The 57,671-nt window shown below is 40.9% G+C and carries 51 protein-coding genes, 1 tRNA gene and 1 riboswitch (2 of these 53 cut by a window edge); of the genes, 3 read left to right on the top strand and 49 right to left on the bottom strand.

Annotation, left to right across the window (positions count from 1 at the left end; all coding sequences use genetic code 11):
* The 31 genes from rlmD to xylB form a co-directional block, all read right to left on the bottom strand.
* Positions 1–29 carry the beginning of a 23S rRNA (uracil(1939)-C(5))-methyltransferase RlmD gene (gene rlmD, locus G622_RS0111300; RefSeq protein ID WP_026510821.1) on the bottom strand. The gene continues 1,387 nt to the left of window position 1, outside the view, so 29 of the gene's 1,416 nt are visible here — the first part of the coding sequence; the start codon lies at positions 27–29; the stop codon falls past the left edge of the window.
* Positions 26–292 (bottom strand): hypothetical protein, encoded by a 267-nt coding sequence (locus tag G622_RS0111295; RefSeq protein WP_026510820.1) that lies wholly within the window; start codon positions 290–292, stop codon positions 26–28. Before G622_RS0111295 ends, rlmD begins: the two co-directional genes overlap by 4 nt.
* Before the next feature lie 142 nt (positions 293–434).
* Complete coding sequence (locus G622_RS0111290) at positions 435–2,888, bottom strand: ATP-dependent helicase (RefSeq protein ID WP_026510819.1); 2,454 nt, start codon at positions 2,886–2,888, stop codon at positions 435–437.
* Complete coding sequence (locus G622_RS0111285) at positions 2,885–3,523, bottom strand: DUF1836 domain-containing protein (protein WP_026510818.1); 639 nt, start codon at positions 3,521–3,523, stop codon at positions 2,885–2,887. Before G622_RS0111285 ends, G622_RS0111290 begins: the two co-directional genes overlap by 4 nt.
* A gap of 190 nt (positions 3,524–3,713) precedes the next feature.
* Positions 3,714–5,423 carry a DNA repair protein RecN gene (gene recN / locus G622_RS0111280; RefSeq protein WP_026510817.1) on the bottom strand — a complete coding sequence of 570 codons (1,710 nt, stop codon included), beginning with the start codon at positions 5,421–5,423 and terminating at the stop codon, positions 3,714–3,716.
* A 52-nt stretch (positions 5,424–5,475) separates the two neighbouring features.
* Positions 5,476–5,922, bottom strand: coding sequence for an arginine repressor (gene argR / locus G622_RS0111275; protein WP_026510816.1), 447 nt, complete (start codon positions 5,920–5,922; stop codon positions 5,476–5,478).
* A complete protein-coding gene (locus G622_RS0111270) occupies positions 5,919–6,773 on the bottom strand; it encodes an NAD(+)/NADH kinase (protein ID WP_026510815.1) in 855 nt (284 codons plus the stop codon). Before G622_RS0111270 ends, argR begins: the two co-directional genes overlap by 4 nt.
* Positions 6,774–6,777: 4 nt before the next feature.
* Positions 6,778–7,668: a TlyA family RNA methyltransferase gene (locus G622_RS0111265; protein WP_026510814.1), complete on the bottom strand. Its 891-nt coding sequence runs from the start codon at positions 7,666–7,668 to the stop codon at positions 6,778–6,780.
* Entirely contained in the window at positions 7,661–9,529 is a 1,869-nt protein-coding gene (gene dxs / locus G622_RS0111260) for a 1-deoxy-D-xylulose-5-phosphate synthase (RefSeq protein ID WP_026510813.1), read from the bottom strand. Before dxs ends, G622_RS0111265 begins: the two co-directional genes overlap by 8 nt.
* A 52-nt stretch (positions 9,530–9,581) precedes the next feature.
* Positions 9,582–10,502, bottom strand: a complete 921-nt coding sequence (locus G622_RS0111255) for a polyprenyl synthetase family protein (RefSeq protein ID WP_026510812.1) — start codon at positions 10,500–10,502, stop codon at positions 9,582–9,584.
* Complete coding sequence (gene xseB, locus G622_RS0111250; RefSeq protein WP_026510811.1) at positions 10,502–10,747, bottom strand: exodeoxyribonuclease VII small subunit; 246 nt, start codon at positions 10,745–10,747, stop codon at positions 10,502–10,504. The genes G622_RS0111255 and xseB overlap by 1 nt, the downstream gene beginning before the upstream one ends.
* A complete protein-coding gene (gene xseA, locus G622_RS0111245; protein WP_026510810.1) occupies positions 10,740–11,951 on the bottom strand; it encodes an exodeoxyribonuclease VII large subunit in 1,212 nt (403 codons plus the stop codon). Before xseA ends, xseB begins: the two co-directional genes overlap by 8 nt.
* Positions 11,944–12,342 carry a transcription antitermination factor NusB gene (gene nusB / locus G622_RS0111240; RefSeq protein ID WP_026510809.1) on the bottom strand — a complete coding sequence of 133 codons (399 nt, stop codon included), beginning with the start codon at positions 12,340–12,342 and terminating at the stop codon, positions 11,944–11,946. Before nusB ends, xseA begins: the two co-directional genes overlap by 8 nt.
* An 18-nt stretch (positions 12,343–12,360) precedes the next feature.
* Positions 12,361–12,735 carry an Asp23/Gls24 family envelope stress response protein gene (locus tag G622_RS0111235; protein ID WP_026510808.1) on the bottom strand — a complete coding sequence of 125 codons (375 nt, stop codon included), beginning with the start codon at positions 12,733–12,735 and terminating at the stop codon, positions 12,361–12,363.
* Between the two features lie 192 nt (positions 12,736–12,927).
* Positions 12,928–14,118, bottom strand: coding sequence for a mechanosensitive ion channel (locus tag G622_RS0111230; RefSeq protein ID WP_026510807.1), 1,191 nt, complete (start codon positions 14,116–14,118; stop codon positions 12,928–12,930).
* 96 nt (positions 14,119–14,214) lie between these two features.
* On the bottom strand, positions 14,215–16,176 hold the full coding sequence (locus G622_RS24625) for a transglutaminase domain-containing protein (RefSeq protein ID WP_049945808.1): 1,962 nt from the start codon (positions 16,174–16,176) through the stop codon (positions 14,215–14,217).
* A gap of 17 nt (positions 16,177–16,193) precedes the next feature.
* The gene (locus G622_RS0111220) at positions 16,194–17,795 is read right to left on the bottom strand and encodes a peptide chain release factor 3 (protein WP_026510806.1); all 1,602 of its coding nucleotides are present in this window, start codon (positions 17,793–17,795) and stop codon (positions 16,194–16,196) included.
* 129 nt (positions 17,796–17,924) lie between these two features.
* Complete coding sequence (locus G622_RS0111215) at positions 17,925–19,079, bottom strand: phosphopentomutase (RefSeq protein WP_026510805.1); 1,155 nt, start codon at positions 19,077–19,079, stop codon at positions 17,925–17,927.
* A gap of 123 nt (positions 19,080–19,202) precedes the next feature.
* Positions 19,203–21,290 carry a polyribonucleotide nucleotidyltransferase gene (locus tag G622_RS0111210; protein WP_026510804.1) on the bottom strand — a complete coding sequence of 696 codons (2,088 nt, stop codon included), beginning with the start codon at positions 21,288–21,290 and terminating at the stop codon, positions 19,203–19,205.
* A 239-nt stretch (positions 21,291–21,529) separates the two neighbouring features.
* On the bottom strand, positions 21,530–21,796 hold the full coding sequence (rpsO, locus tag G622_RS0111205) for a 30S ribosomal protein S15 (protein ID WP_026510803.1): 267 nt from the start codon (positions 21,794–21,796) through the stop codon (positions 21,530–21,532).
* A 143-nt stretch (positions 21,797–21,939) separates the two neighbouring features.
* The gene (locus G622_RS0111200) at positions 21,940–22,860 is read right to left on the bottom strand and encodes a bifunctional riboflavin kinase/FAD synthetase (RefSeq protein ID WP_026510802.1); all 921 of its coding nucleotides are present in this window, start codon (positions 22,858–22,860) and stop codon (positions 21,940–21,942) included.
* A 35-nt stretch (positions 22,861–22,895) separates the two neighbouring features.
* Positions 22,896–23,849 carry a tRNA pseudouridine(55) synthase TruB gene (gene truB, locus G622_RS0111195; protein WP_044913702.1) on the bottom strand — a complete coding sequence of 318 codons (954 nt, stop codon included), beginning with the start codon at positions 23,847–23,849 and terminating at the stop codon, positions 22,896–22,898.
* Positions 23,846–24,805: a DHH family phosphoesterase gene (locus tag G622_RS0111190; protein ID WP_026510800.1), complete on the bottom strand. Its 960-nt coding sequence runs from the start codon at positions 24,803–24,805 to the stop codon at positions 23,846–23,848. The genes truB and G622_RS0111190 overlap by 4 nt, the downstream gene beginning before the upstream one ends.
* A gap of 11 nt (positions 24,806–24,816) precedes the next feature.
* On the bottom strand, positions 24,817–25,227 hold the full coding sequence (gene rbfA, locus G622_RS0111185; RefSeq protein WP_026510799.1) for a 30S ribosome-binding factor RbfA: 411 nt from the start codon (positions 25,225–25,227) through the stop codon (positions 24,817–24,819).
* A gap of 47 nt (positions 25,228–25,274) precedes the next feature.
* Positions 25,275–28,220 carry a translation initiation factor IF-2 gene (gene infB, locus G622_RS0111180; RefSeq protein WP_081675277.1) on the bottom strand — a complete coding sequence of 982 codons (2,946 nt, stop codon included), beginning with the start codon at positions 28,218–28,220 and terminating at the stop codon, positions 25,275–25,277.
* A complete protein-coding gene (locus G622_RS0111175; protein WP_026510797.1) occupies positions 28,207–28,548 on the bottom strand; it encodes a L7Ae/L30e/S12e/Gadd45 family ribosomal protein in 342 nt (113 codons plus the stop codon). The genes infB and G622_RS0111175 overlap by 14 nt, the downstream gene beginning before the upstream one ends.
* Complete coding sequence (gene rnpM, locus G622_RS0111170; RefSeq protein WP_026510796.1) at positions 28,541–28,807, bottom strand: RNase P modulator RnpM; 267 nt, start codon at positions 28,805–28,807, stop codon at positions 28,541–28,543. Before rnpM ends, G622_RS0111175 begins: the two co-directional genes overlap by 8 nt.
* Before the next feature lie 94 nt (positions 28,808–28,901).
* Complete coding sequence (nusA, locus tag G622_RS0111165) at positions 28,902–30,164, bottom strand: transcription termination factor NusA (RefSeq protein WP_026510795.1); 1,263 nt, start codon at positions 30,162–30,164, stop codon at positions 28,902–28,904.
* A gap of 100 nt (positions 30,165–30,264) precedes the next feature.
* Positions 30,265–30,729, bottom strand: a complete 465-nt coding sequence (rimP, locus tag G622_RS0111160; protein ID WP_026510794.1) for a ribosome maturation factor RimP — start codon at positions 30,727–30,729, stop codon at positions 30,265–30,267.
* Between the two features lie 140 nt (positions 30,730–30,869).
* On the bottom strand, positions 30,870–31,445 hold the full coding sequence (locus G622_RS0111155; RefSeq protein WP_044913699.1) for a folate family ECF transporter S component: 576 nt from the start codon (positions 31,443–31,445) through the stop codon (positions 30,870–30,872).
* Between the two features lie 66 nt (positions 31,446–31,511).
* A riboswitch (THF riboswitch) is annotated at positions 31,512–31,604 on the bottom strand.
* Between the two features lie 223 nt (positions 31,605–31,827).
* Complete coding sequence (xylB, locus tag G622_RS0111150; RefSeq protein WP_026510792.1) at positions 31,828–33,297, bottom strand: xylulokinase; 1,470 nt, start codon at positions 33,295–33,297, stop codon at positions 31,828–31,830.
* A 380-nt stretch (positions 33,298–33,677) separates the two neighbouring features.
* Between xylB and G622_RS0111145 the strand changes: the two genes are divergently transcribed.
* Positions 33,678–33,749 (top strand) — tRNA-Glu (locus tag G622_RS0111145).
* 256 nt (positions 33,750–34,005) lie between these two features.
* On the opposite strand, the gene G622_RS0111140 is transcribed toward G622_RS0111145, so the two are convergent.
* The gene (locus tag G622_RS0111140) at positions 34,006–34,593 is read right to left on the bottom strand and encodes a PBECR4 domain-containing protein (protein ID WP_026510791.1); all 588 of its coding nucleotides are present in this window, start codon (positions 34,591–34,593) and stop codon (positions 34,006–34,008) included.
* 781 nt (positions 34,594–35,374) lie between these two features.
* On the opposite strand from G622_RS0111140, the gene G622_RS0111135 reads away from it, so the two are divergent.
* Positions 35,375–35,920, top strand: coding sequence for a hypothetical protein (locus G622_RS0111135; protein ID WP_026510790.1), 546 nt, complete (start codon positions 35,375–35,377; stop codon positions 35,918–35,920).
* Positions 35,921–36,012: 92 nt separating this feature from the next.
* On the opposite strand, the gene G622_RS0111130 is transcribed toward G622_RS0111135, so the two are convergent.
* From G622_RS0111130 to G622_RS0111085, 10 genes are all read right to left on the bottom strand, one after another.
* Positions 36,013–40,569: a PolC-type DNA polymerase III gene (locus G622_RS0111130; protein WP_026510789.1), complete on the bottom strand. Its 4,557-nt coding sequence runs from the start codon at positions 40,567–40,569 to the stop codon at positions 36,013–36,015.
* 17 nt (positions 40,570–40,586) lie between these two features.
* Entirely contained in the window at positions 40,587–41,645 is a 1,059-nt protein-coding gene (gene ispG / locus G622_RS0111125; protein WP_026510788.1) for a flavodoxin-dependent (E)-4-hydroxy-3-methylbut-2-enyl-diphosphate synthase, read from the bottom strand.
* A 34-nt stretch (positions 41,646–41,679) separates the two neighbouring features.
* A complete protein-coding gene (locus G622_RS0111120) occupies positions 41,680–42,735 on the bottom strand; it encodes a M50 family metallopeptidase (RefSeq protein WP_026510787.1) in 1,056 nt (351 codons plus the stop codon).
* A gap of 20 nt (positions 42,736–42,755) precedes the next feature.
* On the bottom strand, positions 42,756–43,901 hold the full coding sequence (locus tag G622_RS0111115; protein WP_026510786.1) for a 1-deoxy-D-xylulose-5-phosphate reductoisomerase: 1,146 nt from the start codon (positions 43,899–43,901) through the stop codon (positions 42,756–42,758).
* Positions 43,902–43,912: 11 nt separating this feature from the next.
* Positions 43,913–44,743: a phosphatidate cytidylyltransferase gene (locus tag G622_RS0111110; RefSeq protein WP_026510785.1), complete on the bottom strand. Its 831-nt coding sequence runs from the start codon at positions 44,741–44,743 to the stop codon at positions 43,913–43,915.
* Positions 44,744–44,769: 26 nt separating this feature from the next.
* Positions 44,770–45,495 carry an isoprenyl transferase gene (locus G622_RS0111105; protein WP_026510784.1) on the bottom strand — a complete coding sequence of 242 codons (726 nt, stop codon included), beginning with the start codon at positions 45,493–45,495 and terminating at the stop codon, positions 44,770–44,772.
* A gap of 122 nt (positions 45,496–45,617) precedes the next feature.
* Positions 45,618–46,169 carry a ribosome recycling factor gene (frr, locus tag G622_RS0111100; protein WP_026510783.1) on the bottom strand — a complete coding sequence of 184 codons (552 nt, stop codon included), beginning with the start codon at positions 46,167–46,169 and terminating at the stop codon, positions 45,618–45,620.
* 23 nt (positions 46,170–46,192) lie between these two features.
* Positions 46,193–46,885, bottom strand: coding sequence for a UMP kinase (gene pyrH, locus G622_RS0111095; RefSeq protein ID WP_044913684.1), 693 nt, complete (start codon positions 46,883–46,885; stop codon positions 46,193–46,195).
* Positions 46,885–47,907, bottom strand: a complete 1,023-nt coding sequence (locus tag G622_RS26520) for a polymer-forming cytoskeletal protein (RefSeq protein WP_026510781.1) — start codon at positions 47,905–47,907, stop codon at positions 46,885–46,887. The genes pyrH and G622_RS26520 overlap by 1 nt, the downstream gene beginning before the upstream one ends.
* Positions 47,908–47,929: 22 nt before the next feature.
* Complete coding sequence (locus tag G622_RS0111085; protein ID WP_044913681.1) at positions 47,930–48,973, bottom strand: polysaccharide deacetylase family protein; 1,044 nt, start codon at positions 48,971–48,973, stop codon at positions 47,930–47,932.
* A 268-nt stretch (positions 48,974–49,241) separates the two neighbouring features.
* On the opposite strand from G622_RS0111085, the gene G622_RS0111080 reads away from it, so the two are divergent.
* Entirely contained in the window at positions 49,242–49,886 is a 645-nt protein-coding gene (locus tag G622_RS0111080) for a hypothetical protein (protein WP_026510779.1), read from the top strand.
* A 157-nt stretch (positions 49,887–50,043) separates the two neighbouring features.
* On the opposite strand, the gene truA is transcribed toward G622_RS0111080, so the two are convergent.
* From truA to G622_RS26875, 7 genes are all read right to left on the bottom strand, one after another.
* Positions 50,044–50,796, bottom strand: a complete 753-nt coding sequence (gene truA / locus G622_RS0111075) for a tRNA pseudouridine(38-40) synthase TruA (RefSeq protein WP_026510778.1) — start codon at positions 50,794–50,796, stop codon at positions 50,044–50,046.
* A gap of 222 nt (positions 50,797–51,018) precedes the next feature.
* Positions 51,019–51,624, bottom strand: coding sequence for a bifunctional phosphoserine phosphatase/homoserine phosphotransferase ThrH (gene thrH, locus G622_RS0111070; RefSeq protein WP_026510777.1), 606 nt, complete (start codon positions 51,622–51,624; stop codon positions 51,019–51,021).
* Between the two features lie 160 nt (positions 51,625–51,784).
* Positions 51,785–53,524, bottom strand: a complete 1,740-nt coding sequence (locus G622_RS22605) for a sensor domain-containing protein (RefSeq protein WP_049945806.1) — start codon at positions 53,522–53,524, stop codon at positions 51,785–51,787.
* A 639-nt stretch (positions 53,525–54,163) separates the two neighbouring features.
* On the bottom strand, positions 54,164–54,706 hold the full coding sequence (locus G622_RS0111060) for a glutathione peroxidase (protein WP_026510776.1): 543 nt from the start codon (positions 54,704–54,706) through the stop codon (positions 54,164–54,166).
* A gap of 193 nt (positions 54,707–54,899) precedes the next feature.
* The gene (locus G622_RS0111055; protein WP_026510775.1) at positions 54,900–55,565 is read right to left on the bottom strand and encodes an HAD family hydrolase; all 666 of its coding nucleotides are present in this window, start codon (positions 55,563–55,565) and stop codon (positions 54,900–54,902) included.
* A 187-nt stretch (positions 55,566–55,752) separates the two neighbouring features.
* A complete protein-coding gene (locus tag G622_RS0111050; protein WP_026510774.1) occupies positions 55,753–56,532 on the bottom strand; it encodes a GNAT family N-acetyltransferase in 780 nt (259 codons plus the stop codon).
* A gap of 812 nt (positions 56,533–57,344) precedes the next feature.
* Positions 57,345–57,671 carry the 3' portion of an aspartate/glutamate racemase family protein gene (locus tag G622_RS26875; protein ID WP_026510773.1) on the bottom strand. 81 nt of this gene lie beyond the right edge of the window, so only the last 327 of its 408 coding nucleotides appear in the window; the start codon falls outside the window, past its right edge; it ends in the stop codon at positions 57,345–57,347.

Below are 57,671 nucleotides of genomic sequence, written 5' to 3'. Positions count from 1 at the left end.
CTTCCTGTTACGATATCTTTTTTCTTCATTTCTCCATATCCAGATCAACGAAATCGTCGTCATCAAAGTCGTCGAAATCGTCATCGTCATAATCAAAATCATCCTCGTACTCAGGCATCATATAGTTAAATACTAAGTAAGCAATTGTAGCAACAGCTGCTATGGCTCCAAATACTGCAAGACACCATAAAATTATATTCGCAGGCTTTTTAGCATTTGCTGCCTCTTTCTTTGCAAGAAGTTCATTAATTCTGGTCACCTCAAGAAGATCTTCAATTCTGTTCTTTTCCATTACTTACCCCTTTCCTGGACGTTATTTATGTTACCATTTGTGTTTTTATATGATGTGCAAGCATCGTTGCACCATGACTTTTCTCTTACCATCATATATATTATAACATTTACTTTTATACATTCTATCGAATTGACAAAGTTTATATTTTTTTTAGTTTAGCAAAGGCAGCGAACATGATTTTCTGTCCATATTCATCAAAATCTATGGTCACTTTGTAGTCTCTTGGTTCCTTATCGATATTTAAAACCGTTCCCTGTCCAAACTTAACGTGCAATACCCTGTCTCCTACGCCGTACTCCAATCCTACGGAAGCAGGCATTCCCTTTGAGAGGCCGGCTATTCCGGGCTTCCCAAGTGCTGCCTTACTGTGTGTGCTGGCTGCCCCTGCAATAAAAGGCTTATCCTTTGGAACAGCTCTTTTTTTCACCGGTGCCGGCTTAGCAACAGGTCTTCCGTATGAGGGCAAAACCGCTGCTCCTGTTCCAGCATAGGCACTTCTTTTAAGTGGTGAATTTGTGGTATTCATTCCATAGGCAGGCTTTGAAAAATCAATCTTCTTTTTGAAAATGCGTCCTGTTTCGATATCGATATCATCATCATCGTCTATAGATTCACCACCGTCAAATTGATATAAACTCTCAGCAAATCCTACTTTTTCCAGAAGGTTGTCAGGTATCTCTGTGACAAATCTGCTCATGCGATTGTACTCAAGCTGACCGCGATTCATTCGGCTTTTAGCACAGGTAAGAGTGAGATGCTTCTTTGCTCTTGTAATTCCAACATATGCAAGTCTTCTCTCTTCTTCAAGCCCCTCAGGGTCGCTGTCTTCATTCATCAGAGTCATATAACTCGGGAACACATTCTCTTCCATTCCCGCAAGATACACATGGTCAAACTCCAGTCCCTTGGCGCTGTGAAGAGTCATCAAAAGCACCTTATCATCATCCTCTGACACATTATCTATATCAGCGACAAGTGCAACCTCTTCAAGGAATCCCGTAAGTGTGGGCTCATCCTCTTTTTCCTCATAGGCAGCCATTTTGGATATAAGTTCATCAACGTTCTGCTGACGCTCGTTATCTTCTGTATTTTCAAGATCATCCAAAGTATAAAGATAATCTATAAAGCCTATCTCTCTTATTACATGCTGCAGCAACTGATCAAGTCTTGCTTCCTTCGAAAAAGCTCTGAACACTCTGATCATTTCCGCAAAAGCTTTACACTTAGACTGAGCGGTTTTATTGAGTTCCGGAATCATGTCAGCTTCCGCACAGGCTTTAAGAAAGCTTATGTTTACCCTGTCTGCATAATCCTGTACATGAGCAATACTTGTGGCACCAATTCCCCGCTTAGGTACATTTATGATTCTTCTGACTGCAAGGTCATCTGCGCCTGAATCAATTGTCTTAAGATATGCCAGCAGGTCCTTTATCTCACGCCTTCCATAGAAATTAACTCCGCCTACGAGATCATAAGGAATACCCTCATAGACAAAACGTTCTTCTATCAGACGTGACTGTGCGTTTGTTCTGTATAAAACGGCTATATCTCTGTAGTTCGCTTTTCCTGTTTTCTTAAGCTTACTTATATCAGAAGCTATAAATTCTGCTTCTTCTGGTGCCTGATTAACCTGCTTTAAGCGGACGAGTTCTCCTTCTTTTTCATCAGTCCAAAGTGCCTTGTCCTTACGTCTGGAATTATTCTTTATGACTGCATTTGCCGCGTCAAGAATACTCTGTGTGGATCTGTAATTCTGTTCAAGCTTTATTACAGTCGCATCAGGATATACCTTTTCAAAGTCCAGAATGTTTCTGATATTGGCACCGCGGAATCTGTATATACTCTGATCATCATCTCCGACTACACAAAGGTTTTTATATCTGTCCGCGAGGAGTCTTACAAATTCAAACTGTACATTATTTGTATCCTGATACTCATCTACCATGATATAGCGGAAGCGCTCCTGATATTGCTTCAACACTTCCGGTTCTTTCTGAAAAAGCTTCACGGTATTAAGAAGAAGATCATCAAAATCCATTGCATTATTCTTCTTCAAAGTATTCTCATATTCTATATAAGCCTTGGCTATTTTCTGCTTTCTGAAATCATTTCCTGCCGCAGTTGCATATTCATTTGCATCCACACAGTTATCTTTTGCATGTGAAATAGCAGTCTGGATTCCGCGAAGCTTCAGTTGCATGGTTTCTAGCTGATATCTCTTGCATATGTCCTTCAAAACTGATTTTGAATCATCGGAATCATAAATGGTAAAATTGTTTTCATATCCAAGCTTATCAGCGTAGCGCCTCAGAATCCTTACACATGTGGAATGGAAAGTAGCTACCCATATGCTCTCAGAGCCAAAGCCAACAATTTTATCTACACGCTCCCGCATCTCACCTGCTGCCTTATTGGTAAAGGTTATTGCAAGGATGTTCCAGGGATTAACCCCGCATTCATCAATTAAATAAGCGATTCTGTGTGTAAGCACTCTGGTCTTTCCCGAACCTGCACCGGCAAGTATTAAGACCGGACCGTCTGTCTGCAGAACCGCTTTTTTCTGTTCACTATTTAATGTATCGTAAATACTCATTTTTTCCTCTTCTTACTTTCACTTTGAGGATCACCATTATGTCTTTTCTCTTCCACATGATCCAGGATATTTTCAATAAGAAGCATCTTCATGAAAACATCATAGGATAAAAGAGAAATAAAGTTAAAGGTCTGAAGATCACTCTTGTCATCTCCCTTAGCCTCTGTGAAAGACTCCTGGGCGATCTTGAATTTCCTTTCAATGTCTTTTTTTAATGTAGCTACAATCTCATCCTGTTCCTCATAGATAGTGGTATAAATATCCTTTAGTTTAATCTCCGCATTTTTATCGCCAAAGCGCTTATACAGAGGCTCAAAAAGGGTCTGTATATCACTGAAGGACAGAATGTTCTTGTAGTAATATATAAACATCAGCAGAATAATATGATCTTTTGAATACTTCTTCTTGATAGGAGGTGGCAAAAGATCATTCTTTGCATAGTTATTTATCATTGTTTTAGTAAGTATCTTGTCAGCTCCGGGGTGCCTTGATGATCTGCGAAGACTCTCCTCCATAAAGGTGAGGAGCTGATCCATGTAGAGGTCGATATTTGGAATCTCCTCTACGTCAACCTGTCTCGTCCTGTCAAGGCTGGCCATTATACTGTTTAAAAGATCGTCATAATCTAATGTCATATAATTTCTCCGATAATTATTTTCATGACTAGTGTAGTTGTTTTTATATTTCTCGACTATATTGCTTAGATATAATTTGCAATCTACAAGGCGGAAGAAGGCGTCGATGGGGCTCCATCGACAACTGATGACAACGCAGTAGATTCAAATTATAGCAAGCATATAGTCGAGTTAATAAAAAGCAGCTGCACTAGGCAATATTACGCTTTACTTCATCTGCCTGATGCATCATTTCTCTTGCATTTTCAAGGGTTGAATCAGTTATCTGCGCACCTCCGAGCATTCTGGCAAGCTCAGATATACGATCATCCTCTGAGAGCTCACGGATTCTGGTAACAGTTCTCTCCTGTCCGCCCTCATCATGAGTTCCCTTTGCAATCTCATAATGATTATCTGCCATTGCAGCTATCTGCGGAAGGTGTGTAATGCAAATTATCTGGTGTTTCTTTGCAAGGAAGCCCAGTTTTTCTGATACCTTCCAGGCTGTCTGACCGCTGATTCCGGCATCGATTTCATCAAATATAAGAGTGTCGATATCATCCTTCTGTGCTACAACAGTTTTTATTGCAAGCATAATTCTTGAAAGCTCACCGCCACTTGCTACCTGATCAAGGGGTCTGATTTTCTCACCGGGATTAGTAGATATCATAAACTCTACATCATCATAGCCAATGGATGAAACCTTCTCCTCGTCAGGTCTTATCTCTATCTCAAACCTTACATCTATAAAATTAAGATCCACCAGTGCTTTTCTTAAAAGCTCAGACAATACTGCAGCATTTTTCTTTCGAAGCTCGGATATCTTTTTGCAAAGCTCAAGAACCTTCCCATGAAGTTTTTTCTCCTCTGCGATAAGCTTATCCCTGTAAGCTCCCAGATCTTCAAGCTTATTAAGCTCTGCTTCTTTCTCATCCCGGTAACTAAGAACAGCCTCTATGCTGCCACCATACTTATCCTTTAGATGATTGATAGTATTAAGTCTGTCCTCAGTCTCAGCAAAATCCACATCATCAAATTCTAGCTCATTTATGTAAGATGAAATCTCATGTCTGAAATCCGATAACAGATTATCTATATCTACAAGCTGTGAAAGAAGCTGATCAGCCTTTTCATCATAGCAGCTTACTGCTGAGAGCTCACGTACCGCTCTTCCTATCGCATCTGCAGCGCTCTCCTCAGAACTGCCTGCTCCTGTTGCACTGGCTGCAATTCCAACAGCCTCCGCAATTTTCTTGGAGTTGACCATTCGTTTGTACTTGGTTTCAAGAGCTTCATCCTCTCCGGGTCTTAGATCTGCTTCATTTATTTCATTAAATTCAAAGCCTGCCAGATCCTTTTGTCTCTCTCTTTCCCTTTCATCGAGATTGGTCTCATCAAGACTGTTCAAAACATTTTTCCAGTCCTTAAATGCCAGGGCACATTTTTCCTTCAAAGCTGAAAGCTCTTCACCTGAAAAATCATCAAGAATCTCAAGATGCTTTTTCTTGTGTAACAGTTCCTGATTATCATTTTGTCCATGAATATTGATGAGAATATTGGATAAATCTCTGAGCTGTCTGGCGCTGACGGTTTCTCCGTTAGCCTTGCAAACACTTCTGCCTTCCATGATTTTTCTCTGGAGTATAAGCGTTCCATCCTCATCCACGGGAATATCCAGTGCCTGAAGGCTCTGAAGCTGTGCCTTGTTCTTTATTCCAAAGCTCAATTCTATCAGCGCATAATCTGCTCCGGTACGGATCATTCCGCTATCAGCCTTTGCACCGAGTGCAAGATTCACACTTCCAATAATTACTGATTTTCCGGCACCGGTCTCACCACTCATTATGTTCAGACCGTTTTTAAACTCAACCTCCTGCTCATTTATAAGAGCAAGATTTTTTACATGTAAACTGTATAACATATTTACCTCTTTTCTTTCCTGCTTCTTCGGGCAAGCTTAGAAAGAAATGTTATTATCCGATCATTTCGTTCAGTCTCTTCATAACCTTCTGAACACCTTCAGTTGTTCGAATTGCCGCCATGATAGTATCATCTCCGGCAATACAACCTACCACTTCCTCAAATTCAAGGGCATCAAGAGCAGCAGCAACTGCCATCGCCATTCCGGAAACGGTTCTTATAACAAGTATGTTCTGGGCATAGTCCATACTGATATAGCCGGCTCTCAGTACATCCACATATTTATCATTCATGGATGCAGAGTCCTGCAAATAAACATATTTATGTCTTCCATCAGGAGTCGCTCTCTTAGTCAGGCGAAGCTCTCTTATATCTCTGGAAACTGTTGCCTGAGTCACTTTAAAACCTGCAGCGTTAAGCATATCTGCAATCTGGTCCTGGGTCTCTATTACATTGTTCTGGATGATTTCAATCAGCTTACTGTGTCGTTTTTTCTTCATACGAGTTTTTTCCTTAATATGTTTAAAAAGCTCTCTTTACTTAGTTTCACAATCTTTGTCACCTGACTCGCTGCTGTTATGTCTATTCTATCGCCACTTTGCATTATCATTCTCTTACCGCCATCAAAGGAAGCCTCCAGTTTTTGAATACTGTCATCTCTTCCCTTTCCGATTTCTATCGTAACTCTGTCATGCTCAGAAAGAAGGATTGTCCTGGCATTGGCATTGTGTGAGCAGATAGGTGTAAGAAGTAATATCTGCGCCTTAGGATCTACGATAGGTCCTCCTGCTGACATATTATAGGCTGTTGATCCGGTGGGAGTTGATATTATGATTCCATCCGCCTGATAGCTTGTAAGTGGCAGATCATTTACAAATACATTAAAACTGAAAACCTTAAGAGATGAACATCTGGCAATGACGATGTCATTTAATGCACAGATTCCGACACCTTTTCCGGTTCCCTGACAGGGAACCCCCTGAAGCATCATGCGGTCCTCAATCTCATACTCACCCTTAAGAAGCTTATCCATTGCTTCCTCTACTCCTGAGAGTTCAACCTCAGTCATATAGCCAAGAGTTCCTAAGTTCACGCCGATAAGAGGAATATTCTTTTCCAGAACATTGCCTGCGGCCTGCAGCATCGTTCCGTCCCCACCAAGAACAATACAGCATTCTGCATCATCCGGAACATCACAATAATAATCCCTGTTACCATGCTCATCACAGGCCAGCGTCATCTCGGCGACCTTGCAGACGCCTCCATGACTTTCAAGATAATCTCTTATCCTTAAAGTCTCCTTCATTTCAGGATCCTTGGTCTTATTGGTGATAATGAAAAACCGCTTCATAGAATTACAGCTCCCCGTGTGCTTTTTTAACCGTCTCCTCAATAAGGTTCTTCATATCCGGGTCAGATGAAAGTCCGTTTCCGGCTTCCACAACCTCTGCCAGTTTATGAAGTCCTTCCCCTTCATTTATTTCATTCACCTCTGCATTCCTGCTCTCATCCTTACGTATATAAAGCAGGTATTCGATATTTCCTTCAGGACCTCTTACAGGTGAAAAATCCAGATTTAAAACCTTAAAGCCGATGATATCAGCAAAGTCCATGACCTTCCTGATAACCTCTTCGTGAGTCTCCGGCTCTCTTACGACACCCTTTTTCCCGACTTTTTCTCTTCCTGCTTCAAACTGAGGTTTTATGAGGCACACCATCTCTCCGGTGTCCTTCAAAAGCTTTCTGGCAGGTATGAGAATCTTTGTCAATGAAATGAAAGATACATCTACAGAAGCAAAATCTAAATCATCATCAATATCTTCTCGTGTCAGATATCTGAAATTGGTCTTTTCCATGCAGACCACGCGCTCATCGGATCTTAATTTCCATGCAAGCTGGCCATGTCCCACATCAACAGAATAGACCTTGGAAGCTCCATTTTGAAGCATACAATCGGTAAAACCGCCTGTAGATGCTCCTATATCCATACACACAAAGCCGTCAAGAGTAAGTTCAAAGCTCTTCATGGCCTTCTCAAGTTTTAGTCCGCCTCTGCTGACATAGGGAAGCTGATCTCCCTTTACCTCTAATGATGTGATTTTGGATTCATCAAAAGATGTTCCGGGTTTATCCTCTCTCTGCCCATTCACAAAGACATCCCCGGCCATGATTACTGCTTTAGCCTTTTCCCGTGAAGGTGCCAGTCCTCTTGAAACCAGAATAACGTCCAGTCTTTCCTTAGCCATTTACTATTATTTCCTCGTATCTTCTAATAACCTTTTTTGCTATTGATTCCTCATCAATTCCCAGTGCCTTATATAGCTGTTCACAAGAACCATGGGTTATAAACTCATCCGGAAGTGCAATTGAAAGCTGCTTAATGTCGATTTCTTCACGGCTTATAAATCTTCTCACCTGATCACCAAAGCCGCCTGTCTCCACATTCTCTTCCATGGTTACAATAAGTTTATGCTTTTTAGAGGCTTCTCTTATATAGTCCTCATCTATCGGTTTAACAAATCTGGCATTTGTAAGTGAGCAGTTATAGCCCTTTGAGATAAGTATTTCTCTGACTGCCTCAGCTGTCTTGACCATACTACCTACTGCGAGGAGCACTATATCTCTCTCCTTATAAATCGGCTCGGATTTGCCCATCTCTATGGGTTCACGGAATTCGCCAAGTCCGTCATATGCCTTGCCTCTCGGATAACGAATGGCAGTAGGCCCGTCAAACTGTATAGCGAATTTCATCATATCGGAAAGCTCCCATTTATTTTTAGGAGCCATAATATGCATATTGGGCATGCTTGAAAGATAGGACAGATCAAAAATACCCTGATGGGTCTCTCCGTCGCTTCCAACCAGTCCTGCTCTGTCAATTGCAAATGTGACCGGAAGATTCTGAAGGCATACATCTTCCAATATCTGATCATAAGCTCTTTGCAAAAATGAGCTGTACACCGCAAATACAGGATGAAACCCACCAACAGCCAGTCCTGCCGCGAAGGTTACTGCGTGTTCTTCTGCAATTCCCGCATCAAAAAATCTGTCACGGTACATATTCCTGAATCTTTTAAGTCCGGTTCCGTCTGCCATGGCTGCCGTTATGGCAACTACCTTTGGCTCGCGCTCGCCTATCTTGCACATAACCGTGCTGAAAATATCCTGATAATTAGCCACAGTTCTGGGATTTCTCGGAATTCCGTTCTCTATAATAAACGGTTCCGTTCCGTGGAATCTTGCAGGATGCCTTTCTGCAGGTTCATAACCTTTACCCTTTTTGGTAACGATATGTATCATAACAGCTTTACGAACCTTTTTGGCTTCCCTTATTGCGGCTCTTAATGCCGGGATATTATGCCCATCTATAGGACCAAGATATGTAATTCCCAGATTCTCAAATACCATACCGGGCACAAATAGCTGCTTAAAGCTGTTTTTAGCCCTTCTGATGCCTTTAACCATCTTAGGGCTGGAATTCTTCAATGAATTATAAATATCGTCCCTAAGGTTCAAATATCCTTCATTTGTTCTGACAACGTTAAGATATTTTGCCATACCTCCAACATTCTCGGAAATAGACATCTCATTGTCATTAAGAACCATGATGAAATTGGTGTCGAGCTTTGCTGCATTATTAAGTGCTTCATAAGCAAGTCCGCCGGTCAGTGAGCCGTCACCAATAACAGAGACAATGGTGTAGTTCTCATCTGAGAGCTGCCTTGCTCTTACCATACCGAGTCCCGCTGAGAGACTGGTAGAACTGTGTCCTGTATCGAAGCAGTCACAGTCGGACTCTGTTCTTTTAGGAAAACCGCTCATGCCGCCGAATTTTCTTAAATTATCAAAGCCATCCTTCCTTCCGGTCAGAAGCTTATGTGTATAGGATTGATGTCCAACATCCCATATGATCTTGTCCTTAGGAAGATCAAGTTCAAGATGAAGCGCCATAGTCAGCTCCACCACTCCAAGATTAGAAGCAAGGTGTCCTCCTGTAACACTTATCTTTTCAATTAAGAATTCTCTTATTTCCTGTGCAAGTTGATTATATTTTCCTGCCGGAATCTTCTTTATATCATTTGGTTTATTGATACCATCAATTAACATGTCGGCCCTCATCTTTTGGCATAGCCAAAATGAATTATCTTCTTCAAAAATATTACTTATTCCTTGAAATCATCCATTTCACAAGAGGAATAAGGAAGTCCTGCGCTCCATCAAATTCTGCAAGAATGCTTATTGCTTCATTTGAAAGCTTTTGAACTTCATTCTTGGAATCCTCTATTCCATGAAGTGTAACATAGGTAGTCTTCTCATTCTTCTCATCAGAACCAATAGGCTTTCCAAGCTGTGCCTCATCTCCTATGACATCAAGCACATCATCCTGAATCTGGAACGCCACGCCTATTTTTCTTGCAGCCTGTTCAATATTCTGAATATCTGCACTGTCAGCTCCGGCGAGAAGAGCCCCTATCATCATACTGCTCTCCAGCATTGCAGCTGTCTTATTCTCATGTATAAAAATCAGCTCATCTTCAGTTGAAGACTGTTTTCCTTCAGCCTCAATATCAGCGCACTGTCCACCTACCATTCCGTATATTCCTGCCTTTTCGGCAAGAATCTTCAGTGCCATGGCTTTTCTGTCTTTTATGACACCATCAAATTCAGTAAGGCTTTCATTTGATAAAAATGATCTGATGGCAGTCTCAAATGCATAGTTCAACAGTCCGTCACCGGCCAATGTGGCCATTCCCGGACCATATACCACGTGGGTTGTTTTTCTGCCTCTTCTGTATTCGTCATTGTCCATCGCCGGAAGATCGTCATGAACCAGAGAATAAGTATGAATCATTTCAATCGCTGCCATGAACGGCTTGACCGTATTCTCAGATGTTCCTCCAAAAATCCTGAACATTTCCATCATGAGAACGGGTCTTATTCTCTTACCACCAGCCATTACGCTGTAATTCATGGCCTCGATTACCTTTTTTTGATAGCCTTCCACGGCAGGAAGAAAGCTTTTTATAATCTCCTCTGCCTCTTGTGCCTTTTTATCAAGTAAATTATCAAAATCCGACATCAATCAAAATCCTCCGTCTGACCATCTGCCATGACCTTCTGAACCTTTTTCTCAACCTTATCAATTGAATCATTGCAGTATTTCAAAAGATCCATACCTTCCTTAAAAAGCTTAAATGATTCTTCAAGAGATACATCGTTTTTTTCAAGCTCTTTTATCGTAGCATCAATCTTGTCAAAAGCTTCCTCGACTGATAATTCATTTTTATTTTCTTCAGCATCTATATTTTCAGTTTTCTTAGCCATAGGTTGTTTCCTTCGCACTGATAACTTCAGTCTTTATAGTTCCGTCTATTACATTTATCAAAAGCTCATCCCCAGCCTTAACTCCCTCAATCGATCTGATGTTTTTACCTTCACTATCAGATACATATGAAAAGCCTGACTGAAGCTTATCCAGGGGACTGAGCGCTTTAAGCCTCTCTACATTCACTGCAAGAAGATGTTTTTTATCACGTATCATATCTGTGATGATCCTTGATAATTTTTCCTCCATCTGAGCAGCACGCATCCTCTGATCTCGGATTCTGGCTTCCGGAGATAAATGCTCCAAAAATCTCTTGTCATTTTCAGCTCTGTCACGCAATCTGCCAATTCTATCGTTCATGCGTCTAAACAGAATATCCCTGTAAGCATCGATATCGTGAGATAGCAGCTCATATTCGTAAACTGCCAGCTCAGCCGCAGCTGATGGCGTCGGGGCTCTGAGGTCAGAAACAAAGTCAGCAATTGTCCAGTCAGTCTCATGACCTACTGCAGAGATAATAGGTATAGGACAGTTAAATATAGCCTCTGCCACCATCTCTTCATTAAAAGCCCATAAATCCTCGATGGAACCTCCGCCTCGCCCCACTATGATGACGTCAACTCCCATTTCGGTAAGGGTTTCTATACCCTTTACAATGCTCTCCTTAGCCTGATCCCCCTGCACAATTGCAGGATAGAGATAAATCTGTACATAGGGATTTCTTCTTCGCGATATGTTTATAATATCCCTTACGGCAGCACCTGTAGGAGCTGTGACAACTCCAAGAGTCTTTATATATTTTGGTATTGGCTGCTTATACTCAGGGGCAAACATTCCCCTTTCAGCCAGTTCTTTTTTTAATGTTGCAAAACGCTCAAATAAAGCACCCTCTCCATCTAACTCAATTTTCTTAGCATAGAGCTGGTACTTACCGTCGCGTTCATAAACATCTATCGTTCCCGTGACATTTACCTGCTGCCCCTCTTTCATCTGGAACTTAAGTCCATCGGGTCTGCTGCCTCTAAACATCACACATGAAATCGCTCCGGACGCATCCTTAAGCGTAAAGTAGATGTGACCGGAGGAATGATATTTGCAGTTACTTATCTCTCCCTTAACAGTGAGTGAAGAAAGAAGAAAGTCCTGCCTGAACATATTTTTTATGTAATTATTTATCTGTTCAACTGTATATACATTACGCAAACTTAGCCAGTACTCCATTCACAAAGGAAGAAGCGCCATCCTGACCAAACTTCTTAGACAGCTCAACCGCCTCATTTATTGCAACTCCGGTAGGAATTGACTCGTCAAATTTAATCTCGTATACGGCAAGCCTTAAAATAGCAAGTTCAACTTTACCGATTCTGCCGGTATCCCAGCCGGTAGTTACTTCATTTAACTGTTTATCAATCTCAGGAAGCTTCGCAGCAATTCTCTCATAGCGCTCTTTTACAAAAGTGACATCGGCATCGCTCATCTCTTTATCATTTGTCTCTATGAACAGATCCTCCTGCTCCCTCATCTCCTCAGGTGTGTTGAACTCAACACGGAAAAGTAACTGGAAAACCTGTTCTCTTAATTCTGATCTTTTCATAATTCCTCTACAATCCTCTTATTCCGGCATAGTAATTCCGGCTATGCGGACATTAACATCAGTTACCTCAAGTCCTGTCATACTCTCTATAGAGCTCTTAACTTTATCCTGGACTTTCTTACTTGTAGCAGGGATATTGTAGCTATAATCCATGAGTATGGACAAGTCTACACGAACTTTGCCATTATTTAAAAAGATCTTAGAGCTCTTCTGAAGGTTCATTGGCCCTACCTTCTCGATAGTCTCACTTGTATAATTACCGGCCATTGCACTAACGCCATCGATCTCAAGGGCTGCAAGTGCAGCTATCTTAGCAACTACATCGTCTGCAATCTTAACAGATCCAATACCCTTTGCTTTTATAAGTGTATTATTCTGTACTTCCTTTTCCATAGCAATCACATTCCTTTCATACTGAAATCCTTATAATTATACAAGATAGAAAAGCGGAGGGCAACTTTTTATGTCTGCCCTCCGTTGGTATGCATAGCAGGTTAAGCAGCTACTGTAATCCACAAAAATAATTGAAGCTTACTATAAAACAAATTTCGGTAGCCTATCTTCTAAAATCTGACTATTGCAGCATCAGTCCTTTTTTCTGCTGTTATCTTCTATGTACTTATCAAGCTTATCGAGTTGTCTTGCAGCAAATGACCTTCCTCCGATACCAAAGGATACTGCAAATGCAATTGCAAGTGCTGCCACAAGAATTATAAATGCTGAGTTCACAATAATTGTAGCTATTCCCAGCTGATTGAGAACCATGAATATTCCAATAACAAAAATTACTGCTTTTGAAAGAATCGCATATCCGTCCATGCCGTTTTTCTTCAAAGCTTTTTCTGCAAGAATAGCTGCAAAATATGCAAGCGTCAGAATAATTATGGCTGCAAGTGCTTTAGGCATGTATCCTATTACAGCTGATCCAATGTTTGTGAGAAGATTAAGTTCTACAACTGAGAAGCCCTGAACTATAAATATGATATTTATAACTACCTGCACGACATTTCCGGTAACTTTTGAAAGAACAAATTTCTCAGTCTTTCCATCTGTTACATCTGTAAGCTTTTTATCAACACCTGTTGAAGCCAAAAGCTGTGTCACTATCTGACCAGCAAATCTTCCAATGAGATAACCCACAAAAACAACCAGGCATGCAACTATTATTCTAGGAATATAGTTGATCACGATTGTAAGCATATTTACAGCTGGTTCAGTTATGGCTTCAATCTTAAGAGCATTGAGAGCCACGATGAATACAGGAATCATTATCAGGACATATACGATGTAGGCAAGTGTATAGGAAAGTCTTGCGTTGTCTCTGACCTCAATGCCTGCCTTTGCCTGAAGCTCATCGACTTTAAGTCTTGCAAATACAGGTTCTGAAAGTGTCCGAACTGCGCTTGCTATGAGATTGCCGACAAAAATCACGATAACTGCTGCTAATACATTCGGAACATAGCCCCAAATTGTATTAAGCAGTCCCATTATCGGAGAAGAAATACTGTCTATTCCGAGAGTTCCAAAGATTGACGGAATAAAAAGCATAAAGACGATGACATATACAAGCTTGCTTATGTAGGTTATTGTCACTCCGGGTCTTGGTCCGTCAGCCCTTGAAACAATAAATCCAAGCTTTGTATGTGTCATCAGCTTGATAATAAGTGACTTTGCAATTGATGCCACGATATACGCGATGAGAAGGATAAAAAGCGCAACTATTACCTTTCCCAATCCCCCAAATATACCGGTCATGAAGTTAGTAAAATTTAACATACCATTACCTCCTTATAATTTAGAAACTAAAAATATTTTATCATTGGTAATGATATGTTTCAACGTAATATCGTTTGTTTGAACACTTGTAATTCCTCAATATAGCCAAATTACAAGTATGTATTGCTTTTCAAAGCGTGAATAAGAAACTGTAGTATTTGTGCCTTCCATCAGACTGAATACTTTTTTACCATCAAAAAGGACATCATTAAACTCATCATAAATAGCCTTGGTACTACACTTTATAGTTACATTATTGCTTCCGTCCGCATATCTTTTTCTGAACAGAGCTGCAAGGGCATCCATATCACACTCAGTAAAGTACTCCCCTTCCCTGACATAGTAGTTATTTTTCATTGATGTACATTCAGGCACAGGAAGTGTCTCTGCAATTACATGTGTCTTTTCAATATCCTGAGTGGTGCAGCACAGATAAGTATAATTGATAAACGGAAGTTTCTGACTATCACCTTCAGCAGCTTCGCTCATCTGGTATGAAGAATCACCCCAGGTAGTATCTACATAAGTGTACTCACCATCAACTCTTACAAGGTTCCAGGTGTGTCCAACACCATTTACTTTACCTGTAACAACAGTAGCAGGAATCCCAAGTTTATTTAGAAGATACTGCGTAGCCTCAGCATATCCCTGACATACCGATCTGCCATAGATAAATACAGAACAAATATTCTGATTATCCGGAGCATCTGCATCATATTCTGTATTGGTGATAAGGTAGTCATACACATATTTTACCTTGGCAAAAGTATCAGCATCTCTGGGTATCCCTGAAAGGCATTCATCAACATAAGCATCTATCTTTGCCTGACGCTCTGCAATTTCATCAGCATCATATAAATATTTTCCGGAAAAAGAGATTCTTTTAAGAACTCCGCCAATGGTGTAGCGGGTATAGGTATATCCGTCAATATAAAACAATTCCGGGTGATCTGCCTGAACAAACTGGCACACAACATCCAGTACATCCTCATCAAGAGTAGACACCACTACATCAGATGCCTTATGTCTGATTATCTGCAAAAGCTCAACATATACGGTCTTCCCTTCGTCCGTAAGATGTTCGAAAGCGTAATTCCCCGCCTGGCTTTTCTTAAGGTCTTCAATATCTACAACCGAGAGTCCAAGAGATGCTCTCTGCGCTTCCTGGTAGGTATCGCTAAAGTACTGCCTGCCCTCCTGTTCTTCCGTCTCTTCAGTTTCTTCTACAGTCCTTCTTCTGCCGGCTCTGCCTGTCTCTTTTTCAATCTTTGATATAAGATCATCAATTGCCTTATTAACCTTAACCGGATCAAAGGTGGATGATGAGCCTGATGCATCCTGCTCATTTATATCAGAGTCATCCCTGCTTCCAGCCTCTTTATTTCTGATGTCACTACTACCAGTTTCTGTATTTTCGGTATCACTACTGTCCGTCGCTTTTCTTCCGGAATTATTTCTTTCTGTAGTGCCTTTTTCCCTTCCATTGTTTTTTTCTTGAGTATCTTTTGCGGCTGCTGTGCTTTTATCAGTAGTATCTTTTTTATCTGCACTATTTTTATCTGCACCAAAAGTCAGACTATCTATGCCATCAGCATCTGCCCCGGCATCATCATAGTCTGCGCTATCTCGGCTACCGATACTTGATTCTGCTGTATCATGATCAGCGTTATTTTCATTTTTTACATCGATGCCATCTGCTTCATCACTTCCGGAAAGGTTACTTTCATCCTCACTTTCAGAAAGGTTGCTGCCATTCTCACTTTCAGAAATGTTGCTGCCATTCTCACTTTCAGAATCTGAAATCCCTTTAATTCTGGCATCTGTCTCTTTTACAGTATCTGAGAATCCTTCAAAATCGAAGCCTTCCACCAAAGCACTGTCTTCGCCTGATGCATCCTCTTCTGTCAGTTCTGTTTTCTGAAAACTGTTTTCCTGTAAATAACTGCTTATGGAATCAGTAACTTTCTGGCAGCCTGTCATCAGTGTCCCGATGCATAAAAATGCAAAAAAGACAGATGCTTTCCCTATTAAGTTTTCAAAACATCCGCCTTTTTTCATACTCTAAGTTCTACTCTCTAGTTTTTCTTAAATTCACTAAGTGACAGTCCTTTGTTTCTGTCCAGTACCATCTGAGGGCTCCATTCATTGATGAAGATAAGAAGCGGTCTTCCGTTCATATCCTTTATCTTCTTCATGTCTGAAGTTCCTACAAGTGAATTCATGTCTACATCATCATTGTCTACCCAACGTATATACTCATATGGTAACATATCCAGAATGATTTCGACATTATATTCATTCTCAAGTCTGAATTTTAAAACGTCAAACTGGAGGACACCGACAACTCCTACGATGATTTCCTCCATTCCCATATTAAATTCCTGGAAAATCTGTATCGCACCTTCCTGTGCAATCTGCTCAATACCTTTGACAAACTGCTTACGCTTCATGGTGTCAACCTGGCGAACCCTTGCAAAATGCTCAGGCGCAAAGGTAGGTATTCCTTCGTACTTAACTGTATCCTTAGGCATGCATACAGTATCCCCGATTGAGAAGATACCGGGATCAAACACACCCATTATATCACCTGCGTAAGCTTCGCTTAATATCTTACGTTCATCAGCCATAAGCTGCTGAGGCTGTGAAAGTCTGAAAACTTTTCCGGACTGAACGTGCTTAACTTCCTTATCAGCGTCATATCTTCCTGAACAGATTCTCATGAAGGCAACTCTGTCTCTGTGTGCCTTATTCATATTAGCCTGAATCTTAAAGACAAATGCTGTAAATTCGTGGTCCTTGGGATCAATTACAGCACCTTCTGCATCTGTTCTTCCGCTCGGAGGAGTAGCCATCTGAAGGAAGTTATGAAGGAACAATTCAACACCAAAGTTCTGAAGAGCTGATCCGAAGAATACTGGAGTAAGCTTACCTGCCCTTACTTCATCAAGATTAAACTCTGCACCGGCTCCATCCATAAGCTCAATTTCGCCCTCAAGATTCTCAAGAGCTTCCTCGCCTATTGTGCTTACAAGCTGATCTCTGTCATCCATGGGAATGATAGTCTCAGTACCTTCCTTAGTTCCCTTCATTGTATCCTGGAAAGTAACTACATGCTTCTCTCTTCTGTCATAGATTCCCTTAAAGTTTTTACCGGAACCAATAGGAAGATTCATAGGGCATGTGGCAATTCCGAGATGGTCCTCGATATCATCAAGAAGCTCATAGGTATCCATTGCATCTCTGTCGAGCTTATTAATGAAAGTAAAAATCGGAATATGTCTCATGGTGCAGACCTTGAAAAGCTTCTTTGTCTGCGGCTCAACACCCTTACTTGCGTCTATTACCATGACTGCTGAATCTGCCGCCATAAGTGTTCTATAGGTATCCTCTGAGAAATCCTGGTGTCCGGGAGTGTCAAGAATATTAATGCAGCAGTCTTCAAAGTTGAACTGAAGAACAGAAGATGTGACTGAAATACCACGCTGTTTCTCAATTTCCATCCAGTCAGAAACCGCATGTCTGGCTGTCGCCTTACCCTTGACTGAACCTGCAAGATTTATTGCTCCACCATAGAGAAGGAATTTCTCTGTAAGTGTGGTCTTACCTGCATCAGGGTGTGATATAATCGCAAAAGTCCGTCTCTTATTAATCTCTTCTGTAGTATGGTTGTTACTCATTTTTGACCTTTCTAAATATATGAAAACCTTTTTTGTATATTACCGGTTTAAAATTGTGCTCTGCAAAAACGCACTCTTCCTATTTTATGAAAGAGTGCGTTCAAAGTCAATAAAATGTAGAATTTTATCTTAATGAAGCATTGATGTTCCTTCGAATTCAGGCTTGATACCAAAATAATCAAGTACTGTTGCACCGATATCAGCAAATGTACTTCTTGTACCATGATTCTTAGGAGTTACATTTTTACCATACATAATAAAAGGAATGTACTCTCTTGTATGGTCTGTGGTCTTCTGATATGCAGGATCACATCCGTGATCTGCAGTCATCATGATAATATCATCATCATGGAGCTTTGCCACTATCTCAGGAAGCTTGCTGTCAAAATAATTAAGAGCCTTTGCATAGCCATCGATGTCTCTTCTGTGGCCATAGAGCATATCAAAATCAACAAGATTTACAAAGCAGAGTCCATCAAAATCTCTGTCCATATAAGCCAGCGTCTTTTCGATTCCATCAGCATTGCTCTCTGAGAATACAAATTCTGTAAGACCTTTGCCTTCAAATATATCACGTATCTTACCAACTCCAAGAACATCCTTGCCTGCTGCCTTAAGCTGATCAAGCATTGTAGTCTTGGGCGGTTCAAGTGAATAGTCATGTCTGTGGGGTGTTCTTGTATAATTACCACTTGTTCCGACAAACGGTCTTGCAATTACACGGCCAACTCCTAGATCTCCGGTGAGCATCTCTCTTGCTATATGGCAATACTCATAAAGGGTCTCAAGAGGTACTACTTCCTCATGAGCAGCAATCTGGAATACACTGTCTGCTGATGTGTAGACAATAAGATCACCTGTTTTAACATGCTCATCACCATAATCATTTATGACCTGTGTTCCTGAGTAAGGCTTGTTGCAGATCACGCCTCTTCCAACGCGCTTACTGAATTCATCAAGAAATTCCTGGGGAAATCCATCCGGAAATTTCGGCATAGGCTTAGGTGATATCACACCTGCAATCTCCCAGTGTCCTGTAGTTGTATCCTTATCCTTACTTGCCTCCTGGCATCTTGCATAAGCAGCTGTAGGATTCTCTACTGCAGGTCTGCAATCAACACCATCTATATTGAAAAGTCCCATTGCTCCCATATTAGGCATATCAAAATACTTACTTGTAGCACATGATCTTATGGTATTTACATCAAAATCACCATATTCAGCTGCGTCAGGCTCTTCACCTACGCCAAAGCTGTCCAGAACAATAAGAAATATTCTTCCCATATTAGCCTCCTTTTAGTCAGATATTATAGAAAAACAAGGGATACGAGAAGCCTCGTATCCCCCTTATTTTATCATTTTAAAGACCATATTACCATTTCAGGTAATCTGTCGCTGTTCACAGTATTATTTCTGAGCTACATCCTTCATTGAGAATGAGATACGTCCCATGCGATCCTTGCCAAGGCAAACAACCTTAACTTCATCACCAAGAGTAAGAACATCCTCAACATGATCGATACGCTCATTAGCAATCTTAGAAATGTGAACCATTCCCTCTTTTCCGGGAGCAAATTCTACAAAAGCACCGAATTCCTTGATGCTTACAACAGTTCCTGTGAAGATCTGGCCCTTCTCAAAATCTGTTGTGATGATGTTGATCATATCGATAGCTTTCTGCATCTTCTCAAGGTCTTCACCGCAGATGCTTACTTTACCATCATCTGTGATATCGATCTTAACACCTGTACGGTCGATGATCTCGTTGATAGTCTTACCTCTCTGACCAACTACATCACCAATCTTATCAGGATCGATTTCGATAGAAATGATCTTGGGAGCATACTTGCTAACTTCCTTACGAGGCTCAGCGATAGCTTTGCTCATGCACTCATCCATAATGAAGAGACGAGCAGCACGACACTGAGAAATTGCCTGCTCTACGATGGGCTTTGTAAGACCATGAATCTTAATATCCATCTGAATTGCTGTGATACCTTCCTTAGTACCTGTTACCTTGAAGTCCATGTCTCCGAAGAAATCCTCAAGACCCTGGATATCTGTAAGTACTACGAAATCATCATCTGTATCGCCTGTTACAAGGCCGCAGCTGATACCTGCAACCATCTTTTTAATCGGAACACCTGCTGCCATAAGTGACATACATGAAGCGCAGGTAGAAGCCATTGATGTTGAACCGTTACTCTCAAATGTCTCGGATACGCAACGAATTGCATAAGGGAATTCCTCCTCTGAAGGAAGAACAGGCATAAGAGCTCTCTCAGCAAGAGCACCGTGCCCGATTTCACGACGTCCGGGTCCTCTTGAAACCTTTGTCTCACCTACAGAATATGCAGGGAAGTTGTACTGATGAATGTATCTCTTACCTGTAACGTAAGGATCAAGACCTTCAACCTTCTGCATCTCTGAAAGAGGAGCAAGTGTGGTTACATCACAAATCTGTGTCTGTCCACGAGTGAACATAGCACTTCCGTGAACACGAGGAATGAGATCAATCTCAGCTGAAAGAGGACGGATTTCGTCAATTGCTCTTCCATCAGGACGCTTATGATCCTTAAGGATCATCTTACGTACTGTCTTCTTCTCATACTGATAAATAGCTTCGCCAAGAATTGCAAGCCACTCTTCGTTGTCTGCAAATTTCTCTGTCAGACGCTCTGTGATCTCTGCAATGTTAGCTTCTCTCTTCTGCTTCTCATCTGTAAATACAGCATTTTCCATCTCTTCCTGAGGAACAACTTCCTTAATAGCATCAAAGAGTTCCTGAGGAACAGCACAACTGTCATATGAGTGCTTCGGCTTACCAACCTCAGCAACAATCCCCTTAATAAACTCAATCAGTTTCAGGTTAACATCATGAGCAAGATAGATAGCTTCCTTCATCTTCTCTTCAGGAATCTCATTACATCCTGCCTCGATCATGATAACCTTCTGTCCAACTGAAGCAACAGTAAGGCGCATATCGCCCTTATCCCACTGCTCCTGTGAAGGGTTAACAACAAACTCGCCATCAATCATTCCAATCTGAGTCATGGCACAGGGACCATCAAAAGGTATATCAGAAATTGATACTGAAACAGATGCGCCAATCATAGCAAGAAGCTCAGGGCGGCACTGAGTATCTACAGACATTACCATGGTCTCGATTGTTACGTCATTACGGTAATCCTTAGGAAAAAGAGGACGCATAGGTCTGTCAATAACACGGCTTGTGAGAATTGCATTCTCAGAAGGCTTGCCTTCACGCTTATTAAATCCTCCTGGGAATTTACCAATAGAATAGAATTTTTCACTATACTCTACGCTTAACGGGAAGAAATCTATTCCATCCCTTGGCTTGTCAGAAGCTGTTGCTGTACAGAGAACAGTAGTATCTCCATACTTCATAAATGCACAGCCGTTAGCTTGTTTTCCTACCTTGCCAACCTCAACCGTAAGTGTACGTCCGGCAAGTTCTGTTGAAAATGTTTTCATATTCGTCTCCTTCTCGCGCCATCCTCGGGCGCATTCTTTATATCCATGATAGAACAAAGAATCATTCTATGATTCCTTGCGCACCGGTACATGATGCCATGGATAATTCCAGGGCACACCGGTGCATCCATTACAGAACAGATTTATTTCACAGAAAAAATTTTCCTATGAAATAAAAACAAGGCGGAATAAGCCGACTATTTCTAATCGGCATCCCCGCCCTATTCTCCCATCGGAAATTACTTTCTGAGTCCAAGATCAGCGATAAGCTTACGATACTTCTCAAGGTCCTTCTTCTTGAGGTATGAAAGAAGAGCACGTCTTCTACCTACCATCTTAAGAAGTCCTCTTCTTGAGTGGTGATCCTTCGGATGTGTGTTGAGATGCTCGTTGAGCTCCTTGATACGAGTAGTAAGAATAGCTACCTGAACCTCCGGTGAACCTGTGTCGCCAGCTTTTCTAGCGTATTGATTGATGACTTCTGTTTTCTTTTCCTTTGTAATCATGTTTCATTCTCCTTTATTTCAATGTGCCGTATACCAGGAAGCGGCTGGAGTACCATCATCCGAGTATCGGTAATAACTATGTGTGCTTCTAACATGAGAAGCCTATTGATTTTAACATAGACTGCAGAGCTTGTAAAGTCTGCTCAAAAAGCAAAAAAGTTTCTTCCGGCATCCAGATCAAGCTCAAGCTGTTTTTGAAGCTTATCCACATCCGTGAACTTCTGCTCTTTTCTGTGGAAAGTCATAAGAGCTATCTCAAGATATTTACCATAAATATCTTCATTGAAATCATAGATAAAAGTTTCAACGCTTACCTGACCATTATTCGATACCGTAGGTCTTAGGCCTATGTTTGTCATTCCGTGATATGATTTGTTATCAATCCTGACTTCCGAAAAGTAAACGCCATAAGGTGGAAGGCACTTTTCATCAGGCGGGAGAAGATTAACCGTAGGGAATCCCAGGGTTCTTCCAAGTCTTTTCCCGTGCTCCACAAAACCTCCGACATAATAGTATTCGCCAAGAAGTTCCGCGGCTCTTTCCATTTCAGCCTCTTTTATTTCTTCCTTGATGAAACTGGAGCTTACATTTCTTCCAAACATCTGCAATTTCTTGATTGCATGGGTTCTGTATGAAAGTTCCTGTGACAACCTGTTAAGCAAAGCAAAATCACCTTTGCCTTTATATCCATAGGAAAGATCATCCCCTGCTGCAATATATGCAGCATTCATCTGATCATGAAGGATTTTCCTTACAAAATCCTCTGGTGCTGTATGAGCCGTCTCCATATCCATAGGAAACTCAACAAGTATATCAACGCCCATTTCTTCAAATTTACGCCGCTTTTCATCCTTTGTGAGAAGCTGCGGCTGCATCTTTTGTGTAAATAAAACCGCTGGAGGCGGGTCAAAGGTGAAAATAGTTGCCTTCATACCCTGCTCTTTTTTATCAAGGATATGCTTAAGCAGCTTTTGATGGCCAAGATGCACGCCATCAAATTTACCTATTGCAATTGCGGTCTTATCCTCTATATTAAATTGTTTCTCTCCGGATATAATCCGCATTTTTCCTCCGTTCTGCACCCAGAACCAATCCCGTCTCAGGGTGTATAGAAAAACTTCTCCACTCTGAACTGCCCTGTTCTCTCATCGCATTTATAAATACCAAAAAACGTTCCGTCCTCTGAGTATGCTCTTACTCTGGTTCCATCAGAATAGAGTTTTTCAGGCTCAACGAAGTCCTGTTCATCTTCCGGAGCTTCATTCTTTATATTTTCTACCTTGAAACTGTTTCCATTTTCAAGCATTTTCCTAAAATCATCCTTGATGATGCAATAATCAAGATCTCTGAAAAGGCTCTCTGTTGATGCCACAATCTCTTCAACCCTGCCCTCATCTCTGAGTTGTTCAATCTGATCGAGGGTATGGGCAGTTTCGAGATGGAAGCTTCCAACTGCTGTTCTTGTGAGATGCTCCATTGAAGCACCGCAGCCAAGAGCTTCACCTATATCATTACATAGAGTTCTGATATAAGTCCCCTTTGAGCACTTAACTTCCATAGTGAAGATATGCTCATCCTCAAGATGAGATTCATCAAGAATCGTTATAGCTTCAATTCTTATCCTTCTGGGCTTTCGCTCTACTTCCTTCCCCTGTCTTGCAAGCTCATAGAGCTTTTTTCCGCCGATCTTAATGGCAGAATACATAGGAGGAATCTGATCATATTCGCCCACAAACTTTTTCACCGCATCATGAAGTTGTTTACTGCTTACATTCACTTCATTCTCTGACAGTATTCTTCCGGACATGTCCTGAGTATCTGTAGTAACTCCGAGTCTGCATACCGCAATATACTCCTTGTCATGATCTGTGAGCATATCGCACAGCTTGGTTCCGTTTCCCAGACAAACAACAAGGACTCCGACCGCATCCGGATCCAGAGTCCCTGTGTGTCCGATCTTTTTCATTTTTAAAATACCACGGAGACGTGCTACCACATCACTTGATGTATAGCCTGCCTCCTTGTAAACATTGATCAGTCCGTTATAATTCAAGAAAATACTCCCTTTAATGACCTTTCAATATATCCTGAAAGGCTATTGATTATATCATGCTGCGTACCGTTCATGGTGCATCCGGCAGCTCTGGCATGGCCGCCACCACCGAATATCTCTGCTATCTTTGCTACGTCCACCTTACCTTTTGATCTAAGGCTCACCTTGTATTCCAGGCTTCCGATCTCATACATAAAAATTGCACATTCCGTACCTGATGTAAGAAGCAGCTGACTTACAATTCCTTCAAGGTCACTGGATTCTGCCATATAGAAATCCATTGTCTGCCTTGATACTACGCTTACTATGCATTCACCATCCATGAAAATCATACTCTCAAGAAGTGCTCTTCCCAATATCTGGTTCTGAACATAAGTCTTTTCATAGAAAACGTGGTCTATAAGCTCTCCAAAATCAAAACCATAGCTGATAAGGTCAGCTGCTATTCTCATAGTCTCAGGTGATGTATTGGAATACTTAAATACACCTGTATCAGTCACCATTCCCATATATAGCATCTTTGCTATATCAGCATCGATTTTCTCTTGGTCAAGGCAATTGTAAACAAGCTCAGATGCAGAGCTTGCTTTAGGAACAATATAATTTTCATCTCCTGTTCCTTCATTGCTCACATGATGGTCTATGTTTACTTTCTTTTTAGCTGCATCAAAGAATTTCTCTGCATCACCAAGTCTCTCTTTTCCACAATCAAGTGAAAAGAACACGTCATAACTGTCTACATCTGTCTTAAATTCTGAATTTACCGCATCTATTTCCTGAACAATTCTATAACTCTGAGGTATCTTTTCAAGAAATACGTCTACCCTTATCTGAGGGTAATTCTTTTTTAAATAGAGATACAATGCAATATTAGATCCTATACAATCGCCATCAGGACGGACATGTCCACTGATTCCAACCGTTTTTGCATCTTTTACAAGTTCATCTATTCTCATTTATACTCCTGCTAATTATCTAAAGTGTCTGTATCTTCGTCTGTTTCGCCTCTGGCTGCCTTCGCTGCTGCATCCTTTGCTGCTACCTCATCAATCTTCTTGGACATATTGATAGCATATTCAATGGAATCATCCATGATAAATCTGAGCTCAGGTGTGTTGCGCATGTTCAGCTCTTTGGCTACTGTGCTTCGTATATATCCTGCAGCTGACTTAAGTCCCTCCTGTGTGCGTAATCTGTCTTCATCATTACCCATAACAGATACCCACACTTTACAGGTCTTAAGGTCAGGAGCCACCTCAACATCCATAACGGATGTCATGGGGCTGATCCTGGGATCCTTACTGAATCTTATTGCTTCTGATATAACTTTTTGTACTTCACCGTTAATACGGATATTTTTAATACTGTTTTTTCTCATATATTTATGCTCCTTAACTGACTTACAGGCAGTTAATCACGCCATGATTATTTCTTGTTGTCAAGCTTCTCACGAGGAATCTCAACCATAATGTAAGCTTCTACTGTATCACCTACCTGGATTGAATCGAATCCTTCAAATACAAGACCACACTCATAGCCATCCTTAACTTCCTTAACATCATCCTTGAAGCGCTTAAGTGATGCGAGATCGCCTTCGAAGATCTGCTCATCATCTCTGCTGATACGAACCTTGCAATCCTTTTGGATCATACCATCAGTAACGATCGCACCTGCAATATTACCTACCTTGGATGCCTTGAACAGCTGACGGATCTCAGCATGTCCGATTACCTTCTCCTCATATACAGGAGCAAGCATACCCTTCATGGCATATTCAACATCCTCAATTGCCTGGTAAATAACCTTATAAAGCTTAATCTCTACACCTTCATGCTCAGCTGTGCTCTTTGCTACCGCATCAGGACGAACATCAAATCCGATGATGATCGCATTTGAAGCTGCTGCAAGAGATACGTCAGACTCAGTGATGGCACCAACACCACCATGGATGACCTTAACAACAACCTCATCGTTAGAAAGCTTAAGAAGGCTGGACTTAAGTGCTTCTACGCTACCCTGAACATCCGCTTTGATAATAAGATCAAGTTCTTTAAGCTTTCCTTCTTCAATCTTGGAGTAAAGTTCATCAAGAGACATCTTTGCCTTAGTCTCCTCAATGAGGTCTTTCTTCTGCTGCTGAAGGTATGTATTAGCATACTGCTTAGCTTCCTTATCACTCTGGTGACCAAGGAATACCTCACCTGCTCCAGGAACATCTGAAAGTCCCAGGATCTCTACAGGCTGTGAAGGACGTGCTTCTTTAAGTCTCTTACCCTTATCATCTATCATCGCACGTACTTTACCTGAGCAAGCGCCTGCTGATATAAAGTCACCTACATGAAGTGTACCCTTCTGAACAAGTACGTTGGCAACAGGGCCACGGCCCTTATCAAGCTTAGCCTCAAGTACGAGACCTCTTGCTTCACGATTGGCATTTGCCTTGAGCTCAAGAATATCTGCTGTAATAAGGATTGTATCAAGAAGTACATCCATACCCTCTCCGGTCTTAGCAGAAACAGGAACGAATTCGGTTGTTCCGCCCCAATCTGTAGCGATAAGGCCATACTCTGTCATCTCCTGCTTAACTCTGTCTACATTTGCACTGGGTTTATCAATTTTGTTTACAGCAACAATAATCTCAACACCTGCTGCCTTAGCATGGTTGATAGCTTCTATTGTCTGAGGCATAACACCGTCATCAGCTGCTACTACCAGTACAGCGATATCAGTTGAGTTAGCACCACGCATACGCATTGCTGTGAATGCTTCATGTCCGGGTGTATCAAGGAATGTGATCTTTCTGTCATTAACCTTGATCTGATATGCACCGATTCTCTGGGTAATACCGCCTGCTTCCTTGTCTGTCACGCTGGTGTCACGAATTGCATCAAGAAGTGATGTCTTACCATGATCGACGTGTCCCATTACGCAGACAACCGGAGGTCTGGGAGTAAGAAGGCTCTCATCTTCCTCTTCCTCCTTAAGAAGTTCCTCGATTACATCAACCTGAACTTCCTTCTCACATATGATGTCGTATTCGATTGCGATGTTCTCAGCTTCCTCATATGAAAGTTCTGAGTTCACTGTAACAATCTGTCCAGCCATAAACAGCTTTTTGATAATAGCTGAAGGCTGAAGCTTCATCTTATCTGCAAGCTCTTTGATAGTGAGCTTGTCAGGAATTGTTATAACCTTGATCTGCTCCTCGGGTTCCTCGACCTTCTTGACCTCAGGCTTAATGAAGCGGCCTACCCTCTTACTTCTGGGCATCATCTCTTCATTCTCTTCGTAAATATGATCCTTCTTGGACTTCTTATCCTTGTCCTGACCTGAGCGTCTCTTTCCTTCGCTCTTACCCTCATTTATAGGTGCAGCATCAAATCCCGGCTTGTCTTTTCCTCTTGAAAAATCTTTGCCTTTTCCTGAAGGACGATCCATATTAGGTCTGCCCTGAGCACCCTGTCCTGGCTTTGATCCGCCCATTCCCTGGCGAACATTTCCCTGACCTGCTCTTGCTCTGTCATTCTGAGAACCTTTTCTTAGCTGTCCGCCCTGTTCTCTGTTATCATTTCTTCTGTTATCGCCGCGATTCTCATTACGATTATCGTTTCTGTTCTCGTTGCGATTATCGTTTCTGTTCTCGCTGCGATTTTCATTTACGCGATCGTGCTTTTCTGCAGGACGCTCTTCCTTATGCTGAACCTCAGGCTTAGCAGCAGGCGCACCTGTATTAACGTTTGCAGGTGTCTCAGTTTTCTTAACGGGCTCTGCTTTAGCAGCAGGCTCCGGCTTGCGTTTCTGAGAAGGCTCCTGGTATTTCGGAATCTCTGTGTTATAGGATTCAAGCTGTGAAGGAGCTGTCAAAGGCTTTATGGGATGGTAAACATTCTGTGAACGTGCAAAAGTACCCTGCTTTTGTCCACCTCTGTTATTATTATCACGGTTCTGATTTTGATTCTTATTCTGACCGCCACGGTTATTATCTTTATTTCCACCCTGGAAATTACCACTCTTAGAGTTGTTAGGGTTTGTAACAAAGATTATGTTTTTCTTCTTTTTAACGGCACCTTCACCTTCAGGTTTCTTTTTCATTGGTTTCTTTTCACCTTTTTTATCATCGGACATTGCAACTGACTTTCCTTTTTCGTCTTTTGAGATTTCTTCTTTTGTAGAAGCCCCTGTATTCTTCACTGTTTTTGTATCTGCCTTTCCGCTTCCGAAGTGTTTTCTTACCTTCTCCGCATCATCGTCTTCGATGGAACTTGTTGATCTCTTAGCAGCTTCAACACCCTGCTCCTGCAAGAATGCCACAAGCTCCTTATTCTCAACACCAAGTTCCGAAGCGAGTTCGGATATTTTAATTTTCGACATTCGCATTTCCTCCGTACTGTTCATCTCCACGTAAGTTCTTCTGAAAGCTTTTTGCAAATCCATCGTCCGTGATCGCAATACTCGTTCGAACTTCCTTGCCGATTGCATGTCCTAACTTTTCTTTATCCCCAAACATGAAAAACGGCACATTATAATACTCACATTTATCCCGGAATTTCTTACCTGTATTTTGCGAAGCATCAACACTTACAAAAACCATACAGGCCTTTCCGCTCTTTATGGCATTCTCAACCGCAAACTCACCGCTTACCAGCTTCCCTGCCTTTTGACATAAACCGAGCAATGAGTAAATCTTGTTATCATCCATTTACATCAAGCTCCTTTTTAAGCTGCTCCAAAGTATCCTCCGGAACGCTGACCTTAAGTGACCTTTCAAGTCCCTTTTTCTTTATAGCCTTTTCAAGGCATTTAATATCTCTGCACACATAGGCGCCTCTGCCATTCGCTCTGCCTGTGGAGTCTAAATGAATCTCTCCTTCAGTATCACGAATCACACGGATAAGCATGGATTTCTCTCTGCTCTCTCCGCATCCGACGCATCTTCGCATAGGTTTCTTTTTTTCCATAAACCCTCATCCTGCAATTTGTAACTCATCTCATTTGTCGATTCAGAGATGATAATTTTCAGCCTCTATAATATAAGTTGCAGCAGGCCTGTATTTACTCTTCTTCAGAGTCTTCTGCTTCTTCGGTCAGCTCCTCATCTTCTGTTTCTTCCTCAGAATCATCCTCTACTTCATATGACTCCTCTGGATCAGCTTCAGAATCGAACTCATCAGCATACTCTTCATCATCAAGCTCATCGCTCTCGTATGCGTCATTCTCGTACTCTTCATCTTCCTCATCATCCATGTAATCCTCGATTCGGAATCCGGGAGCATCCTTAGCCTGTGTCTCACTCTTGATATCTATCTTGTAGCCTGTAAGACGTGCAGCAAGTCTAGCATTCTGACCTTCCTTACCAATGGCAAGTGAAAGCTGATAATCAGGAACTACAACCTTTGCACTCTTTTCATCAGGATCAGCAAATACTGCAACGATCTTAGCAGGAGAAAGTGCATTCTGAATAAGGTTACCGGGGTTCTCATCCCAGTTAACGATATCTATCTTCTCGCCGTTAAGCTCATCTACGATCAGATTAACTCTGCTTCCGTTAACGCCGACACATGCTCCTACAGCATCTACATTAGGATTATTGGAATAAACCGCAATCTTCGTACGATTACCTGCTTCGCGCGCAATGCTCTTAATTTCAACTGTTCCGTCCTGAATCTCAGCAACTTCCTGCTCGAAAAGTCTCTTAACAAGATCAGGATGTGTACGTGAAACAAGGATTCTCGGTCCCTTGTTGCCATTTCTTACTTCAAGGATATAAACCTTTATTCTCTCAGTAGGGCGATAATGCTCTGTCTTAACCTGCTCGTTCTCATTGAGCATAGCATCTGCCTTACCAAGGTTGATGCTGATATTTTTACCGATAAATCTCTGAACCACACCGGTTACGATGTCATGCTCATGATCATAGTACTCACTGTATATTGCATCCTTCTCCTCTTCACGGATTTTCTGAAGGATAACGTTTTTAGCATTCTGTGTCGCAATACGACCGAATTCCTTTGAATTAAGTGAGACTGCAACTATATCACCAATCTGTGCTGTGGGATTGATCTTGTGCGCATCGTCAAGACAAATCTCAAGAAGGGGATCCATTACGTCATCTTCAAGTTCTACAACTTCTTTATCTGCAAAGCATCTGAAATCACAGGTGTCTCTGTCAACCTCAACGCGGATATTCTCAGCTCTGCCAAAGTTATTTTTGCATGCAGTTATGAGAGAATTCTCGATAGCATCAAACAGTGAATCTCTGCTGATATTTTTCTCCTTCTCAAGCAAATCGAGTGCGTCCATCAATTCTTTACTCATGGTATTTTTCTCCTTGAATTATGAAAATTTTACAATTTTCTGTTTTATGGTTTCTCGTGGGTAGTAGTATTGTCCACAAGAATTCATTAATACATTGAACTTAGAAATCCAATGTAAGCTTTACGCTTGAAACTTCTTTTCTGATAAATGTCTTGTCCTCACCGGCTGTCTCGATTGTGATATTCTCTGAATCAAAAGACTTCAGCTTACCGGTAAACTCCTTGGTTCCATCAATTGCCTTATAGAGTTTGACATCAACATCCATTCCCAGGCTGTTTTCAAAATGCCTGTCCTTTTTGAGCTGTCTGCCAAGTCCGGGGCTGCTGACTTCAAGAGTGTATGCTTCCTCAATGAAATCGTGTTCATCAAGTGCATCTGAAAGAGCATGGCTCACATCAACACACTTATTGATATCTACTCCTCCGTCCCTGTCAATGTAGGCTCTAAGATACCACTCACCGGCTTCCTTAACAAATTCAACATCATAGATGCGAACCTCATTCTGCTCAGCAATAGGTTTTAACAGTGCTTCTGTTTTGTTCTCAATTTCTTCTCTTCTGGACATAATTTTTTCCATAAATAAAGTGGACTCGCGAAAGTCCACTTCTAGTCTGATTATTATTAAGTTACTTCTGTACTATAGCACCAGCGCCCAATTTCGTCAAGCACCTGCATTTTTATCTTTCTAAAATTATTATTAAATGTTTAGAACAGGGGCTTTATGGTTCTTTCTACAGCTTTGATCATCACGAATGTAATGAAAGTATCTATAGGAAGCATAATCGCATTTGAAAGGATTCTTCCGGGCAAAAGCGCCAGAATTGCCTGATCGTAAAGTATTTTTAGCCATAATGAATTGAGACCGATATTCACAAATATTTTTACTATAAGCTGGGCTGTAAATACTCGTATTATGGAAATATTCTTTTTATAGAAAGCAAATCCATATATAACTCCGCCAAGGGCAGCACTTATTGTAAATCCTGGGAAGAAATCACCGGTTGGCTGTAAAAACCATTTAATAATATCAAGCGCAGCACCAAAAATTGCTCCGACAGCGGGGCCAAACAGATAGTCAACAACCTGATTGGGAAGTCCTGAAAAACCGATTCTGATAAACTGTCCTATTCTGATCGTTGCTACAAAACCAAGTATTATAGCTATTGCTGCCATCATCCCACAGAATACTATGTTCCTTAAGTTCTTAAACTCCTGTAGTGACCTTAGCCATCTGTTTACACTGATCTCTCCGGCATTATTTGCTGTTACATTTTCTTGCATAAAAAAACCTCCTTCGCATTCCACATTATGCACAAGGAGGTGTAAAGACCAACACAATCGATATGCAACAGTGGGAACCGAATCCGATACCGCGGTTACCCTTCGTCCTCCGGCAGTCCCTGTCCGGTTGGCACTTAACGCATCGAATTCTACTCTGCTAAATTTATTTGTTACCAATTCATTATAGCAACAAAATGTTCCCCGTCAAGTACTGTTGTAAAGGAACTATAAATAGTTTTTCAGTTCCCGGAATTTTTTAGTATCAAAAATCCAACGGATATAAATTCTATCAGAGTAAAAACACCGCAAAACGGATTGCACTATCCATTCTGCGGTGTAATAAATCCATTTTTACTTTTTTGAGTAAAAATCTAATATTCTTTTAGATAATCTTATCGAAAGTATCTGCAAGTGCAGGATAAATGTTCTTAAACTGCTGATATCTTGCCTCGTACTTTTCAACAAGTTCAGGATCGGGTTTCTCTGTCTTATCAACCTTAACGATTGCAGCTGCTGCATCCTCAACTGTCTTATATGCTCCGCAAGCTACCATTGCAAGCATAGCGCCGCCCATTCCGGGACCCTCTTCACATACAGGAACATCTACTTCGATATTCAGAATGTTCGCAATCATTTTTCTCCAAAGAGGGCTCTTAGCACCACCACCGCAGATCATGGTTCTCTCAGGCTTAACACCGATGCTCTTAGCTACTTCATACATATCTCTTGTAGCGAAGGCAACACCTTCAAGAACAGCTTGTGACATATCCGCTCTTGTAGTATCCATGGTAATTCCTGTAAATGTTGCACGGGCATTTGGGTTATTCCAGGGAGATCTCTCACCCATAAGGTAAGGAAGGAAGAATACGTGATTCTCACCGAGCTTTTCAATTTGGCTCTGCTCAGCGGCATAATCCTTGGTATTCAGAATTCCATCCATCCACCACTTATTGCAGCTAGCTGCGCTGAGCATGCATCCCATAAGGTGATAATATCCATCTGCATGATCGAAGGAATGAAGCGCATTATTGCTGTCTACAGCAAAGCTGTCTGAAGACATGAAAATTGTTCCGCTGGTTCCAAGAGAAATGTTACATCTGTTATTGCCTACGGTACCTGTACCTACTGCTGCTGCAGCGTTATCTCCTGCACCTGCAGCGATAACCACATTTTCACTAAGTCCAAGCTCAGCTGCAACTGAAGGTACAAGTGTGCCAACCTTATCATAGCTCTCGAAGAGCTTAGGAAGCATATCTGTTGTGATATCACAGATCTTGCACATCTCATCTGACCACTTGCGATTCTTAACATCAAGAAGAAGCATGCCTGATGCATCTGAGTAATCTGTGCAGAAGGTTCCTGAAAGCTTGTATGCAAGATAATCCTTAGGAAGCATTATCTTCTTGATTTTCTTAAAGTTCTCAGGCTCATTCTCCTTAACCCAAAGAATCTTGGGTGCTGTGAATCCTGCAAAAGCAATATTTGCTGTGTATTTTGAAAGTGTCTCTTTACCGATCTCATTGTTGAGATAATCAACCTGCTTCTGAGTTCTTCCGTCATTCCAAAGGATTGCAGGACGAATAACATCATCATTCTCATCAAGGATTACAAGTCCGTGCATCTGACCACCAAAGCTGATTCCTGCAACCTGTGACTTATCTACGTCCTTCAATAATTCCTTAAGGCCTTCAATTGCTTCCTTATACCAATCCTCGGGCTTCTGCTCAGACCAACCGGGCTGAGGGAAATATAAGGAATACTCCCTTGATGTTGTCCCATGAATCTTACCTGACTCATCCATAAGAACAAGCTTAACGGATGATGTTCCTAAATCCACACCTATATAAAGCATATATAACCTCCCAATATTATTTATCAATTTATATCACTATAATGTAAAGTTCGTTCAATGCATCTGCACCCGCTCACAATTACACAAAATAATTATAATTGTTTTATTCACTATCTGCATCACACATTTTGCTAAAATGTCACTAATTATTGCCTGATTAAAAAGCACCTTAAGGCACAAAACTAAGAAACTCAAAAATTTTTAATGTATTTTCAAAAAAAATTATAATGTGCAAAGCCGCTTAAAATGGCACTTTTTGGCACTTTTGAAAATAGAAGCAAAATTTTTTTTAATTTTTTTCAAAAAAGTACTTGCAAAAGTCTTGGACTTGTAATACTATAATCAAGTCGCCGAACGAAAGACATAAAAAAATAAAACATGGCTCGTTGGTCAAGCGGCTAAGACGCTGCCCTCTCACGGCAGAATCAGCGGTTCGATTCCGCTACGAGCTACTGACTGTGTAAACAGCCCAACCCTAAAACTCCAGACGCTAAGCGCGTTTCGGAGTTTTTTATTTTCTCTGAAAATCTTCAAATTCTCCCAGTTAAACCGGAGTTAAACTGAAGGGTTTCAAAGATGTTTATTTTAAGAGGGATTCTCGCGATAGATAAATCATGTTTAAAGAAAAAATGCCATCTCTTCTATCAAAAAGGGATGGCATTCATTATCTGCTGGCGCTTATGTTCAGCATTTCTTCTGCTATAGTATCTAATCTTCAAGTTTATAGTTGGGATGTCGATATAATTCGGTGGCTGAGCCATTAGATATTTTTTCCTTTAACATCCAATAAATCCCTGTTCCCCTGAAACTTCGTTTCTTTTGAAAAAAAGTGACCACAACATATGTATCGTCTTCAGTTCTTTTTCTGATGAATATATAGGCTGTACTCTTGTTGTATTTTGCCTCTATAAAGAAATCCGCTTTTATAAGACTTCCAAATCCCTGTAGTTCATATATTCTTATGAAATCACTTGTATCCAAATACTTTTCCAGATATCTAAGTGTACTTACACGATCCTTGATGCTGTCACCATCATTGTTGACTGCCTTGTATTTCTTGCTCTTTGATAGCAGTTCATCTGTAATTGTCTTATTTATTATTGCAGAAATGACTTTGTTTGGGTCTTTCTCGATCTCTATATCATCAACATAGTGCAGACCTGCTGCATGTCTGAAATCAGCTTCCCGAAAATCTATTGTAATATCTTTCATCTTACGCTTTGAAGATACGACAAAGTGATATTTTATATCGAACAGCTTCTGAAAGTTTGCTGCACACTCATATATTACGTCCATTATCCTCCTATCACTAATAAAAGCCTTGCTTACGCAAGGCTTTTATTAATGCAACTTTCTTTTCGCTTTCGCTAGATGGTCTATGGTAAGTTGCCACCTTTTACGAAGCCTCCGCAGTCACCGCATACCATCACGGGTTCTGGTTCACAGGCAATGAAAGCATTTTTACGAGTATGCTTCTCGAGAAGTCTCCTTCTATAATCATAATACAATTGACAGTCTTTGATGTCAATTAGTAAAAAACTATTCTTGGAATATCTTTTCTAAAATAAATAATACCATTTATTTAGACTTTTGTGTTGGCATATATGATTATTGTTTATATCTGATGTTTTTCAAGACGGTTTATTGGACGCTCTTCATTTTTTATTATTGTGTTTAACAGTTAAACCGAATTAAACCGTTCAAAATGCTCATAAGCCGCTTGGTTGAGCCGTTTCTTATGATTACCTATTACGTTCGATTCCACTACGAGCTACTGACTGTGTAAACAGCCCAACCCTAAACCCCAGATCACAACAGTGATTTGGGGATCTTTATTTTTACTGCTCTTTATGGATGCTTTACAGTCCATTCGCGCACTTATCCTTCATCGACTCCATCTGCGGATGATTCCCCAGCTCTCCTGTCAGTCTAGCTGCGTACTTATTCTTTTGGGACTGCCGCAAAGATATTTTATATATAATTAATAGTTTTTTCATCTTCACTTTAATAAAATTATTAGTGGAATATTTGTTTCTATCAAAAAGGTATTGAATGAAGATGTTATGGAGGGTACAAAATGGGTAAAGTTTTAAAAAATATTATGCTCAAGTTTCTATCTTTGACACTTGTCTTTATTTTAACCGCAACGATGGTTAATCCCATCACGGTAGAAGCCAAAGTAAAAAAGAAAGCATTAAAGTCCTTGCAAAGTTTCTCCAATGATGACCCGGTTTTTTTGGATAGTGTCGCATATAAAGTAGGTAGGGGCCATTACAGATTTAAGATTAATAAAAGGACAAGTTCAGGAGCGTACGCATTTATCAAATTCATGGCTCCTGCAGATAAAGATTACTCATTCACCGTGAATAATGTTCACGCGAATAAAAAGAAAAATTATGCTAATGGATATTTCAATATACTTCAGAAGTTTCAACAAACTGACGGAATTGCTTACACTAATACAATTGCTTACAGCAATATATTTGGTACTCGTAACTACGCCCTGTCCAGGAAGAAAAGAAGAGTTGTCCTATCCTGCCATCGCGGAAATGTTTTTTATATAGAGTTTTATGTTTCTTCAAATAAATCCAAATATGTTCAGCTGGATTTCACCATTAAATAAGATTGTGGAATCCTCAGCAAAAAGATTGATCAGAAGTTATCATATAAAAAGGTGATCACAGTGATGTGACCACCTTTTTTGACTCTTTGTTTTCACTTCATAAAATCAAATATACTTATCTGATTTGATTCCGGTATATCTCCAAGAAGCCCCATCTGTGCCATTTTATCCACAACAGCCTGAGGGCACTTTGTGCGTTGTTTAAAGTCATCTCTTGATATGAACGGGCCGTCCTTAGCTGCTTCTACTATCTGGTCGGCAGCTTTTTCACCGAGTCCGTCTATGCTTACAAGGCTTGGCATTATCTTATCTCCAACTACCTGGAATGATCTGGAGGCAGCCTTGAAAATATCGATAGGAACAACTTCTATTCCACGCTCATACATTTCTTCGGCAAGACGCATGGCAGCCAGCTCATTTTGCTCAGCATTTGTCATAGCATCACCTTTATTCCTGTACTCAGTCATCCACATATGCAGAGTACCCTCACCCTGGAACATATGCTCATAATTAAGGGCTTTTGCTCTAATCGAGAACCATGCACAATAAAAAGCCTGCGGCACATATACCTTGAAATATGCTATTCGCCACGCCATCATAACGTACGCTGCAGCATGGGCCTTAGGGAACATGTACTTAATCTTTTTGCAGGACCAGATGTACCAGTCAGGTACTCCCGCTGCTATCATGGCTTCTTCCATCTCAGGCTTAAGTCCTTTTCCCTTACGTACAGACTCCATGGTTTTGAAGGAAAGTGACTTATCCATACCCTTCTGAATCAGATAAATCATGATATCATCACGACAACAGATGCAGGTATCGATTGTGGCCTTACCTTCCTGTATAAGAGTCTGGGCATTGCCCAGCCATACGTCAGTACCATGTGAAAGTCCTGAAATTCTTATCAGATGGGACAGAGAAGTGGGCTGAGCATCTATAACCATCTGCATAGCAAAGTCTGTTCCGAATTCAGGAAGTCCCAGACATCCAAGCTTTGTACCACCTATCTGATCAGGCTCTATATTTAGTGACTTGGTACTCATGAAAAGTTCCATAACATTATGGTCATCCAAAGGCACAGTCTTAGGATCAAGTCCTGTACAATCCTGAAGGAATCTAATCATGGTGGGATCATCGTGTCCCAGTATATCAAGCTTTAGCAGGTTATGGTCAATAGAGTGATAATCATAGTGCGTAGTAATTGTCGCTGTAGTCATATCATTCGCAGGGTGCTGAACGGGAGTAAATGAGTTTATATCCTCTCCCACCGGAAGAACAATGATTCCTCCGGGGTGCTGACCTGTACCTCTTCTTATTCCAATACACCCCTGAGTTATTCTGTCGATCTCACATCTTCTTTTTCCAACGCCGAGTCCGTCATAATACTTTTTCACAAAACCATAAGCAGTTTTATCTGCAAGACCTGCTATGGTTCCGGCTCTGAAGGTCTGTCCATAACCAAAGATAACCTCAGTATATTTGTGAGCCTTGGACTGATACTCACCTGAGAAGTTAAGGTCAATATCAGGCTCCTTGTCTCCCTTAAATCCAAGGAAAGTCTCGAAAGGAATATCAAAGCCATCCTTATTCATCATATGTCCGCACTTGGGACATCTCTTATCAGGCATATCGCAGCCTGAATTTCCGCCGTATTTTAATACTTCCTCTGAATCAAAGTCACTGTACTTGCACTTAGGGCAAACGTAATGCGGAGAAAGCGAATTAACCTCTGTAATACCCGAAGCAAATGCCACAAAGGATGATCCTACTGATCCGCGGGATCCTACCAGGTATCCATCCTCGACGGATTTCCAAACCAGCTTCTGGGCAATAATATACATAACCGCGAATCCATTCTTGATGATTGAGTTAAGTTCTCTCTCAAGTCTCTCCTCAACTATTTCAGGAAGTGTTTCGCCGTATATTTCATGAGCCTTGTCATAACAGATCTTGGTAAGAATCTCATCACTGTTTTCAATGACAGGAGGACACTTATCCGGTCGCACGGGAGATATGCTGTCGCACATCTTAAGGATGTTTCTCGTATTTTCTATTACGACTTCCCTTGCCTTTGCGGCTCCGAGATAATCAAACTCCGAAAGCATCTCTGCAGTAGTTCTTACAAAAAGAGGCGCAGGCTCCTCATCAGCCATCCCTTTTCCTGCCATGATAACAGTCCTGTAGATCTCATCATCAGGATTCAAAAAGTGAGCATCACAGGTAGCAACAACAGGCTTGTTGTACTGTTCACCAAGCTTAACTATCTTTTTATTGATTTCCCTGATATCATCATCTGAATTGATATCCTCATATTTTTCAGAGTCCACCATAAAATGGTTATTGGCAATCGGCTGAATTTCCAGGTAGTCATAGAAATTCACTATTTTAGCAATCTCGTCCTCTGCTCTTCCTTCTACCACCGCACCATAAAGCTCACCTGCGCAGCAGGCAGATCCTATAATGAGACCTTCCCTGTACTTTATAAGTTCGCTCTTGGGAATTCTCGGGAATCTGCTAAAGTAGTCTACATGTGACTTACTTACAAGTGTATACAAATTAACTCTTCCCACGGTATTTTTTGCAAGAAGTATTATGTGATGGGTTCTAAGGTGCTTAACAATCTCAGGATTTGATGCCCCAAGTGCGTTAACCTTAGTCAGATCATCAGCTCCTTCATCAGCCATCATAGGTATGAACTTCTGAAAAATCTTGGCTGTACATTCTGCGTCATCTACGGCTCTGTGATGATGTTCATTTACAACTCCGAGAGTTTTACACAGTGCATCCAGATTATGCTTAGCCTGTCTTGGGAAAAATGCTCTTGATAATCCCATAGTATCGACAGTTGTATAGTCTACATCTATTCCAAGCTGCTTACAGTTTTCATTGATAAAGCTTATATCAAAGCTTACATTGTGGCCCACCAGAATTGCGCCCTCGCAAAACTCTACGAATCTGGGTATTATCTCATCCCTGGTAGGACAGCCAATTACCATGTCATCGGTTATGCTTGTAAGTCTGGTAATCCTGAAAGGAATAGGTTCCTTAGGATCTATGAATTCGGAGAATCTGTCGATGATCTCTCCATCCTTCATTTTTACAGCACCAATCTCAATAATTTTATTGTTTACAGGTGAAAAGCCTGTAGTCTCGATATCAAATACAACAAAGGTAGAGCCTGCTATCTTCTGTCCCTTATTATTTATTACAATTTCTTTAAGGTCATCAACAAGATAACCCTCTACGCCCTGTATGACTTTAAAGAAATCCTGTCTGTCAGGATTCTTATCTCCGGCTTCCTTGCGCTTTGCCTTTTCATCCTTCCAAAGATCCTCCCAGGCATGATTGGCATCAGTCAGAGCCTGTACTACTCCGTGATCAGTTATGGCTATTCCCGGCATTCCCCATTTATATGCTTGTTTAACTATATCTTTTACTTCCGAAACGCCGTCCATATCTGACATCTTGGTATGGCAGTGAAGCTCAACTCGCTTTACTTCCTCTTCATCTACCCTCTTGGTAGTAAAATCAGGTATTTTACGTATTCCTGCAACACTCTGTATGGTAACCTCATGGTCGAATTTATCTACCATGGCAATTCCGCGGACTTTAAGAAAGGCACCTTTCTTTATATCCTTTTCAAGCTCAGGTACGTTCTCCTGCTTTGAAAAGACCTTTACAGTGATTGTATCTGTAAAATCAGTCATGGAGAAAATCAGAATAGCTTTTTCATTTCTGATATCACGTCTCTCGTAATTGATTACCTGCCCTCTGACAGTAACCTCTCCCATCTCACCAACAATTTCTTCCATGTTGATGGTCTCATCTTCAAAATCTCTTCCGTAGATGATGTTGGGATCATCAGAGCGCTTGAAACTGCCGGTTCCACCTTTTTTGAAAAACTTGCCGCCCTGTCCGAATTTACTTCCGCCTCCAAACTTACTTGTTCCTGCAGCCTGGGAGGGTTTCGCAGCAGGAGTTTTGGTCTCTTCCGCTTTCGTGCCTGTACCGGCAGCTGCCTTTTTCTTAGCAGCTTCTGCTTCTTTCTCCTTGTGCTTCTGCTCAGATTTCTCCTCCGCAGATTCAAGTCTCTTCGCAAGTTTGGCCGTTTCCTTGGAATAGTCTATTTCCTTCTTTTTAGAAACCGCTTCTTTGTATGAGACATTCATCGTCACCGCAAACCCGCAGCGTTCATTGAGTATTTTCTCAAAAATACGCTGAATGTCCTGAGATTTTTTCTCAGCAATAACAGACTCCTCAAGAATCAGCTCTACTCTGTCTGATTCCGGAAATGAGAAGTCTGCGGATTTTAAAATAGTGTATTCAATTGGATCATAGTTCTTGAATTCCAGCAGAATACTGTCTTTATACATCTCAAGAAGATTCTGAGGCGTATATTGGGCAGACAGGAAAAACCGCTCATAAATCTTGACAGTAAGATCTGTCTCTTTAAAGAGCTGCTTTTTTATTTCCTTCTCTGCCTTAATCACGTCCGCCTTTTCGATAAGGCGATTGCTGGATAAATAGATGCGTACGAGATCCTTTTTCTCAGTGGTGGAAATTTTCTCAACCTGCACGTCTGATAGTTCTTCTTTTGTGTGTTGGTCTAATTTTAGGGTCTGGAAGACCTCAAGAAATGGTTTTCTCATACTGCTCGCTTTCTAACTCAGTCGTTCCAGTGAACAAGCTCCTGCCTCAAGGCATCAATAAGCTCTGCTTCCGGAACTTTTCTTATTACTTCACCACGTTTTATAAGTAAGCCTTCACCAATACCGCCTGCTACGCCGATATCTGCTTCTCTTGCCTCTCCGGGGCCATTAACTGCGCATCCCATAACTGCAACCTTGATATCAAGAGGGAATTCCTGCACCATCTTCTCAACATCATTTGCAAGTCCGATAAGATCAATTTTTGTTCTTCCACAGGTGGGACATGAAACAACCTCTATTCCCCCCTTGCGGAGTCCCAATGTCTTAAGGATCATCTTAGCGGTTCTTATTTCCTCTGTCGGATCACCTGAAAGTGACACTCTGATAGTATCTCCTATTCCTTCATTCAGGATGATACCAAGGCCTATTGAGGATTTGATATTACCACCGTACAAGGTTCCGGCTTCTGTTATTCCCACATGAAGAGGATAATTTGTCTTTTCTGCCAGTTTTTTATGAGCATCTACACAGAGCATTACGTTTGATGACTTTATACTGATCACAAGGTTATCATAGCCAAATTCTTCAATGATATGCACCTTATCAAGAGCACTCTCAACAAGTCCATCAGCAGTAACTCCGCCATATTTTTCAAGCAGATCCTTTTCCAGAGATCCGCTGTTTACACCTACTCTTATGGGGATATTTCTTTCTTTTGCAGTCTTAACAACAGCTTCAATCCTGTCCTTCGAACCGATGTTACCGGGATTGATTCTTATTTTATCTGCCCCGTTTTCCATGGCTGCAATAGCCATCTTGTAATCAAAATGGATATCTGCCACGAGGGGGATATGAATTCTTTCCTTTATACTTTTTATGGCATCAGCTGCTTCCTGATTAGGAACAGTACAACGAACAATGTCACAGCCTGCTGCCTCAAGAGCAAGAATCTGCTCAACAGTTCTGTCAACATCCTCTGTGGGAGTGTTGGTCATGGACTGGATCATTATCGGATTACCGCCACCTATAACTTTATTTCCTATGTGAACAACCTTTGTATTATCTCTATATGCCATGGAATTCCCTTCCTTTAAAACAAATATTTTCTGATTATTGCATGAACTTGGAAACATCACTTATAACAACCACAACCATGAATGCCATAAGTGCAACCATACCTACAAGGTGTACCATTCCTTCTTTCTCCCTGGGAACCGGTTTGCCTCGTAATACTTCAATAAACTGGAAAACAAGTCTGCCTCCGTCCAGAGCAGGAAATGGTAACAAATTCATTACCCCAAGGTTCACTGACAAAAGCACCATAAGCTCAAGCATTGTAAATATAACTGTAGACGCCCCATACTGGCTTGCTGCTTCATATTGGTCATCAACAATTTTTACCATGCCGACCGGTCCTGAAACATCGCCAAGAGTCAGTCGTCCCTGTACAAGGAGAGCAAGGCTTCTATAGGTTGCCTTAAAATAATAGAGAAGATCATACCAGGCATAAGGAATAACCTTAAGTCCGGTGATTTTTTCATATTGTCCAAGATAAATGCCCATGTAGTAGCGATCATCTTCTTCGCTGTAGGTGGGCTTTAATTCTGCTCTTCTGATCTCGCCATCTCTCTCGTAGTCGATGTGCATAACACCGCCCTTACTGAACTGTGAGATAAGCATGATCTCAGATGAAAGATGTATTTTCTCACCATCCACTGCCACGATCAGGTCGCCTTCCTGCAGTCCTGCCTCAGCTCCTGCAGAATTACCTTCAGTAAATCCTTTGATAACAGGGAATGACCAGTTTGTGTTAGCTACTACAATAATCGCAATGATCATTGCTGTAATGAAATTAAAAAATGGTCCTGCGAACAAAACAGCTATTCTCGCCCACACATTGGCATTAGGAAATGATCTCTCATCATAGCCGTGGTCTTCACCATCGATGTCATCCTCGCCCTCAAATCTGCAGGCGCCTCCGATAGGGAGTAATCTGATGCTATAAAGTGTTTCGCCCTTTTGCTTCTTAAAAAGCACAGGTCCCATTCCGACAAAGAATTCCAAAACCCTTATATTATTGGCCTTGGCTATGAGAAAATGTCCAAGCTCATGGGTTGTAACAAGCACTCCGAAAATAATAAAAAACAATAACAAACTTACAATCATTATATTACCTCTCTGAAGTATTATTTATTCTCCAGATACTCGTAAGTATCAGCTTCAGCCATAAGTATTTCTTCAAGATCAGGATTCTCAATCTTAGTGTGATGAGCCATAGCTGAGGAAATCATGTCGTAAATATCCAGGAATCGTATCTCTCTGTTTATGAACTTTCTTACTGCCATCTCGTTTGCTGCATTAAATACTGTAGGCATACTTCCGCCGGCTCTGGCAGCGTCATATGCAAGCTTAAGTCCTACAAATGTATCTGTGTCAGGCTTTTCAAAGGTCAGCTGTGAAACTTCAAAGAAGTCGAGCCTCTTTTCATTCATGGGCATTCTGTCCGGATAAAACAATGCATACTGTATCGGAAGCTTCATATCCGGTACTCCGAGCTGCGCCATCACCGCTCCGTCAACATACTGAACCATTGAATGTATTATGCTCTGAGGATGTACCACAACCTGTATCTGATCAAGGGACACATCAAAAAGCCACTTGGCTTCCATAACTTCAAGTCCCTTATTAACAAGTGATGCAGAATCTATAGTAACCTTAGGTCCCATATCCCAGTTAGGATGCTTTAATGCATCATCTACTGTCATCTCAGAAAGCTCTGCTCTCTTTTTTCCTCTGAATGGTCCGCCGGATGCAGTCAGAAGGATCTTCTCAAGCTTGTTTTTAGGTTCACCGTTCAAAGACTGAAAAATTGCACTATGCTCACTATCCACAGGTAATATGCTTACATTTTTCCTCTGAGCAAGAGGCATTATTATATGTCCTGCGGTAACAAGAGTCTCCTTATTTGCAAGTGCTATATCTTTTCCGCTCTCGATAGCTGCCATGGTAGGTCTTATGCCTATCATTCCGACTACTGCGGTAAGAACAGTATCAGCATCAGGCACCTGGGAAATCTCCACAAGTCCTTCCATTCCTGAAAAAATGCGAACCGGCATGTCAGCGAGCTTTATTTTCAGCTCTTTTGCAGCCTCTTCGTCATACATAGCCACATATTTCGGTCTGAATTCACGTACCTGCTGCTCAACTTTATCAACACTTTTATTAGCAGCAATACCAACAACCTTAAGCTCATCAGGATTAGCTCTGACTACATCAAGAGTCTGTGTTCCAATAGATCCTGTTGAACCAAGTAGAATAATCTTTCTTCCCATTACTAACCTCTTTACATATTACTCATTATTTTAGCCAGAAAATAAATCACCGGCGTGATGAAAATAACACTGTCAAATCTGTCCATTATTCCGCCGTGGCCCGGTATAAGATTACCGTAATCCTTTATTCCCTGGTCTCTCTTAATGCCTGAAGCGATAAGATCTCCAACCTGTGATAATGCCCCTGCAACAAAGGTAATCACTGCAAAAGTGGCGATGCTTGTACTTACCGGCAGATTAGTGTCTGCATAACTTGCATATACATAACCATAGATCACACCTGCAAGTAAGCTTCCGGCGATTCCGCCTATAGCACCCTCTATGGTCTTTTTAGGTGATAAAACAGGACAGAGCTTATGTTTTCCTAATGCTCTTCCCGTAAAATATGCAAATGTATCACATATCCATGCAATAAATGGAAGCCATGCCAGATACTTTCCCGTAGGAAATGATCTGAGTAAATAAATGAAGGACAGCATCATAGGTGCATAAATAAATGAAAAAACTGACCCTATCATCTGGTTTGCCTTATATTTTGGGTAGCTAAAGACAAACACAATACTCTCGGCAACAAAAAGTCCCATGATCACTGCCAGGAAAATGGCCATGTCAGCGCCCTTAATAATCAAGAGAATATAGTGGATACATACTGCCAGTAAGCCAATGATCTCAGGCAGATTGGTCTTTTCATCAGCCGCTTTTACCGCAAGAGCCGATGCCAGTTCACGGTATCCCACAATCGATACAAAAAGTAAAACTCCCGCTGTAACATATCCGCCGCTTATAAGTGTCAATACAAGTAAAACTACCAGTACAGCTCCGCTTATTACTCTAGTTTTCATAGTTTTCCCCTTTTAGTAAGGATTATTTATTCTGAATCGTTCTTTAATCCGCCAAATTTGCGATTACGATTGCCATATGCATCAACGGCCTTCTGAAGCTCTGCCTCATCAAAATCAGGCCATGCAATATCTGTATAATAAAATTCCGTGTAAGCACACTGCCAAAGAAGGAAATTACTAAGGCGCTGCTCACCACATGTGCGAATCATGAGATCAGGATCCGGAAGATTTGCTGTGTCAAGGTTACGTGAGATCATATCTTCGGAAATATCTGAAGGATCTACTTTTCCATCAGCACAATCTGCTGCAATCTTTCTGACTGCTCTTACTATTTCATCCCTGCTTCCATAATTTATAGCAATCGTAAAGGTAAGTCCGGTATTACCTGCAGTTGCAGTCTCCAGCTCTTTTATCGCATCCTGGATATCTGCTGAAAGCTTACTGCGCTCACCTATAACCTGACAGCGAACGTTGTTTTTCATGGACTTCTTTATACTGCTCTTAAGATACTGTCTAAGTATCATCATAAGTGCAGAAACCTCTGTCTCAGGTCTGTTCCAGTTCTCTGTGGAAAAAGCATATACGGTGAGATACTTTATTCCCATATCTCTGGCTACTACAAGGATATCCTCTACAGCCTTAGCTCCCTGCTTGTGACCATAGTTTCTGGGTAAACCTTTTGCTTTTGCCCATCTTCCGTTACCGTCAAGAATAATTGCCACATGCTGCGGTATTTTTGTGTTCTCGTTCATATTTTGTCCTCATTAAGTACACTAGTGCTCAAAAGTAAGCAGAGCCTGTGCAATAACCCACAGGCTCTTAATAAAATTCATAAAGGGATATACGGGTTCAAAACCTCGTAATTCAAATCTCTTTATACAGTCATTATTTCTTTGCTCTTTTCCTCAATTGCTTTATCAATTTTCTTCACAAACTGATCTGTAATCTTCTGAAGATCATCTTCCATCTCAGCAATCTCATCCTCAGAAACATCTGATCCCTTAAGCTTCTTAAAGGAATCATTGCCGTCACGGCGAATATTTCTTACAGCTACCTTGGCATCCTCACCCTTTTTCTTGATATCCTTTGCAAGCTGTTTTCTTCTTTCCTCAGTAAGCTCGGGGAAAATAAGTCTGATAACGCTTCCATCATTGCTGGGTGTAATTCCAATATCTGATGCAAGAATAGCTTTCTCGATATCCTTTATAAGGCTCTTGTCCCAAGGTGCAATCTGAATCATACGAGCTTCAGGTATTGAGACATTACCAACCTGCTGAAGAGGTGTGGGAGTTCCATAATAATCCACCTTAAGCTTATCAAGCACATGCGGATTGGCACGTCCTGCTCTTACAGCTGCCAGTTCCTGGGAAAGGAAATCAAAAGCTTTGTTCATTTTTTCTTCATAAGGCTTAACTTTTTCATTCATACACTCATCCTCCGGATTATAGTTTAAGCTGTTACGGTGGTACCGTTAAAATCTCCACTAGCTGCTTTTATTATACTATTTTCTTCCTGAAGTGCGAATACCCTCATGGGAATATGATTTTCTTTTACCATGATAGAAGCTGTCATATCCACTACCTGCAGGTTCTGAGCAACCACATCATCTATGCTGATAGTATCATAGCGCTTAGCATCAGGATTCTTAGCAGGATCACTGTCATAAACACCATCAATAGCCTTGGCAAGAAGCATGTAATCTGCTTCAATCTCAATTGCTCTGAGGGCTGCTCCTGTATCTGTTGAAAAGAACGGATGGCCTGTGCCGCCTGCAAAGAAGACAACCATTCCCTTCTCAAAGTACTTATTAGCTCTGTCCTTGGAAAAGAGTTTTGTAAATGATCCGCATTCAAAAGGTGTAAGGATATTTGTTTTCATTCCTACACTTCTGAAAATCTCTGATACATAAATGCAATTCATTACAGTTGCAAGCATACCGATCTGGTCTGCCTTAACGCGGTCAATACTCTCACTGGTACGGCCTCTCCAGAAATTACCGCCGCCTATAACAATTCCTATTTCTGTACCTTTATCTACCAGTTCTTTTACCTGCAGTGCAACCCCGCGAACAGTCTCTTCGTGAAAACCTGTCTTGTTAGGGCCTGCAAGTGCCTCACCACTTAATTTTAAAAGTATTCTCATTATTTCTGTCCTTTAAGTCCATCGAAGAATGCAGAAGGATTAACCTCAGCGTAAGCCTGTGAGCAGTTACCTTCTATTACAGCACCATTGTTGATCTGTACTGACTGTGATTTGATATTACCCATTACGATTGCAGTTGTATCAAGTACAACAGGTCCGGGAACATCGATATCACCCTTTACAGCACCTGCGATAACCGCACTTGTCGCAAAGATATTACCAATAACTACTGTGCTCTGTCCAATCTTAACGCTTCCGTTACTTCTTACTTCTCCTGTAATTCTTGCTGCCTCAGCATAAATCTCAGCTGCTCTTGAATCGCCTTCTACCTCACCGGTTACATTGAGCTTGCCAAGACATGTAACATTACCTGTAACCTTACCAATCAGGTCAAGAGAACCTGTAGTCTCAAGATTACCAACAATTCTCATACCCTCGGTAATGCTGGCTGTTTCATCTGTAGGTGTCTGTTGCTGAATGTCCATTGTGTCAAATCCCCCATTATTATAATTTGCTACTGCACTTTCCTCATACACAGGTGCCTCCTCAGCCTTCCCCTTAGCGATAGATTCAATTGCGCTAAGTGATGCGGCAAGATCAGCAACTGTATCCTCCTCTTCATCCTCTTCCATAGCGATTGCCTCATAGGGCTCATCATCTTCTTCTGAATCATCTATGGAAACCGGCTCCGGTTCAGGTTCTTCCTCAGGCTCCTCAACCTTAGGCTCTTCCTTAACGGCTTTATTAAAAATAGCCGGCTCAGGTGTTACTACTGACTCCTCAACCCTTTTGGATTCTTCCTTCTCAACATTGTCTGTTGCCCCGCCTTCATCGAGCTTGATTTCATCAAGGTGATCGAGCATTTCATTCAGATCCTTCTTAACCTCAGCTTCAGTCTTAGGCTTTACTACAGCCTCTTCTTTAGCTTTTTCATTCAGGCTCTGTACTGATTCGCTATCCTCAGGCATGATTGTCTTTGCAGCCTGAGAGAGATCACTTTTCAGCTCTGAAAAAAATCCCATTTTTCTTTCCTCCGTTTCAAAATTACTGAGAATTGCTGATATGTTGAACCGGTAACGTATCATCCGTTATCGGAACTATCACTGTATTATCCATTGCCTGTATCTGTTCAATTATCTCAGGCAATGCCTCTACTGTCGCCTGCTTATCAGAAGCATCGTGCAGAAGAATTATTGATTCGTTATGCTTTGGAACCCCTGTCATAACATTGGCTACTATTATGTCTTTATCAATTCCCGCCCTGTCATCGCTGCTGGCAACATTCCAGTCATAAAAGTTTATCTGAGAAAGATCAAGATACTTCACCAGATCTGCCATAGGAACCTTGCTGACAGTATTAGAACTTCCACCGGGAAATCTATAAAGCCTGGACCAGACTCCTGTAGTCTCATACAAAAAAGTCTGCAGCTTATGTAAATCAGCAGAGAAGCTGTCAAGTGACTCATACAACTCACTATATTTATGACTATAGGAATGCATTCCTATAGTGTGACCGCTTTCAGCAATACGCCTGTAAATCGCGGCGTACTCTTCACCCTCCTTGCCGGTCACAAAGAATGTAGCCTTAACTCCATATTGATCCAATATGTCCAGTATTGCGTTGGTAGAGGTACTTGGCCCGTCATCAAATGTTATATAAACCTTCCTGACGCCATCCCATTCATCCTGACCTGAAGCAATTCCCGCACCGGCTGATGTAGCCCCGGCCTGTAAAGTTCCGGATTCTGCTGAACCTCCGCTAACCTGTGACACTTCTATATCATCAGGATCTTCCTGTCCGCGTTCCAAATCTGCTTCATCCAGATCAGTCCACTGAAGTTGATCGGCCTCTACAGTATCTGCGTCAGCCAATACAGCATCTCCAAAGCGCTCCTCATACCAGGCCATCTCTGTTTTAGCTTTTTCAAGAATCCTCTCACTGCGATTCAGATGAATTGCCAGAATTATGCATATGATGGTGGGAATAAGGCATGAAGCTGCAATGGATATAAGAATCAGTCTTCTTAAAAAGCGGATTCTTTTGGAACGATCCACTAAAGAGCCCTGACCCTCCGTGTTCGCCATCATATTCATTACCACATTTCCAACTTGCTATCATGTCTAATCGACATCCGGCCAATTACATAGCCACAAAAGATTATAACATATTATAAGAAGTACAAAAAGGAAAAATTGATGTCATCTCTTGTCAATCCTCAAAATTCACTAAATATTCATGAAAAATTTTGGATGCCAAAAAAGCCTCAATATATAGAATTTTAAGATTTACTTTATCAGATATTTATTCTCATTTGTTATCCTAATTACACCATAAAATACCCGGAGGAACATAGGTATGAAAAAGATATTAAGTTTCGTTATTTCAATTACAACAGCTATGATTTTTGTTGCAAGTTCTGCAACAGTTTCCAATGCAAAAACAGGTGAAAATGACATTAAAATTACAGATGAATATGAAATAGCAGATGCTGATGGTCTTCATACCAGATATGTCATCATAGCCACCAACAATTCTGACAAGGATCTGGAAGTCTCTGCATTTTTCAGTGCAGTTACTTCTTACGGTGACGCTATTAAAACTGTCTCAGACTGTGAAAACACAGTTAAGGCAGGCCAGTCTTTCATGCTTTACGGTCAGTTCAAAAATCGTGATATAGAAGATGCTGCAGATTTTTCCTATACTCTGGAATCCGAAATTACTGAAAATTGCAGATATGACTCTGTTGACATTGATGTTCAGAAAAACGTCGACAACTCCCTTTCCGTAACGGGAATCAACAATACATCAGAGGATGTCAGCAGTGTAAATGTAAGAACAGTATTCTTTAAGAATGGCTCACCTGTAGCTTTTGATACTGTTAATTTAGGTGACAGCGCTTTCTCACTTCAGGGCGAAGGCTCTAATACCCAGGAACTTGGCATGCTGCTTGAGGATTATGATGACTATCTCTTAACCTACTCTGTTGCAGATGACATGTAATACGATGTTTTTTAATAAAAAGCAGAAAAAGATTTCAGGAAACAGGCAGCACTATTAGCGCACCATTTCCCAACTAATCATTGTATAAAAAGTCAGCTCCCCCCTTTAGTCAAAAAGGTGGGAGCTTATTTAAATTTAATACTTAGTCCATCTTGTTTTAGTAATCAACTTTCATAAGGCAAAGTCCCTGAGGCGGTGCTGTGGGACCGGCTTTTTGTCTGTCAGTAGCCTCAATGATATCTTTAAGCTCTTCAGGCTTAATGTTTCCATATCCAACTTCCAGAAGCGTCCCTGTCATGATTCTGACCATGTTCTGTAAGAAACCATTCCCATGAAAATATAATCTGATCTGTGGTCCGCTCTCTTCTATTCTGATATTGTCCACACATCTTACCGTGGACTTCTTCATTTTCGTGTTGCCGCAAAAACTCTTAAAATCATGGGTTCCGATTATGTACTCGGCAGCTTTTCTCATCAGCTCGATATCAGGCTTTTGTTCAAGCACAGTGACATACTTCCTGTCAAAGACCGGCTTTGAATTACCGTAATAACAAGTATATCTATATGTTTTTCCAATAGCATTGTATCTGCTGTGGAATCTTTCAGCACATATTCTAACGTCATTTATGCTGATATCCTCCGGAAGATACTGGTTCATATAGCTTTGAATTTCTTCTTCACTTAGCGTAGTATCAAGCATGGCGTTAGCTGTCATGGCTCTTGCATGGACTCCGGCGTCAGTCCTTCCTGCACCTATCACCTGAACTAACTCACCTTCAGGAAGCCCAACCATTCTGCTAAGAACACTTTCGAGTTTTCCCTGAATTGTCATTTCCTTGTTAGGCTGCCTCTCCCAACCAAAGAAACGTGTTCCATCATAGCTCAGTGTAAATTTATAATTTCTTTTCATTACTAATTCTCCAAAATCTTGCGATGAGGTTTTTGTCAGTGCTCTGCTCAAGCAAGTTCCACTATGCTCGATAATACCTCACTAAGTGCTCTGCTCAAGCAAGCTCCACTAAACTCGATAATACCTCGCTAAGTGGACTTGCATGGCTCGCACTATGCTCGATAATACCTCGCTAAGTGCTCTGCTCAAATTAAAATCGGATGTTTCCATCCGATTTCAAAATTATTTTTTAAGCTGTTCTTTGATTGCAGCAAGAAGCTCGTCATAGTTTTCAAAAGCAGGGAACTGAGGATAATCCTTTTTGATCTGCTCGGTTGTTCTAAACAGGTATCCTGCCTTACTTGCCTCAATCATTCCAAGATCGTTAAAGCTGTCACCACTTGCGATAGTGTCAAGTCCTATGCTCTGGAAAGCTTTTACTGTAGTGAGCTTACCCTTTTCGCAGCGAAGTTTAAAGCCTGTGATTTCTCCATTGTCTGCAACTTCAAGTGTATTGCAGAATATTGTAGGCCAGCCAAGCTTTTTCATAAGAGGTGTTGCAAACTGTGTGAATGTATCACTCAGAATAACTACCTGTGTTATTTCTCTAAGCTGATCCAGGAATTCCTTTGCGCCCGGCAAGGGATCAATAGTTGCAATTGTATCCTGTATTTCTTTAAGTCCAAGTCCATGTTCCTTAAGAATATCAATTCTAAACTTCATGAGCTTATCATAATCAGGCTCATCTCTGGTAGTTCTCTTAAGCTCAGGTATTCCGGTTGCCTCCGCGAATGCAATCCAAATCTCAGGAACAAGAACGCCTTCAAGGTCCAAACAGGTAACGTACATCTTTTCATCCTCCTCGTACTTATGCATTGGTACGATTACTCCGTAATCCTACCCTCTCGGTCGGAACCATTCAAAATCATGTCTTCGACATGACGGTTCCCCTTACATGTTAACAAATTAGTAGTAGTTTAACATATTTTCAATAAATTAGAAGAGGAAATCAGCACTTTTCCCACGTCATTCCATTAAATTGAGTATATTTTCTGCTTTCTTCCATAGGCTGAGGTTTTCCAAAATGATACCCCTGCGCCTTATCGCACCCTATTGTCTTAAGAAACTCAAAATGTTCCTCAGTTTCAACACCCTCAGTCAAAGTGATATGTCCCATACTGTGGGCTGCCTGAACTATGAATCCAAGAACCGCTCCTGATCTGGGATTCTTATCATATTGCCTAAGGAATGCAAGATCTAATTTCAATGTATCGAATCGATAATTTAAAATAGTTGTAAGTGATGAATAACCGCTTCCGAAATCATCGATCCACACCTGATATCCAAGGCTTCTGAACTGATCAATTTCTCTTTTTATGGTTGCATCATCTTCGTTAAGTGCGCTCTCCGTTATCTCTATATCAAGCATATTTATTGGCATATTCACTTTTTTTCTGCAATTTTCAACTTCATCTATTACGTTGCAGAGATTAAAGTCCAGCCTTGAGAGGTTTATGGACACAGGAACCAGCATTTCTCCCCTCTTCCTTAGAGAGGCATAGTCCTCACAAACTTTCTTTACCACAAACATATCAAGTTTATGGATTTGTCTGTGTTCTTCAAGAATTTCAATAAAGGATCCGGGTGCTATCAACCCTTTTTCCGGATCTTTCCATCTGGCCAGAGCTTCATACCCGCAAATTTGTCCGGTTTTGGTCCTGATAACCGGCTGATAGAAGACCTTGATATTTTCATTTTCAACAGCCGAATCTATATTATCCAGGACAAACTGCTGCATTTGAAGCTTTGTATGAATGTCCTCATTATAGAAGGCATAAGGTATGTCATACCTTGTTTTTATACTTCTGCAGGCAAGTCTTGCATGGTCACAGGCAAGTCCTATGTCATTGCAGTTACTTTCAACTTTATATATTCCTGCCTTTATCTCAAGCTTTGCTCCTACCACAAGCTTCGCCACATCATCATGTATCTTTGAGACTATCGCCTCAACTTCTCTTGAAACAGTACATACCACAAAGTGATCCTCAGAGAATCTCGCGACCATTCTCTCAAGAAAAGAATGCCATAACAGTCTTGCTATATCGTATAAAAGCTCATCGCCTTTTTTGAATCCATATTTTTCATTAAAAAGCTTAAAATGATTAAGATCAAAATATATGACTGATATGCCCTGTCTTCTGAATTCCCCGTCCATCATTTTTTCCTGGACAACCTTGTAAAAATGGGCCTGATTCCACATTCCGGTGACGGAATCCATTTCCTGATTCATCTCCAGCACCTGTGATTCAGCATAACTGTTTCTATTGTTGTTATAATATTCATTCTGGTCTATATCAACTATGTAAACATAGTAATAGCTAACCCCGTCATCTCCGTGAACCAGATGACCAAAATCCTCCACATACCTGATGTTGCCCTTCCTGGTCCTTATCCTGTAGCGGACATAATCATGGCGCATGGCTCCAAAAACTGTCTGTTTACTGATATTCCCCTGGGTAAGGTCATAGTCCTCGGGATAAACCATTCCGCAAAAACAGTTACCTACATGTTCTCTGAATTCATCCATGGATTCACATTCATATAGCTTTATGATGTTTTCGTCCGCAAAGACAATCTCACCATTTCCTTCTGCATAATATATGAAAAAGCCCCCCGGAACCCCACTCGGAATGAATCCCATATCTATTTTGGGGTTTCTTTTAATAGTTTTTCTTGTCCTGTCCACCATAAATCCCCCTCTTGAAATTCACCGGTAAAATATCAGCATCATTACTGTTCACACCTTATTGTGCTCACAGCAACGGGATTTGCCCATTCCAGTGCCTTCGGCAAAAGGTCAAATCCAATATTAAAATCTTTAAACATTCTCAAACTCAGCGCAATAAGTGCGCAGAGCTGTGTTAACAGTAACTATATATATCCACTATGTTATAATTTTAACTTATGTTTTAGATAAAATCATAAATAGCTTATAAAATTATAATAAAAAGAATGTCACCTGCAGGATTTCATGACTTTTTGTGGGCAAAAGCGGAAATCGCCCGCAAAAATCCTGCCTTCGGCAGGACACGCCCCTCGCTTCGCGAGGACCTGGTCCAATACGATTCCCGTTTTTCTGAGGAAAAACAGGAATCTATGACTTTTTGTGGGCAAAAGCGGAAATCGCCCGCAAAAATCCTGCCTTCGGCAGGACACGCCCCTCGCTTCGCGAGGACCTGGTCCAATACGATTCCCGTTTTTCTGAGGAAAAACAGGAATCTATGACTTTTTGTGGGCAAAAGCGGAAATCGCCCGCAAAAATAACGCCGCAATCTAAGTTTTAAGATTGCGGCGTTAACCTTTATGATTTTCTTATTTATTAATGTAATTATATGAGTTTCTCAACACAAGCAGCTACGTTATCCATCTTTTCTGTGGGCTCAAAACGAGCTACAACTTCACCGTTTCTGTCAACAACAAACTTTGTAAAGTTCCACTTGATATCAGGATTGTTCTTATAATCCTTATCAATCTTCTTAAGCATTACGCTCATAGCCAGTGCTGAAGGTCCCTTACCAAATCCTTCGAAGCCCTTCTGCTCCTTAAGGAACTTATAAAGAGGAAGCTGGTTCTCACCGTTAACTTCAGACTTCTTCATCTGAGGGAACTTTGTATTGTAATGAAGTGTACAGAATTCATGAATCTCTTCGTCAGTACCGGGTGTCTGTCCTGCAAACTGGTTGCAAGGGATATCAAGTACTTCAAATCCCTGATCATGGAACTTCTCATACATCTCTTCAATGTCCTTGTAATGAGGTGTGAAACCACATCCTGTAGCTGTGTTAACTACAAGAACAACCTTTCCCTTGTAGTTATCCATTGAAAAATCTTCGCCCTTAGCTGTTGTTACTGAATAATCATAAAATCCCATAATTGACCTCCATAAATGATCAAACTAAAAAATATAAAATGTATTGTTACAATGTAATTATTTATGTTATCTGCTCTCGATTTAATGTGATTATATTGTATGCAATTCATTATGTCAATACTTTTTTCTTCATTCTTTTAAAAATCAATTACTTCGATCCAGGTCCGCCTTTAAAAAGGCAATCACTTTAATATTAATCCGCCTTTAAAAAGTCGATTACTTCAATTAAATCCGCACAAATTCTGACTGACAGAGATTTCATCTCATCATTTGCAGGTATCATATCCGGCACCATAATTGGTTTCATGCCTGCAGCATGAGCAGCCCTGATTCCATTATATGAATCTTCTATAGCATATGCATCCATTGGATTTACTTTCATTATATCGCATGCCATAAGATATATCTCCGGATTTGGCTTTGATATTTTTACCGCATCTCCACCTATTATTTCTTCAAAGTAGTCAAGAAATCCGGCATCCCGAAGCTCGTTTTCCACAACTGCTTTTCTTGTTGATGAAGCCACCGCACACCTTATATTTTCACTTTTGAGATATTCAAGAATCTCCTTTACTCCTTTTTTGACAGGGAGTCTTCCTCCATCATATCTTTCATGAAAAAGTCTACTACTCTCTGCAAGTATTTTATCTGCTATGCCGGGACCAAAATCCTTTGAATATGCTTCCTCAACAATCTGCCTGGTCTGATTGTTATTCGTCCCTATGCACTTATAAAAAACTTCACGAATATTGCCCACGCCAAATCCGGATGCAGCCTCACTCCATACGTAAAGGCATGCTCTCTCGGAATCAAAGATCACCCCATCCATATCAAAAATAACACAACAATCTTTTCTCATTACTCCTAACCTCTTACCTCAACAATTATTTAATTCTTTATCGCTGCAATTATTAAGTTCTTTTATCACAACTGCCATTTATATCTTTTTCACAAATACTATTTTTCTTTTTCGCAACAGTCATTTATTTCTCTAACGCATTCTGGCAATGCTTCGTTTGCGGTAGTTGGATGGCTGATTATTTTTGCTAACACTTATGAATTACCATATTTATAACGATTGGCTTAAAGCCGACACTGAGTGCAGTTTTCTGTGAGCCTGTATTCGTTTCAGCATGTGCCCATACAGGTTTCCTTCCCTGCTGTATGATTTCCATGCACATTCTGTACGCAAGATATGACGCCAAGCCATGGTGTCTATATGCTGCGGTAGTCTCAACACCTATATCTACTTCTTCCGGACTTATTGCGCTTGAAAATGCCACAGCAGCAAAGCAGCCATCTTCCTTACTTCTGGCTATAAATCCAAATCCATTCTGAAGGAACGAATCGCTGTCCTTCCATGAAAAAGATGGCGTAATCCTTCCCCGAATTTCACCTATATTGTCTGCAGTTATAGTCTCAAGGGCAAAGCTTTCATCAAGTATTGGTATATTTTCAGGTATTCCTCCATAGATGTATTCAATCCTTTTATCTATTTGGATCAAGTCAGCACCCGAATAATAATCTAAAATAAACTCCGAATCTGTGATTAATAAAAACCTTCGCTTAGGATCCAACGGCTCAGACCTTCGCTCCGTATCCGAAGCCAGAAACTTTCGATATATTTCATCAAGAATATCTGGTCTCACATTTCCTGAAATGTATGCAAACCCACTATAATGCCAGAACAGTACACAGTCACCACCCGTATATATTTCTCCATCCTGAGTCCCAGTTGCAATTGACATCGGATAAACTTGATTAGCGGTACATTCTCTAGCCCATTCGATATATTCTTTATGGCAGCTTCTGCTGATCCTTCTCAAAATCATTCCTCCTGTGTCTTCTACTTATTCTGTCCTCTCCGAAGTTATCAATTCTGTCCTCCAGCAGTTGTTTTGCCCATCCGAACTAGTGTTTTGTCTGGGTGACTTTTGATTTAATTACGAAGTATCATTCTCAATAGGCTAGGAATCTGAATGAGTCGTAGCGGTGGCTACGGCGATTGAAGATGACGAAGCGTATTGAGAATTAGACAAGTAATATATCAAATTGTCATTCAGACAAGACACTAGTCAATCTGCTCTTCATTTCTTTACTTTGTTCTCAAATCCGTTGAAAAGATATATTCCAAGAACAGCATTAAATCCTATCGCAGAATAGAATATTCTTACTTATATTTATACTTACACATACTCACTTATACTTAACACTTGCACTTATACTCATTAACAATAATGCTAATGATCATTATTTATGTCAATAAAAAAGCACCAATACATTCTGCCTAAATTCAAAGTCAAAAAACCTGTATGCCAGTGTCTTCTTGTTTAAGCCAGTATTGGTACCAAAATTTCATATGTCCGATGCTGCAATTAATTCGTTCCAGACCATAAATCTAGCAAGCTCATTCAGAAATTCATCCGAAAAAGAGTATAGTGTGAAAGCCTATGTTTCTGTCCGCTAATGCCTTCTCATAGCTCGAAAGATCACCATCGCCACCCTCTGACCAGTAGTTAAAAAAACAATGTCATCTTTTCCAATATGCATTGCATCAATCATTTTTTCTATAATTCTGTTTTCCATTTTATCATTCCTTTTCATAAAATATATTCATCCAACATGATATAATCTGGTCTCATACAGCAATTTCCTCTTCAAGTAACCTGCATAACGAAGCAGCGTCTCCATTTACGCCATCATACTTAAAGTCAGCCTGTTCAGTATCAAACATTCCATGCTTATTCTCAAGCATATGTTCAACCGGGGTAGGAAGATTTCCATGCATCCTCTCCTTAAATGCAATTACGATAAAGTCAGCGCCTGCCTTTTCAAGCCTCATCGCTGCATCTGCCAGAATAACAGCATTCCCCTGCCAGTAGCCATTCTCCATATTTTCTTCAAGTTCGGCAAAATCCACACTATACATAAGTATCTTGGCACTGTGAAATCCACCAAGTCTTCT

Origin of the sequence: Butyrivibrio sp. LC3010 (assembly GCF_000424385.1) — a bacterium.
Classification (GTDB): Bacteria; Bacillota; Clostridia; order Lachnospirales; family Lachnospiraceae; genus Butyrivibrio.
This window is presented reverse-complemented; position numbering and strand designations above follow the sequence as displayed.

Bases quoted from the DNA above. Each gene is read 5' to 3' on its own strand.
- G622_RS0111220 (WP_026510806.1), bottom strand. From the start codon at position 17,795: ATGAGTAACAACCATACTACAGAAGAGATTAATAAGAGACGGACTTTT.
- G622_RS26520 (WP_026510781.1), bottom strand. From the start codon at position 47,907: ATGGGATTTTTTTCAGAGCTGAAAAGTGATCTCTCTCAGGCTGCAAAG.
- G622_RS0111115 (WP_026510786.1), bottom strand. From the start codon at position 43,901: ATGGGAAGAAAGATTATTCTACTTGGTTCAACAGGATCTATTGGAACA.
- dxs (WP_026510813.1), bottom strand. From the start codon at position 9,529: ATGTTAATTGATGGTATCAATAAACCAAATGATATAAAGAAGATTCCG.
- rbfA (WP_026510799.1), bottom strand. From the start codon at position 25,227: ATGAGAAAAAACAGTATTAAAAATATCCGTATTAACGGTGAAGTACAA.
- G622_RS0111190 (WP_026510800.1), bottom strand. From the start codon at position 24,805: ATGAGAATAGATGAACTTGTAAAAGATGCAAAAACGGTTGGAATCAGT.
- G622_RS0111235 (WP_026510808.1), bottom strand. From the start codon at position 12,735: ATGGAAAAGGAAGTACAGAATAATACACTTATAAAAGCAAAGGGTATT.
- G622_RS0111200 (WP_026510802.1), bottom strand. From the start codon at position 22,860: ATGCGGATTATATCCGGAGAGAAACAATTTAATATAGAGGATAAGACC.
- nusA (WP_026510795.1), bottom strand. From the start codon at position 30,164: ATGAGTAAAGAATTGATGGACGCACTCGATTTGCTTGAGAAGGAGAAA.
- G622_RS0111295 (WP_026510820.1), bottom strand. From the start codon at position 292: ATGGAAAAGAACAGAATTGAAGATCTTCTTGAGGTGACCAGAATTAAT.
- truA (WP_026510778.1), bottom strand. From the start codon at position 50,796: ATGAAAAGAAATTATAAATTTACACTGAGCTATGATGGAACACGTTTC.
- G622_RS0111085 (WP_044913681.1), bottom strand. From the start codon at position 48,973: ATGATGGCGAACACGGAGGGTCAGGGCTCTTTAGTGGATCGTTCCAAA.
- G622_RS0111255 (WP_026510812.1), bottom strand. From the start codon at position 10,502: ATGTCGGATTTTGATAATTTACTTGATAAAAAGGCACAAGAGGCAGAG.
- argR (WP_026510816.1), bottom strand. From the start codon at position 5,922: ATGAAGAAAAAACGACACAGTAAGCTGATTGAAATCATCCAGAACAAT.
- xylB (WP_026510792.1), bottom strand. From the start codon at position 33,297: ATGCTTTATATAGGTGTGGATTTAGGAACATCATCCGTTAAGCTTGTT.
- G622_RS0111265 (WP_026510814.1), bottom strand. From the start codon at position 7,668: ATGGCTAAGGAAAGACTGGACGTTATTCTGGTTTCAAGAGGACTGGCA.
- G622_RS0111130 (WP_026510789.1), bottom strand. From the start codon at position 40,569: ATGAGAAAACCATTTCTTGAGGTCTTCCAGACCCTAAAATTAGACCAA.
- G622_RS0111060 (WP_026510776.1), bottom strand. From the start codon at position 54,706: ATGGGATTTTATGATTATTCAGTAACAACAGCTAAGGGCGAAGATTTT.
- thrH (WP_026510777.1), bottom strand. From the start codon at position 51,624: ATGTACGTTACCTGTTTGGACCTTGAAGGCGTTCTTGTTCCTGAGATT.
- recN (WP_026510817.1), bottom strand. From the start codon at position 5,423: ATGTTATACAGTTTACATGTAAAAAATCTTGCTCTTATAAATGAGCAG.
- G622_RS0111055 (WP_026510775.1), bottom strand. From the start codon at position 55,565: ATGAGAAAAGATTGTTGTGTTATTTTTGATATGGATGGGGTGATCTTT.
- G622_RS0111105 (WP_026510784.1), bottom strand. From the start codon at position 45,495: ATGAACGAGAACACAAAAATACCGCAGCATGTGGCAATTATTCTTGAC.
- G622_RS0111110 (WP_026510785.1), bottom strand. From the start codon at position 44,743: ATGAAAACTAGAGTAATAAGCGGAGCTGTACTGGTAGTTTTACTTGTA.
- G622_RS0111135 (WP_026510790.1), top strand. From the start codon at position 35,375: ATGGGTAAAGTTTTAAAAAATATTATGCTCAAGTTTCTATCTTTGACA.
- rnpM (WP_026510796.1), bottom strand. From the start codon at position 28,807: ATGGAAAAAAAGAAACCTATGCGAAGATGCGTCGGATGCGGAGAGAGC.
- G622_RS0111175 (WP_026510797.1), bottom strand. From the start codon at position 28,548: ATGGATGATAACAAGATTTACTCATTGCTCGGTTTATGTCAAAAGGCA.
- pyrH (WP_044913684.1), bottom strand. From the start codon at position 46,885: ATGAGAATACTTTTAAAATTAAGTGGTGAGGCACTTGCAGGCCCTAAC.
- G622_RS24625 (WP_049945808.1), bottom strand. From the start codon at position 16,176: ATGAAAAAAGGCGGATGTTTTGAAAACTTAATAGGGAAAGCATCTGTC.
- xseB (WP_026510811.1), bottom strand. From the start codon at position 10,747: ATGGCTAAGAAAACTGAAAATATAGATGCTGAAGAAAATAAAAATGAA.
- G622_RS22605 (WP_049945806.1), bottom strand. From the start codon at position 53,524: ATGGTGGACAGGACAAGAAAAACTATTAAAAGAAACCCCAAAATAGAT.
- G622_RS0111230 (WP_026510807.1), bottom strand. From the start codon at position 14,118: ATGTTAAATTTTACTAACTTCATGACCGGTATATTTGGGGGATTGGGA.
- rimP (WP_026510794.1), bottom strand. From the start codon at position 30,729: ATGTCCAGAAGAGAAGAAATTGAGAACAAAACAGAAGCACTGTTAAAA.
- rpsO (WP_026510803.1), bottom strand. From the start codon at position 21,796: ATGATTACAAAGGAAAAGAAAACAGAAGTCATCAATCAATACGCTAGA.
- G622_RS0111155 (WP_044913699.1), bottom strand. From the start codon at position 31,445: ATGCAAGAAAATGTAACAGCAAATAATGCCGGAGAGATCAGTGTAAAC.
- nusB (WP_026510809.1), bottom strand. From the start codon at position 12,342: ATGAAAAGATCAGAATTAAGAGAACAGGTTTTCCAGTTACTTTTCCGT.
- G622_RS0111215 (WP_026510805.1), bottom strand. From the start codon at position 19,079: ATGGGAAGAATATTTCTTATTGTTCTGGACAGCTTTGGCGTAGGTGAA.
- G622_RS0111080 (WP_026510779.1), top strand. From the start codon at position 49,242: ATGAAAAAGATATTAAGTTTCGTTATTTCAATTACAACAGCTATGATT.
- infB (WP_081675277.1), bottom strand. From the start codon at position 28,220: ATGTCGAAAATTAAAATATCCGAACTCGCTTCGGAACTTGGTGTTGAG.
- G622_RS0111120 (WP_026510787.1), bottom strand. From the start codon at position 42,735: ATGATTGTAAGTTTGTTATTGTTTTTTATTATTTTCGGAGTGCTTGTT.
- G622_RS0111270 (WP_026510815.1), bottom strand. From the start codon at position 6,773: ATGAAGCGGTTTTTCATTATCACCAATAAGACCAAGGATCCTGAAATG.
- G622_RS0111140 (WP_026510791.1), bottom strand. From the start codon at position 34,593: ATGGACGTAATATATGAGTGTGCAGCAAACTTTCAGAAGCTGTTCGAT.
- frr (WP_026510783.1), bottom strand. From the start codon at position 46,169: ATGAATGAAAAAGTTAAGCCTTATGAAGAAAAAATGAACAAAGCTTTT.
- ispG (WP_026510788.1), bottom strand. From the start codon at position 41,645: ATGGCATATAGAGATAATACAAAGGTTGTTCACATAGGAAATAAAGTT.
- G622_RS0111210 (WP_026510804.1), bottom strand. From the start codon at position 21,290: ATGAAAACATTTTCAACAGAACTTGCCGGACGTACACTTACGGTTGAG.
- G622_RS0111285 (WP_026510818.1), bottom strand. From the start codon at position 3,523: ATGACATTAGATTATGACGATCTTTTAAACAGTATAATGGCCAGCCTT.
- G622_RS0111290 (WP_026510819.1), bottom strand. From the start codon at position 2,888: ATGAGTATTTACGATACATTAAATAGTGAACAGAAAAAAGCGGTTCTG.